General features: G+C 52.1%; 21 protein-coding genes (1 of these 21 running past the window's edge). All 21 read left to right on the plus strand.

The genetic code is table 11. From position 1 onward, the window contains the following. Positions 1-5719: non-ribosomal peptide synthetase (locus BJL95_RS09035; RefSeq protein ID WP_071157301.1), on the plus strand; the 5719-nt coding region annotated here is incomplete at its 5' end. Positions 5720-5727: 8 nt separating this feature from the next. Then, positions 5728-11379 carry a type I polyketide synthase gene (locus tag BJL95_RS09040; RefSeq protein ID WP_071157303.1) on the plus strand — a complete coding sequence of 1884 codons (5652 nt, stop codon included), beginning with the start codon at positions 5728-5730 and terminating at the stop codon, positions 11377-11379. Continuing rightward, on the plus strand, positions 11376-16040 hold the full coding sequence (locus BJL95_RS09045; RefSeq protein ID WP_071157305.1) for a non-ribosomal peptide synthetase: 4665 nt from the start codon (positions 11376-11378) through the stop codon (positions 16038-16040). The genes BJL95_RS09040 and BJL95_RS09045 overlap by 4 nt, the downstream gene beginning before the upstream one ends. 99 nt (positions 16041-16139) lie before the next feature. Further along, a complete protein-coding gene (locus tag BJL95_RS09050; protein WP_139306186.1) occupies positions 16140-16940 on the plus strand; it encodes a class I SAM-dependent methyltransferase in 801 nt (266 codons plus the stop codon). Positions 16941-17019: 79 nt separating this feature from the next. Then, positions 17020-24696 (plus strand): non-ribosomal peptide synthetase, encoded by a 7677-nt coding sequence (locus BJL95_RS09055; RefSeq protein ID WP_071157310.1) that lies wholly within the window; start codon positions 17020-17022, stop codon positions 24694-24696. A gap of 29 nt (positions 24697-24725) precedes the next feature. Further along, complete coding sequence (locus tag BJL95_RS09060; RefSeq protein WP_071157312.1) at positions 24726-26729, plus strand: carbamoyltransferase C-terminal domain-containing protein; 2004 nt, start codon at positions 24726-24728, stop codon at positions 26727-26729. 18 nt (positions 26730-26747) lie between these two features. Then, positions 26748-30023, plus strand: a complete 3276-nt coding sequence (locus BJL95_RS09065; protein WP_071157314.1) for a non-ribosomal peptide synthetase — start codon at positions 26748-26750, stop codon at positions 30021-30023. Between the two features lie 15 nt (positions 30024-30038). Further along, positions 30039-37241 (plus strand): non-ribosomal peptide synthetase, encoded by a 7203-nt coding sequence (locus BJL95_RS09070; RefSeq protein WP_071157316.1) that lies wholly within the window; start codon positions 30039-30041, stop codon positions 37239-37241. Further along, positions 37234-38133: a cupin-like domain-containing protein gene (locus tag BJL95_RS09075; protein ID WP_064031415.1), complete on the plus strand. Its 900-nt coding sequence runs from the start codon at positions 37234-37236 to the stop codon at positions 38131-38133. The genes BJL95_RS09070 and BJL95_RS09075 overlap by 8 nt, the downstream gene beginning before the upstream one ends. 7 nt (positions 38134-38140) lie before the next feature. Further along, entirely contained in the window at positions 38141-39805 is a 1665-nt protein-coding gene (locus tag BJL95_RS09080) for an ATP-binding cassette domain-containing protein (protein ID WP_064031416.1), read from the plus strand. A gap of 115 nt (positions 39806-39920) precedes the next feature. After that, the gene (locus BJL95_RS09085; protein WP_139306187.1) at positions 39921-41036 is read left to right on the plus strand and encodes a hypothetical protein; all 1116 of its coding nucleotides are present in this window, start codon (positions 39921-39923) and stop codon (positions 41034-41036) included. 421 nt (positions 41037-41457) lie between these two features. Beyond that, complete coding sequence (locus tag BJL95_RS09090) at positions 41458-41946, plus strand: YcjF family protein (RefSeq protein ID WP_064031418.1); 489 nt, start codon at positions 41458-41460, stop codon at positions 41944-41946. A 129-nt stretch (positions 41947-42075) separates the two neighbouring features. Then, positions 42076-42897, plus strand: a complete 822-nt coding sequence (locus BJL95_RS09095) for a prohibitin family protein (protein ID WP_064031419.1) — start codon at positions 42076-42078, stop codon at positions 42895-42897. A 137-nt stretch (positions 42898-43034) separates the two neighbouring features. Next, positions 43035-44087, plus strand: coding sequence for an ABC transporter substrate-binding protein (locus BJL95_RS09100; RefSeq protein WP_175463674.1), 1053 nt, complete (start codon positions 43035-43037; stop codon positions 44085-44087). A 246-nt stretch (positions 44088-44333) separates the two neighbouring features. Further along, positions 44334-44942: a hypothetical protein gene (locus tag BJL95_RS09105; RefSeq protein WP_139306188.1), complete on the plus strand. Its 609-nt coding sequence runs from the start codon at positions 44334-44336 to the stop codon at positions 44940-44942. Then, a complete protein-coding gene (locus BJL95_RS09110) occupies positions 44932-46335 on the plus strand; it encodes a hypothetical protein (RefSeq protein WP_139306189.1) in 1404 nt (467 codons plus the stop codon). The genes BJL95_RS09105 and BJL95_RS09110 overlap by 11 nt, the downstream gene beginning before the upstream one ends. Then, positions 46316-47140: an ABC transporter substrate-binding protein gene (locus BJL95_RS09115; RefSeq protein WP_071157324.1), complete on the plus strand. Its 825-nt coding sequence runs from the start codon at positions 46316-46318 to the stop codon at positions 47138-47140. Before BJL95_RS09110 ends, BJL95_RS09115 begins: the two co-directional genes overlap by 20 nt. A 105-nt stretch (positions 47141-47245) precedes the next feature. Continuing rightward, entirely contained in the window at positions 47246-48559 is a 1314-nt protein-coding gene (locus BJL95_RS09120) for a dicarboxylate/amino acid:cation symporter (RefSeq protein ID WP_064031424.1), read from the plus strand. A gap of 549 nt (positions 48560-49108) precedes the next feature. Further along, positions 49109-49798 carry a thioesterase II family protein gene (locus BJL95_RS09125; RefSeq protein ID WP_071157326.1) on the plus strand — a complete coding sequence of 230 codons (690 nt, stop codon included), beginning with the start codon at positions 49109-49111 and terminating at the stop codon, positions 49796-49798. 35 nt (positions 49799-49833) lie between these two features. Beyond that, positions 49834-50049 (plus strand): MbtH family NRPS accessory protein, encoded by a 216-nt coding sequence (locus tag BJL95_RS09130; protein ID WP_197471882.1) that lies wholly within the window; start codon positions 49834-49836, stop codon positions 50047-50049. Positions 50050-50125: 76 nt separating this feature from the next. Continuing rightward, a protein-coding gene (locus BJL95_RS09135; RefSeq protein WP_071157328.1) for a type I polyketide synthase crosses the window boundary here: on the plus strand, positions 50126-57671 show its 5' portion. 2261 nt of this gene lie beyond the right edge of the window; 7546 of the gene's 9807 nt are visible here — the first part of the coding sequence; the start codon lies at positions 50126-50128; its stop codon lies beyond the right edge, outside the window.

Here is a 57671-nt window from a genome sequence, read left to right on the forward strand (position 1 = left end):
AAAAACCCCGTACAGCTTCGACGTCTCGGTCTGGGAATTTTTCTGGCCGTTGATCGCCGGCGCCCGTTTGGTCATCGCCAAACCGGGCGGACATAAAGACAGCGATTACCTGGCCAAACTGATCCAAGCCCAGCACATCGACACCCTGCACTTCGTGCCGTCCATGCTGCAAGCCTTCATCGACGACCCCGAAGCGGCACACTGCAACAGCTTACGGCGCATCATCTGCAGCGGCGAAGCCTTACCGTTGAGCCTGCAACAACAGGTCTACGGCAAATTGACATCGGCGCGTCTCTACAATCTCTACGGCCCGACCGAAGCGGCGATCGACGTCAGCGAATGGCCTTGCCATGAAGACGACACCGCCAGCCCCATCGTCGCGATCGGCAAACCGATCGACAACCTACGTTTATACATCCTCGACGGCCAACTGCAGCCGGTGCCGATCGGCGTGTCCGGCGAACTGTACATCGCCGGCATCGGCTTGGCGCGCGGCTATCAGCAAAAGCCGCAGCTGACCGCGGAACGCTTCGTACCCAATCCGTTCGGTCAAGGCGAAAGGCTGTACCGGACCGGCGACCTATGCCGCTACCGGGCCGACGGCGTCATCGAATACCAAGGCCGGGAAGACGGCCAAATTAAGCTCAGAGGCTTTCGGATCGAGTTGGGCGAAATCGAAAGCGTGCTCAAACAGCATGCCGAGATTCAAGAGGCGGCGGTCAAGGTTTGGAGCCAAGGGCAAAGTAAACGCTTGGTGGCTTATGTGGTGAGCCACGCGGCCGACTTCGATCAGGCCGTCAAGCAGCAATTGCAGCAACTGCCCGATTACATGCGGCCGAGCCAAACTGTCAGGCTAGAGCAACTGCCGTTGACCGCTAGCGGCAAACTGGACCGCAAAGCGCTGAAAGAACCGGACATTCAAGCCCAACAGCCCTACCGGGAAGCGCGCAATGCCGTGGAACAACGCTTGGTGGGTATCTGGCGGGAAGTCTTGAACCAAGACCGCATCGGCATCGACGACAACTATTTCGAATTGGGCGGCGATTCTATTTTAAGCATTCAGATCGTGGCTAAGGCAAGACAAGCCGGGATCCGGCTGGATTTGAAGCAGTTGTTTTCCGCCCAGACGATTGCCGTTCTCGCCGAATCGGCCGAGGCGGCCGAAAAATCCAGCGCCGAGCAAGGACGGGTTACGGGGACTGTCATACCTACTCCGATAGTGCATTACTTTTTCGAGACGGTGACCAAGGATGTTCAGCATTTCAATCAGTCAGTGCTGTTGGAAGTGCCGTCTGATATCGACGTTGCCGCATTGCGGAAGAGCTTGGCGGCGGTGCTCGATCATCACGATGTCCTCAGAATGCAAGTCAGGTCGCCGGTCGAGCTTTATATCCCACCCGATGGTGAGATAGAGCAGGTGCTTCAGTTGAAAACCTTCCGCGATGCCGAGGATTTGGCCGAGCAGGCCGAAGCCGTCCAAGCTTCGCTGCAATGGCTCAATGCGCCGTTGCTAAAGGTCGTGTTGTTCCAAGCGAAGGGGCAAGACCGGAATAGCCGTTTGTTTTTGGTGTTGCATCACTTGTTGGTGGACGGCGTCTCTTGGCGGATTTTGTTGGAAGATTTACAGCTGGCTTATCAGGCGGCAAGCGCGGGACAAGTCCCGAATTTGCCGAAAAAAACCAGTGCCTTTCCCGCTTGGGCCGAGCGCTTGCGGCAATGGTCCAAGACCTTGCCCGACCAAGCCTATTGGCTGCGCCATTGTGAGTATGGCTTTGCCCGCTTGCCCTTGGACCATGCGGCCGGCAACAAGATAACCTTGGCCGATACCGTCGTCGAGTCCTTGCAACTCGACCATGAGATCACTCAAGCCTTGATGCTGGCGCCGAGAGCCTTACAAGCCAGCGTCGAAGAAGTGTTGCTGGCGGCGCTGCTGGAAAGCTTGTGGCAACGCTTGGGCAAAACTACGCTAGTCATCGAACTCGAAGGTCATGGCCGGGAAAATGTGTTCGAGGATTTGGACGTTTCCAGGAGCGTTGGCTGGTTTACCTCGCTGTTTCCGTTAGCGGTCGAGGCAAACCTAGCAACGGCCTTGGCCGCTGTCAAAGCGGCCATGCGCGCTTTGCCGCATCGGGGCTTGAGTTACGGTGTTTTGCGTTATTTGAGCGCCGACGCGACTCTGCGAAGGAAACTGGAGGGTGCGGAACAACGGGCTACCGGTATTCGCTTCAATTACTTGGGGCGTTTCGAGAAGGCTAAACAGGCTTCGGTATTCATCGCCCAGGCGCAAGAACGACGCGGCGACGAGCGCTCCGGCCGGCAGGATTTTGGCTTGTTGATGGATTTTAATGGCGCCGTACATCAAGATTGTCTAAGGCTGGAGTTGCGTTACAGCCCGTTACAGTTCGATCGTTCGACCGTTTTGCAATTGCTCGCCGATTTTAAACGCCATTTGAGTGGCCTTTTGGCCGAGGCACCCGTCGAATCCGGCTTCGAGTTGGCAATGCCGGACGAGCAAAGGCTGAGCGACATGAGGCGGCGCGGCGGCGTGCGGGATGTTTATCCGCTCGCGCCGTTACAGCAAGGCTTGCTGTTTCACAGCGTGTTCGACAGCCAATCCGGCAGCTACTTGCAACAAGTCAGTTGGCGTTTCAGCGGTGAGCTGCAAGTCGATTCCTGGCGGCGAGCTTGGCGGGAATTGATCCGGCGGCACTCGATTTTAAGGACGGGCTTCGATTGGCCGGGCGCGCGGCAGCCTCTGCAAGTGGTGTTTGATGACGTGCCGTTCGTGTGGCGGGACCTCGATTACAGCAAAAAGTCGCCGGCGGAACGGCAGCAATTATCGGCAAGCTTTTTACGCCAAGACAGGCAAACGCCGTTCGATGTTAAAGCCCAGCCGTTATTGCGCTTTGCCCTATTGCGTTTGAGCGCCACGGAATCGGTGTTTGTTTGCAGCTATCATCATATTTTGCTGGACGGCTGGAGTTTGCCGAAACTGATCGAGGACGCCTTCGGTCTTTATGCCGCTTACGTAAGCGGCCGGCAACCGTGTTTGCCGGATAGAAGGCCTTTTCGCGACTATATTGCTTGGTTGCTCGAACAGGATAGCCGCACGATGGAGGCTTATTGGCGGCGGCAACTCGATGGATTTAGCGACGTTAACAAACTGGCGATCGATAGCGGTGGCGACAGCCATAGCCGGCAGGCGGAGTTTGCTCAAGCGCAAGCGGTTTTGGATCGTAAGACGACAGCCGCTTTGCAACAGTTTGCTCAGCAACAACGGGTGACGGTCAACATTGTGTTGCAGGCGGCTTGGGTCGTGTTGCTGAGCCGGTATTGCGGCAGCCGCGACATTCTGTTCGGTTTGACGGTTTCCGGCCGGCCGGCCGAGTTGGAGCGGGTCGGCGACATGCTGGGTCTGTTTATCAACACCGTGCCGGTACGCGCGAAGTTGGCATCGGGGCAAACCGTGGCACAGCTGTTGCGACAATTGATGGACGACGGCATGGAGCGTGAGCCTTTTACTTATTTGCAACTGGCCGAAATGCAAGGCTGGAGTCAAGTGCCGGCGGGTCAGGCATTGTTTGACACGCTGTTCATCTTCGAAAACTATCCGATAGACGAAGCGCTGAGCCAGTCCTCATCGATCTTGCAGCTGAACGATTTTCAAGTTTACGAGCAAACCGACTTGCCGTTGACGCTGCTGGTGACGCCGGGCCGGGAATTGAGCTTGAAAATTTCCTATCAACGGCAACGCTTCGACGCCGACGCTATTCAAGGTGTGTTACGGCATTTGCAAGACATCCTGACGCGGATGTTAAGCGCACCTGGCGCTTTGCTGTCGGGGATAGGCTTGTTGTCGCAAGCGGCGCAGCAAGATTTAGTGCAGCTTGACCGGCGGGCGGTCGCCAGCCATTGTCTGCCGGGACTGTGTTTGCATAGTCTGATCGAGCGGCAGGCGCGGCAGTCCGCCAATAAAACCGCCGTGACATTCGGCGAGCAATCGCTGAGCTATGCCGAGTTGGAACAGCGGGCCGAGCGCATGGCCGGGCAGTTGCAGGCGTTGGGTATCGGCGTCGAAAGCGTCGTCGCGATCTGCATGCCGCGTTGCATCGAAATGATCGTGGCGTTGCTGGCGGTATTGAAAACCGGTGCCGCGTATTTGCCGCTGGATTTGAATTTGCCGGTCAAGCGTTTGCACTATATGGTCGAAGATTCGGGGGCGGCATTGGTGCTGGTGTATGGTTCGACCGCGCCGGCGTTTCCGATCGCCACATGCGATGTCGCCCGGCTAGCGGCCGACGCCGCCGAAACGCGGTGCGGGCAAGTCAAGGTCCGGCCCGATAATCTGGCTTACGTGATTTACACGTCCGGCTCGACCGGCAAGCCGAAAGCCGTTCAAATCAGTCATAAAAATATCGTTAATTTCATGCTGACCATGGCGGAACGGCCCGGCATCGTTGCCGACGACCGCTTGTTGGCGGTGACGACCTTGGCGTTCGATATTGCCGCGTTGGAGTTGTATTTGCCGCTGACGGTGGGCGCCACCGTGGTATTGGCCGATAGCCTGCAAAGCGCTGACGGCCACGTCTTACAGGCTTTATTGCAAGAGCACGATATTACGCTGATGCAGGCGACGCCCGCCAGTTGGCGCCTGTTGCTCGCTTCCGGTTGGCAAGGCAGGCCTGGCTTTAAGGTGTTGTGCGGCGGCGAAGCCTTGCCGCTAAATTTGGCCGACCAGCTTAGGCAGCGAGCTGGCGAAGTGTGGAATGTCTACGGTCCGACCGAGACCACGGTTTGGTCTAGCCGTTGCCTGGTAACGGGCGACGGCAAGATCAAACTAGGCGAGCCTTTGGCCAATACCCGGTTGTACGTGGTCGATGAAGACTTGAATCTGCTGCCGCCGGGGTTTCCCGGCGAGTTGATGATAGCTGGCGAGGGCGTGGCCAGGGGGTATCGGCATCGCGCCGGTTTGACGGCCGAGCGCTTCATCCCCGATCCTTTTTCGGCCGCCGGCGAGCGCATGTACCGCACCGGAGATCAGGTCGTTCGCCATCTCGACGGCAGCATCGAATACTTGGGACGGCTCGATTTTCAAGCCAAAATCCGCGGTTATCGGATAGAGCTGGGCGAGATCGAAGCCCGGCTGGAAGATAGAGCCGATATCGAGCAAGCGGTGGCCGTCATCAATCAAACGCAGGCGGACAACCAGCAATTGCTGGTTTACTATCGCGGCAAGCTTTCGTCGGCCCGCGAGCTGCGCGATTACTTGGCGGAGTATTTGCCCGCCTATATGCTGCCTAGCGAATTTATTCATTTGGAAACGTTTGCGTTGACCCATTCCGGAAAAGTGGACCGCAAAGCCTTGCCCAAACCTCAACGTAGCGACGGTCCCAAACCCGTTGCCGGTCAGCCAAAAACCCAAACTCAAAAACAACTGTTGGCCATCTGGCGGCAGGTATTGCAGCGCGACGATTTCGGCACCGAAGAGAGTTTCTTCGATTTGGGCGGCCATTCGTTATTGTTGATGCAAGTATGGAACGCGCTGCAACAACAGTATCCTGCCTTACAAACCGTTGATTTATTCCGCTATCCGACGATAGCCAAATTGGCGGCTTTTCTGGATGACAGCGGCGCGGATGCCTCCGCCGCCGTTGCCAAAGCCGAACTTAAAGCGTCGAGGCAAAAAACCGTCCGGCGTAAAAATCTAATCAACAGCTAAGCGCAACCATGAACGAACATCAGTCAGCGGAAAACGAATTGGAGCCGATCGCGATCGTCAGCATGGCGTGCCGCTTTCCGAAAGCGGACGGTATCGAGGACTTATGGCGCTTGTTGATTCAGGGCGAAGAGGGCATACGGTTTTTTTCCGACGAGGAACTGCTTGCCGCCGGCGTTTCGCCGTCGCAGTTGGCGCAGCCGGCTTATGTCAAAGCCAAGGGCATGATCGAAGGCATCGAAAATTTCGATGCGCATTTGTTCGGTTACACGCCGCGCGAAGCCGAATTGATGGACCCTCAGCAACGGGTCTTGCTCGAATGCGCTTGGCAGCTATTGGAAAGGGCTGCATTAGACCCTGACCGCTTCGAAGGCGATATGGCCGCTTATGTCGGCGTGGGCATGAATATCTATTTGCTCAGCCATTTGTTGAGCGATTACCGGCTGAAAGAATCGACCGATTTTTACCAAATGCTGATCGGCAGCGATAAAGACTTTGCCGCCACCCGCTTGGCGTATAAATTGAATTTGAAAGGCCCGGCGGTCGCGGTCAATACGGCCTGCTCGACGTCTCTGGTTGCCGTGCATTACGCCTGCCAAAGCCTGTGGGATTATCAATGCGACGCGGCCATCGCGGGCGGGGCGACGTTATTGGTGCCGCAACGGGCGGGTTATCTCTACCAAGAAGGCGGAATTCCTTCGGCGGACGGTCATTGCCGGGCCTTCGACGCCCAGGCGGGCGGCACGGTGCCTGCCAGCGGCGCCGGGCTGGTGTTGCTCAAACGCCTGGAGGATGCCCTACGGGATGGTGATACGATTTATGCGGTCATCAAAGGCTCGGCGGTCAATAACGACGGTGCCGATAAGCTGGGTTTTACCGCGCCCAGCGTCAACGGCCAAGCGGCGGTTATTGCTGAAGCGATGGCCGTGGCGGGTGTATCTGCGGACAGTATCGGCTATATCGAAGCCCACGGTACGGCGACGCCGCTGGGCGACCCAATCGAGGTGGCTGCGCTGAAACAGGCTTTCGCCAGGACGAAGCAAAAGCAATATTGCGCATTGGGTTCGATTAAAACCAATCTCGGCCATATGGATACCGCAGCCGGCATCGCCGGTTTGATCAAGGTGGCATTGATGTTACAGCGCAAGCAAATCCCGGCTTCGCTGCATTTTAATCAAGCCAATCCGCAAATCGATTTCCAGCACAGTCCTTTCTACGTCAATCGAGAGCTGCAGGATTGGCCGCAAACACAGAGTCCGCGGCGCGCCGGCGTCAGTTCTTTCGGTATCGGCGGCACCAACGCTCATCTGGTGTTGGAAGAGGCCCCGAACATCCAGCCTTCCGCCGGTGCCGGCAGAGCGATGCAAATCCTGCCCTTATCAGCCAAATCGCCGGAAGCCTTGGCGCAACTGGCGGCATCACTGGCCGAGCATTTAACAAATCGGGACGGATTGTCGCTAGCCGATGTCGCTTATAGTTTGGCGGTCGGTCGCCGGGAATTAGCGCTTAGGCGGGTCGTGTTGGCGGAAAACCTGCAGCAAGCGGTGCAAGCCTTGAGTCGCCCGGATGAGGGCTATGATGCGACCGCCAAACCCGCTTTAGTGTTTATGTTTCCCGGCCAGGGTTCGCAAAAAGTCGGCATGGGGCGGGCGCTTTACCAAAGCGAAGCGGTGTTTAAACAGGAAGTGGATGTTTGCTGCGACTATTTACAACCGTTGTTGGGATTGGATTTAAGAACGCTGCTGTTTCCGGAGCCTGGGCAGGAGCAACAGGCGGAGCGACGGCTGCAACAAACCGAACAGACTCAGCCGGCCTTATTTGTTTTCGAATACGCCCTGGCCAAACAATTAATGGCCTGGCACATCGTGCCTGCGGCGATGATAGGCCACAGTTTGGGCGAATACGTCGCGGCCTGTCTCGCCGGGGTATTTAGCCTTGAACAGGCTTTAAGGCTGGTGGCGGAACGCGCCCGCTTGATGGCGGAAGCGCCGTCCGGCGGCATGCTGGCGGTCAGGGCGACGGCAGAACAATGCCGGCAATGGTTGACTGCAGACTTGGTGTTGGCGGCGGTGAATGCCGAAAGCCAATGCGTGTTAAGCGGCAGTCAGGCGGCCATCGATTGCTTATTGCCTATCCTGCAAGAGCAAGGCATTGCCTATCACCCCTTGGCGGTGTCCCACGCTTTCCATTCGCCCTTGATGCAGACGGCGGCTGACAAGTTTCTCGAGTCGTTCCAAACCCTTAGTCTGCAGTCCAATGCCATTCCCTTTGTCTCCAATTTAAGCGGTGATTGGTACGATGCGACCGATTCGTCGGCGGCTTATTGGCAACAACATATGCTGAAACCGGTGCGTTTCGCCGAGGGCTTGCAGACGCTGTGCGCCGAATTCGGGCAATTGCTGTTATTGGAAGTCGGCGCCGGGCATACCCTGCAGGCCATGACCAAGCCGTTGTTGCAAGGTGGACAAGCGGCCTTGGGCACCTTGGCCGATGCGGGTTCCGATTTACAGGCCTGTATTGCTGAGCTTTGGCGCGCCGGCATCGCGGTCGATTGGCAGCGTTTTTATCGAGATCAGCAGCGGCAACGCTTGGTTTTGCCGACGTATCCTTTTCAGCGCCAACGTTGCTGGGTCGAGGCGAAAACCACCGATTGCCAAGCAGCTTGTCGGGACGAGCGCGCGGATTTGAGCCGCTGGTTCTCGACGGTTAATTGGCAGCGCTGTTTGCTGCCGCCGACAACCGATCTGCCGGCGGCGGATGCTTATTTGGCGTTTGTCGGTGCCGAAAGTTTGGGTTTGGAAACGGCTTCGCAACCATGGCGGCAAATAACCATGGCGCCGAATTACCAAGCATTCAGCGATGGAGCTGGTTCTTTGAATCCGGCCCGGGAAGCCGATTTCGAGCGTTTAATCGGCGACTTGGGCTTGGCGGGACAAACTCTGGAAGTGGTTTATGGCTGGCAGCAGGGCCAAGCGTCTTACGCCGAGCCTTATCTGGGCTTGTTGCATTTTTGCAAAGCATGGCAGCGCTTGTCGCCCGGTACCCCCTGTCGCATCAGCGTCGTTACCCGCCACTTGTTCGAAGTGAGCGGCGCGGAAACAGCGCTGTCGCCGTTACAGGCTTTGTTGCTGGGCCCGGTTAAAGTCGTGCCGCAGGAATATCCGCACATGCAATGCCGTTTGATCGATCTCGACGCCGATCAATCCGTGCGGTCGGACATTTTGGCCTTGCATCCCCGGCATCCGGTGGTGGCGTGGCGGAATGGTTATTACTGGCAGCCGGTACTCGAAAGCCTGGATTTGCCGGAACCGGACCGGGATGCTTTGAAACGCGGCGGCCGTTACTTGATTACCGGCGGCTTGGGCGGCATCGGTCTATTGCTGGCAGGCTTTTTGGCGCGTCATTATCAAGCCAGATTGCTGTTGACTAGCCGGCAAGCGTTTCCTGAGCCTAGCCTATGGCCGTCCGCCGTCGAACTAGACGATAGCCAGGATTTTAATGCCTTGGTCGCGGATTTGGCGCAGACCGAGCGTAGGCTGATAGCCGAGCTGCGGATTCCCGGCTTGGACGATTTTCCGGGCTTGCAATCAAGCCTGGAACGATTATGCAGCCTGCATTTGTTGAATTTTTTCGCGCAGTCCGGCATCTCGCCTTACGGTGGCACGTGGTGGACCGTGAGCGAAATCGGTGCTCAACTGCAACTCCTGGCCAAATTCGACAAATTTTTAGGCCTGCTATTGGAGATTTTGCAACGAGACGGTTTGGTCGTTTGGCAAGGCGAGCGTTTTCGTTTCAATTTAGATGCGCCTTGCGAATGGTCGATCGAAATTCGGCAGCTCGAACGCCGGATCGATAGCGATTATCCCGGCTTTAAAGCTTTATACGAAATGGTGGCGCATTGCGTGGCCCATTTTGCCGAGGCCTTGTCCGGCAAAATAGAAGCGATCGGCGTGTTGTATCCCGACGGCGACCGCAGCTTGATTTCGGAAACCGGCAAAAAAACCGTCGAACACTCCAATCACCGGGTTTATTACCAGTTATTAAAACATTTCGTTCATCGCACCCTCGATAATTCCGATGGCGTCGTCAGGATACTCGAAGTCGGCGGCGGCAGCGGCGTGCTTACTGGCCAGATCGCGCCCGGCTTGTTAGGCAAGAAGGTCGAATATTATTTCACCGACATCGGCAAGTCGTTTGTGCTGAAAGTGCAGCAACAAGCGCAAGCGCAAGGTTTCGATTTCATGCGCTTTGCGGTATTCGATATTTTTCGGGATCCCGTTGCCCAAGGTTTCGAGTTTCAAAGTTTCGATTTGATTTACGGCTTGGATGTCGTGCATGCGACGCCGGATGTCGCTAAAGCGGTGACTCAGCTCAGCCGCTTATTGAAACCGGGCGGGGCGTTGTGCTTGGTGGAAACCCCGCCGATTCCGCGTTGGTACGAGATGGTTTGGGGGCTGGCCGAGGGTTGGTGGTATTTTAACGATACCGAACTGCGGTCCGGAACGACGCCATTGTTGAGTCCGGATGCTTGGCAAGAAGTGTTGCAAGGTAGAGGTTTGTTCGCCGATGTGGCGGTGTTCCCGCGCGAAGCCGAGGCGCGGGCGAAAACCGATTGTTGCCTGGTCGTCGGTCGGGCGCCGGGCCAAAAACGGCTTGCAACCGGAGACGGCCATACCCGCGCCAGGCCGCAGGCCGAAACCGTGGCCTCCTTGTTGGATATGCAAAGACTTGGCGCCGAAGTGCTGGTTTGCACGGCCGACGTTTGCGATCCTCAAGCCATGCAAGCTGCGGTCGAGCAAGCCCGCTTGGCCTACGGGGGATTGGATGGGGTGTTCCATACCGCCGCCAGCGATAGTCGGGGCTTAATCGATCTGCAAGACCAGTCCCGTTCCTTGGCCGAGTTGCAACCCAAAGTCGTCGGAACCCAGGTGTTGCAACAATGCCTGGATTTCAAACAACTGGATTTTGTCGCCTTGTTTTCGTCGTTGAATGCCATCACCGGCGGCCAGGGAAATATTGCCTATACGGCGGCGAACAGCTATTTGGATGCCTTTGCCCATTATTGCCGTCACCGCGACTTGGGTAGGGTTTACGCGTTGGATTGGGACCGTTGGCAAAGCATCGGTCAGGCGGTCGCTTTCGAGCGGCGGGTCGCCGATAGCTCGGGTGCTGTTTTGCAAGGCGGCATTAGCGATGTCGAAGGTTGCGAAGCCCTGCGTAGAGCGCTGGCATCGGGCTACCGCCAGTTGTTGATTCGAACCGGGCGCGGCCAGGAACTGAGTCCGTCGACAGTGGAATCCGCCGCCGAGTCTCGGCCAAGCGGCCACCAGCGGCCGCATTTGGCCCAGCACTATGTCGCGCCGGAAAACGAAATCCAGCAATTGATCGCCGGGGTTTGGTCCGATGTGCTCGGCGTCGCCCAGCCGGGCATACACGACGAGTTCGCCGCGTTGGGCGGGGATTCCTTGATTGCGATTCGGGTCGTATCGCGGCTGAAAGAGGCGCTGGATATGAATCTGGAAGTGAAGTTAGTCTTCGAATACAGCACCATCGCCCGTTTGGCCGACCGGATCCAGACCCTGCAATCGGTGTTACGCCTGTCGGCTGTCGATGCGGATGCTAACGAAGACGACGAAACCCAATATGAAGGCGGTGTCATTTGAGTTCGGTCGCCGATTTGCTCGAACCGTTAAACCAACGAGGTATCCGGCTTTATTTAGAGCAAGGCGAGCTGCGCTTTAAGGCGCCCAAGGGCGCTATGACGCCGGATACCCTGGCGCTGTTGAAAACCAATAAGGCCGAATTGACGGCCTTGCTCAGACAAGCCGAAGCAAGCCGAAGTGCGTTGAGCGAACCGTTGAGCCGCTTCGCCGATACCGACGAGGTACCTTTGTCCATGGCTCAGCAGCGGCTATGGTTTTTGTTTAAGTTGGAAGGCGCCACGCCTACCTACAACATCCTGATGGCCAGCCGCTTGCTGGGCGACTTGGACGTTCCGAGGTTACGCCGTAGTTTCGAGTACTTGATTCGCCGTCACGAAAGCTTGCGTACCTCCTTCAGGGAAAACGACGACGGACTCGCGCGGCAAGTGATCGCCGAGGATTTCGATTTAGAGATGGTGGTGGAGGATATCTCCGCTGACCCCGACAGCGAAAAACAAGCCTTATTGGAGCAAGCCAAAGGCCGGATGGCCGCAACTCGTTTCGATTTGACACAGGCGCCTTTATCCAGGGTGAGACTGATCCGTTACAGCCATCAAGAATGGGTGTTGTTAATGGCGATGCACCATATCATCGGTGACGGTTGGTCGATGGGGATTTTGAGCCGAGAATTGGGCTTGGCTTATCAGCGGGATAGGGACGGCAGAGAATCCCATAGTGAGGACATTGCCGTTCGTTACCGGGATTATGCGGTATGGCAGCAAAGGCCAAGGCAGCGTGCCTTAATCGAGCAGGGTGTTCAGCGTTGGTGCGAGCTGTTGGCGGATAGCGAATACCGCCTGGATTTGAATACCGGTAAAAAACGACCGGAATCGCGTAGTTATCGCGGTTCGACTTGTCCGTTGCGGCTTGATCCGACGTTGAGCGGACAGCTGGAGCGCTTGGCCGAAAGTCAAGGCGTTAGTCTTTTCGTATTGCTGTTAACGGCCTATTTCATTTTGCTGCAGCGCTATAGCGGCAGGCACGATGTATTGGTCGGCACTCAAGCCGCCAACCGCAACGAGCCGGGTTTGGAGCCTATCGTCGGCTTTTTCGTCAATACTCTGCCGTTGCGCGCCCGTATCGACGGCAATTCCAGGGTTGCCGAGCTCTTGGCGCAGGTTAAGGAGTTTTGTCTTAAGGCGTTTGATTTGCAGTATGTGCCGTTCGAGCGTTTGGTCGAAGCACTGAAACCGGAACGGGACTTCGGTTCCAATCCTTTGGTGCAAATCATGTTTCTTTGGCAGAACGCGCCGATAGCGGACGTCGCGCTCAAAGGGCTGACCATGCAGCGCGAACCCTTGCCTAGCGAAGCCGCCAAATTCGATTTAACCTTGGAGTTGGGCTTGGAACAAGGCCGGATACAGGGCGTGTTCGAATACAGCACCGATTTGTACGATGCGCCGACAATCGAAAACATGGTGCTGCATTACAGCAAAATATTGCAAGGCATCGTGGAAAACCCGGACGTGGCGGTCGCCGATGTGCGGCTGTGCGAACCTCGCGGCGGCCGTATACCTAGTCTTGCCGAGCCGGGCCGAGAAAATTTGATTTCGGTATTCGACGCTCAGGTGGCGAAGACTCCCGAGGCCAAGGCTTTGAACGACGGGCGGCAGGTCTTGACCTACCGGCAATTGTCGGATCGGGCCGCGGCGCTCGCTTGGCGCTTGGCGTCGGCCGGCATTCGGCCCGGCGCTATCGTGGCGATTTATTTACCGCGCGGCAACGATTATCTGGTAGCGTTGATCGGCATTTTAAAAGCCGGTTGCGCTTATTTGCCGCTGGAAACGACGTTGCCGCGGGCGCGTATCGAATTTATCTTGCAGGACGCTCAGGTTGCCGCCGTGGTTGGCCGGGAATCCCTGTTTCCGGCGTATGCGCATATCGATTGCCGGGATTTGCAGCAGCCGGCCAGTTCTTTACCAATGCCTAACGTCCCCGCGCAAGCGCCGGCTTACTTGATTTATACCTCCGGTTCGACCGGCCAGCCCAAGGGAGTGTTGATCAGCCAACAATCGGTGCTGGGTTTGGTCGGCACTTTGGCGGACCGGATTTACCGTCAGCGCGGCGAGGTGATGAATGTCGCGTTGATGGCCTCGTTTATTTTCGACGCCTCGGTGCAACAGATTTTCGCGGCATTGCTGCAGGGCCATTGTTTGCATATTTGCGACGACGAAGCGCGGCGGGACGGGCCGATGTTGTTGGCTTTTTTGCAAAGCCAAGCGATTGATTTAAGCGATTGCACGCCGACTTTGTTGCAAATCATGCTCGAGGCCGGTTTGGCCGAACGCAGCGATTTGCGGTTAAGACAATTGATCGTCGGCGGCGAGGCATTACCGCCGCCGCTCATTGAAACAATCGCGAGCGGTTCTGAAGGCGGCCGCTTGGAAATCTACAACGTCTACGGCCCGACCGAATGTACCGTCGACACCACGCTGCATCGCGTCGATCTACAGCGCCGTTACGCCGCCGCTGCGGTCAGTATCGGCAGCGCGCTGGACCATGCCGAGGTGGAAATCGTCGATATTTACGGCAACCGGCAGCCCGACGGCTTGGCCGGGGAAATCGCGATCGGCGGCAGGGCGTTGGCATTGGCTTATTGGCAACGACCGGCATTGACCGCGGAGCGCTTTGTGCCGGCGGATGGCGGCCAACGCTATTACCGAACCGGCGATCAAGGGCGGGTCAATCGATACGGTGAAATCGAGTTTCTGGGCCGCTTGGATGGACAAGTCAAAATTCGCGGCTACCGTATCGAGTTGGGCGAAATCGATGCCCAATTGCTTAAGCTTCCCGGTGTTTTGCAAGCCGTGGCCGTGGTCAATCGGGGCGAAGCGGTCGAGATCGTCGCTTACTTGGTCGTGCAAGCCCAGCCCAGCCTTGGCGATTTGCGTGCCGGCCTGGCCAAGCAACTGCCGGAGTATATGATTCCTGCGCATTTTGTGGTGTTGGAGCGTTTGCCGGTCAACGCTTCCGGCAAAATCGACCGAAAAGCCTTACCGAAATGTTCCGAGGCGCAGCGTCTGAGCGACGAACTGGGCGGCGCGGCGCAGGGCGAGCGCGAAAGCCTGCTGGCGCAAGTCTGGTGCGGGGTGTTAGGGCTGGACGGCATCGGCCGCGAGGATAATTTCTTCGCCTCCGGCGGCGATTCGATCAAGGCTTTGCAGATCGTTTCCCGCTTGCGGCAGCAAGGTTGGAAGCTGGAAGTGTGGGATTTGTTTGCCTATCCGTCGCTAAGCCGATTGGCGCCTAGATTGAGCCCGCTCAAGGCGGTTGCGGAAGTGTTGGACAAGGCCGAAGGCGAACTGCCGTTGACGCCGATTCAGCAGCATTTCTTTAGGTATCACGGCTGCGATTTTCATCATTTCAACCAGGCTTTTTTATTGGAAACCGAAGCGCTGGATGCCGATCGTCTAAGTCAGGCGCTGCTGCAGGTTTGCCAAGGTCACGATGCGTTTTTGCTGCGCTACCAATACCAAGACGGGCAGTGGCGACAGTTTTATGCCGACGGCGAGCGCCTGGCTTTTTTCGAGCTGGAACTGCCTTCGATGGCGGACTTAAGCGCGCATGCGGCCGAACTGCAAAAGTCGTTCGACTTGACGGTCGGGCCGTTACTGAAAGCCGTATATTACCGGCTGCCGGACAAGCAGTTCTTGTTATTACTGGCGCACCATTTGATTATCGACGGCGTATCCTGGCGGATATTGATGGAAGAGCTGGATGACGCTTATCAACAAGGCAGCGCTTGGCAAGCGCCGCCGCAGACCACGTCGTTGAGTGTCTGGATGCAGCAGTTGCGGCAACAGGGCGCGAAGATCATCGCCGAACAACACGATTATTGGCGGCGGCAAACCTTATCGCCTGGTTTGGACGGCCGGGATGTTAAATATCAAGACCTTGACATCGTTAAGGTCGAGTTCGATGAAGACTATAGCGAGCGGTTTTTGACCGGTGTCCATCATGCTTACGGCACGGAAGCCAACGATTTGTTGCTGGCAGCCTTGCTGTCGGCTTATCACCAATGGGCGGGGGATTCGGCACTGAGTCTGATATTGGAAGGGCATGGTCGGGATGTACTGGACGATGTGGATCTTAGCCGCACGATAGGCTGGTTTACCACGCGTTATCCGGTTAGCCTGGAATATCCCGCCAATCGGGATTTGGGGTATTTGATCAAAACCGTCAAGGAAGCCCTGCGCGCAATTCCCGACAAGGGCCTGGGTTACGGTTTGGTTCGCTATATGGACGATGCTACAAACCGGCATTCGTTTCAAGACCCCGCGATCAGTTTTAACTATCTGGGCCAGTTCGGTGAGCATAGTCGGGGCCGCTTTACTTACACCGATGAAAACATCGGCGCCATCATGTCGCCCAATGCACAGACGCCGTATTTGATCGAATTTGTCGGTCGGCATGCGGCAGGTCGATTAATGTTTGAAATAGCGTATCCCCGGCAGGTGTATCGAGGCGAAGGGATAGGCGAGTTTGCGGCGGCGTTCGAGCAGGCTTTATTGGCGATTATCGATCATGCCGCCACTTGCAAGGCGCAATCCTTGACGCCGTCGGATATCGATTACGATGGATTCGATATCAATCAATTGGACGATTTTCTGGCGCAAATATAAACCGCTTTAACGTTTTTATTTTGTTTAGCCTTTGGCCTTAATAGAGTGTTTGTTTCAAGAGCGAACTCAAGCATCTAAAATTAAAAGTGGACGAAATCTATGTTAGATGCTCGGTTTATATCTGGAACAGCTTCGCTCTATAGTCCTTTATCAGGCACGGAGCATTTAGCGCCATTACTTTATAGCTTGATTCGCAGCGTGCGTCCTAGGTCTGTAGTGGAATTTGGCATGGGTTATACAACGCCTTTCATTGTCAAAGCGCTTTCAGATAATCAGCAGGACGTTGACCGAGAACGGCCTTTGTTAATCGCTAAAACTCGAGAGGCTCATCAAGTTGCGAACACCGTTGAATCTCAAAGAGACTGGTTTTTAGCGCAGCCGACCGGTGCCGATCCCAGGTTTTATGAGCCAGAGTATCAGCCCATGCTTTATGCTTTTGATGATTTCTCCGAGGAATATAGCTCCGCTCCGAAGGTAATGGAGGCATTGACTGCCTTGGGTTTGGAGCGCTTTATGACTTTGTCGAAATCGTCGGCGATTAATCATAGTTCGATTATCGCGCCATCGCATCTGCCTATTGATCTGGCTTGGAATGATGCATTGGACTATGAAGCGTTTTTCGATGAATACTGGCCGCTTGTGAATCCGAATGGCGGATTAATGATTTTTCATAATACGGTTAACGGCTGCCCAAAGTGTGCAATGTTTGTTAAGCAACTGAAGTTAAAACAGGTGAGTCAATTTTCTGATTTTGAGTTGCTCAGCTTTTTTGAGCCGTATAAGTTACACCAAAATAGTTATACCGTAATAAGAAAAATAACGGCGTTCAAAGAACATTTTCTGGATTGGGATCAAAAGTCGATTGCTGAAAGCGCATTGCGCCTGATCGATAAGCATTGACGAGATAAACCATCCGGAATGTGTTTCGGTTTTTAATGTCGGTCATCTTGAATATTAGATAATAAATAGGATTTGTACCTTGGCTGTCGATAAACAAAATGTGGCGAATATTTATCCGTTGACGCCTTTACAGGAAGGGTTTTTATTTCACGCCTTATCTAATCAGGACGATTCTTATATTCAGCAGATTGCCTATTTGTTAAATGGGCGCTTCGATCCGCGACGATTCAGCCAAGTATGGGACAAATTATTCGAACGTCACGAAATTTTGCGGGCCTTGTTCTTTCATGCCGGAGCCGAGCGACCGTTACAGGTGATTTTGAAAAAACAATCCCCGGTTTTCGAGACTATCGACTTGCGCCATTTAGAGGTGCAGGAGCAATTACAGCGGCGCCGACAAATTAAGTCTAAAGACCGTAAACGCGGATTTCGGTTACAGCAAGATTGCCTGACGCGTTTTACCTTGTTGCAGTTGCGGGACGATTTGACCGAGGTCATTTGGACCCACCATCATATTATTTTGGACGGCTGGTCTTTAGGGATTCTATTGGCGGAATGTACCGCGCTCTATGCGAATCCAAATAGCGAATTGCCGTTTACGACTCCCTTCGCACAGTATGTGAAATGGTTGGAAGGAAAGGACAAGCAACAGTCTTTGGCGTTTTGGCGCCATTATCTGGCGGACTATCAAGACGAAGTGAAATTGCCGTTTATTTCGACTTCTTCATTCCAGAATTCCGATCGTATCCGAGCTACTTTTCTATTACCCGAGGCTATTTTTAACGGCATTCAAGGCTTGACCAAAACCGTTCAAGTTAGTCTGAACACCATCTTGCACGCGGCTTGGGCCTTATTACTGGCCCATTACAACGGCAGCGAGGACGTGGTTTTCGGTACCACGGTGTCGGGCCGGCCGGCCGAGATCGACCATGTCGAGCGAATCGTCGGTTTGTTTATCAATACCATTCCGGTCAGGGTATTGCTTACGCCGACGATCAGCGTTAGGGAATTATTGTTGATTGTTCAGCAGCGGGCGATAGAAGCGGAGGCGCATCATTATTCGCCGCTTTCGACCATCCAGAGCCAACACCCCTTGCAAAACCGCCTGATCAGCACCCATGTGACCTTGGAAAATTTTCCGCTCGACGAACGCTTTAAGCAGATGTCGGCTCAAGAGAATGCCGAATTAAGCGTGCAAGCCAACGAGGTGATCGAGCGCACTCATTATCCGTTTGACATCCAGTTTTTGCCCGCCGAGTGCGGCATTAAGGTGCAAATGGCCTACGGCTCGGAGTATCAAGCCGATATGCATCGCTACATCGAGGCGCATTTATGCCAAATTTTGCGGCAAATTATCGAAGCACCGGCAATGAAATTAGCGGAAATTTCGTTGTTGGACGAGCAGGGCCGGCAAGCAATTATTCAACAGACTGAGCAAGGTATAACTTGCTTTAGCTTCGATGCCTTATTGTTACGTTTCGAACGTGCCGTTCATACGGCGCCCGACGCTATTGCATTGAGCTACGAAGCGCAACAGTGTAGTTATGCCGAGCTGGATGCTTATGCGAACCATCTTGGCCGGCGTTTGTACGATCTAGGTTTAACGGCCGGTGATTTCGTCGGCTTATGCTTCGATCGCTCCCTGGAGTTGGTGGTCGCCGTGTTGGCGGTATTGAAAGCGGGTATGGTTTATGTGCCGCTGGACCCATTGTTGCCCGAACAACGGATGCGTTTCATCGCCGGGGATTCGGGGATCAAAATGCTGTTGACGACGCAAGACAAAGCCGTTCAGTTGGCGGATGTGGCGCCACGCTTGGAAACAGTGGCTGTCGCCGAGTTGAACGCCGCAACCCATTTGCCGGCGAATTGGCAGGCAAGGCCGGATAGTCCTGCGTATGTGATTTATACCTCGGGCTCCACCGGCCAGCCCAAGGGCGTGTTGGTGAGCCATGGCAATATGGCCCGCTTGTTTTCGGCGGCCGATACGCTGTTCGAATTCAATGCCGACGATGTTTGGTGTTTATTCCATTCATACGCTTTCGATTTTTCGGTTTGGGAAATGTGGGGCGCTCTGGCCTACGGCGGCCGTTTAGTGATCGTACCGTATTGGATCAGCCGTTCCCCGGACGATTTTCATGCCTTGTTGGGCAGGGAAAGGGTGACGGTGCTGAACCAGACGCCGACCGCGTTCAAACAGTTGATCGATGTCGACCAGCAACACACCGCCAAGCTATCGGCGTTGCGTTACGTGGTTTTCGGTGGCGAAACCCTGGAATTCAAGCAGTTGAAACCCTGGTTCGACGCCTACGGAGACCGGCCGCAATTGATCAACATGTACGGCATCACCGAAACCACCGTACACGTCACCTTTAAAAAAATTGCCCCCGAGCAAATCAGTTTACCCGGCAGCGTGATCGGCAAACCCTTGCCGGATCTATCGGTTTATCTTTTGAATCGTTACGGCCAATTGGTTGCGCCGGGTGTGCCCGGCGAGTTGTACGTCGGTGGTGCCGGGGTGTGTTTGGGTTATTGGAACCGGGCCGAACTGTCTGCTCAGCGTTTTGTGCACTTACCCCAATTAGGGTTGGATACGCTGTTTTATCGTACCGGAGATAGCGGCCGTTATTTGGACGATGGCGAGCTGGAGTATTTGGGACGTCTGGATCAACAAGTCCAATTCCACGGCTTCCGGATCGAATTGGGCGAGATCGAGCAAGCCTTGCTACGGGAGTCGGTTATCGAACAAGCCGTGGTCATGCTGATCGAAAACCAGCAAGGCCAGCAAACCTTGGTTGCTTATTACCTCACACGGACCGGAGAAGCGTTAAAAACCGCCGAATTAAGGGAGCTGGTCGCCAAACAGTTGCCGATTTACATGGTACCTGGCTGCTTTGTGTATATGTCGCAGTTTCCGTTGACGGTCAACGGCAAGGTAAACCGGCAGGCTTTGCCGACGCCGGAAACGGCAGCGGACCAGCCTTATTTGGCGGCCGAAACGGCGGAAGAAGGTTTATTGGTTCAAGTTTGGCAAAAACTGTTGCAACAAGAGCATGTCGGCGTGCAAGACGATTTTTTCGCCTTGGGCGGGGATTCGATTCAGGCGATTCGGGTGGTGTCTCACTTGCGTAAGCAGGGTTATCGAATAGACGTTCAGGATTTGTTCCGCTACCCGACCATACAGGCTTTAGCGCCGCAGTTAACAGTGCTGTCCGTCGAAAACAAAACGCGCCAGCTCAGCGGTCGTTTGCCATTGACGCCGATACAACGATGGTTTTTCGAGCAACAGGGCAGTCAATCCCATCATTTTAATCACACAGCCTTGCTGGAAGCGTGTAGCGGAAGCTGGCAAATCCCCTATCTGGAGCGCGCTTGGCAGCAGTTATTGCAACACCACGAGGCCTTGCGCAGTTGTTTTCATTCGGTAGAGCAAGGCATGGCAGCCGAGATTCTAGCGGAGGATCGCTGCCGCATCGCGGTGCAAGCGGTTTCGCTGTTGTCGGCGGCGGACGTCGAAGCGGCCATGGTCGCGCATGCCGCCGTCGTGCAGCAAAGTTTCGCGGTGGATCAAGCGCCGTTAATCCGCTTGGTGGTGTACCAATGCCCGGCCGCCGACCGCTTATTGATAGTCGTGCATCATTTGCTGATCGACGGTGTGTCGTGGCGCATTTTATTGGAAGATTTCAGCGCCTTATACGATGCCTTGAGCCGCGGGGAAACGCATGAACTGCCTCGGCAAACCGACAGTTATGCCGACTGGGCGGAAGGCTTGTCGCGCTATAGCCGGCAGCCGGCCTTGCTGGACGAATTGGCTTATTGGCGTGCGCAATCGGCTAGTAAAAGCGCCGCTTCCTGGTCCGGAAAAGCTTGTTGCTACCAGGATGCGCTGAGCCATCAGTCTCAATTAAGCGCCGACCGGACGCGGCAATTATTGCAGCAAGCCCATGCTGCCTACAACACGCGGGTCGAAGACTTGTTGTTGGCGGCCTTGTTACCGACCTTGGAAGCCTGGAACGGTTTGACCCGAACCGTGTTATTGCTGGAAGGTCACGGCCGCGAACCAGTATTGCCGGAATTGGATGTTAGTCGGACCGTCGGTTGGTTTACCTCCCTTTATCCCGTGGTATTGGAAAAGCGGCCGAATCGGGATTTAAGTTATCAAATTCGCTGGCTGAAAGAACATTTGCGACACGTGCCCAATAAAGGCATCGGTTACGGCGTGTTGCGCTATTTGACGCCGGCCGAATTAAGGTCGGCGGCTGATTTGGGGTTTGCCGCAGACTTGGTGTTCAATTATTTGGGGCGTTTCGAGCGCAACGACGACGCCGGCCTGTATCGCGCCTTGAGCAACGACGTCGGCGCGGCGGTCGCGGGGCAGGGAATGAGGCCCGCTGCCTTGGAATTCAGTGCGATGGTGTTGGAAGATCGCTTGTGTATCGAATGGCGCTATGACCGGCATTTGTTTGCCGAAGATGCCATGCAGCGCTTGAGCCGTTTATATGAAGAGAACTTGAAGGCGGTCATAGACCATTGCCTGCGGCAAACATCAGCCGTGCCGACGCCGTCCGATCTTTGCTACGGCAATTTGAGCCTCGATGAATTGGATGAACTTTTGATCGCTTACCGGCAAAACGTCAGCGATGTTTGTCCGTTGACGCCGATGCAGGAAGGCATGCTCTATCACGCTGTACGGGAACCCGCTTCCAGCGCTTACCACGAGCAGATCAGCTTTAGTTTGCAAGGGGCCTTGGACTGCGACAGCTATCGCAAGGCTTGGGATCAGCTGGTTGCGCGGCACGGCATATTACGCACGATATTCGTCGACGACCAAGCGCGTAAACCCTTGCAAATCGTGCTGAAGCACGCCGACTCGAATTTTGGAGTGGAAGATTGGCGCGAGGACGGAAAGGCGTTGCGGAGCTTGGCGGATTATTTACGACAGGATTTGGAGCAGCCGTTTAACTTAGCCGAACGACCGCCGGTGAGGGTTAAGCTGATTCGCTTACCCGACCAGCGCTGGTATTTGGTTTGGAGTTTTCATCATATTTTATTGGATGGCTGGAGTGTCGGAATCTTGATGAACGAAATGACCCGGCTTTATTTGGGCATTCTAAGTCATGCCGAGCCGCAGCTGCCGGCGTCGCCGCCCTTCAGCCAATATTTGCGCTGGTTGCAGGAGCAGGATACACAGGCCGCCGGCCGATTCTGGGCTGATTATCTGGAAGGCTACGACGAAGTGGCCGCATTGCCGTCTCATCCCACCCAACAGCAAGGCCAAGCCGAATTCAAGCAAACGCTGCCGGCCGATTTGCCGGAGCGGCTGCAGCAGACCGCCAAACGCTATAAGGTTACTGTCAATGCCTTGATGCAAGCCGCTTGGGGTATCCTGTTGGGGCGCTATAACGATAGGCGGGACGTGGTTTTCGGCACCGTGGTTTCGGGCCGGCCGAGCGCCATAGCCAATATCGAGCAGATGGTGGGTTTGTTGATTAATGCGGTGCCGGTGCGGGTTAGCTTTGACGAAGCGGAACCGGTTTTTGTGTTGTTAAACCGTTTGCACCAACACAATAGCAGCAGCCAGGCTTACCAATTTTTAACCATGGCGGAGAGCCAGCCTAAACAAGGTGCGCCCGACCACTTGTTAGTGTTCGAAAACTATCATCTACAAGCCGAGGAAGGCGATAGTCAGGTCGAATTAACGGTCACCGATGTGCAAACCAGGGAACAGACCAACTACGATTTGACCGTTGTCATCAGCCCCGGTCGGCCATGGCGGTTGACTTGTCTGTACAACAAAGCCCGTTATGCGGAAAGCTATTTGCAACAAGTGATGCGGCATTTCATAGGCTTGTTAAACGGTTTGGCCGAATCCGCCGAGCAACGTATAGCCGACTTGACAATGCTGACGGTCGCCGAGCAGACTTGGCTGACGCAGATCAGTGCCGGGATTGAACCGCCGCTGCCGACGCCGGATTTGGCCGGCTTATTCGAGCAAACTGCCGCGCGTTGCGGGGAAAAAATTGCCTTGCGCGGTCTGGATGCCCGTTACAGTTACGCCGAGCTGAACGCCGAGGCCAATCATATCGCCAAGCGTTTAACGATGGCTGGTGTCCAACCGGGCGACATTGTCGCGGTTGCGTTGCCGAGGTCCTGCCTGCGGATTATTGCCGTGCTCGGCATTATTAAGGCTGGCGCCGCTTATCTTGGATTGGAGTTGGATCTTCCCACGCAACGGGCCGAGGCAATCTGCCGGGATGCTGGCGTGCGTCTATCGATTCAGCGCGGCGGATTCGAACTCAACGGCGTGCGGGGCTTCGATCCCTATGAGCCAATAAATCAAGACCTCGGCGAAACGCCTCCTCGGCGAGTGATTCCGTCGGCGGCTGTCGCTTATGTCTCCTATACTTCCGGTTCCACCGGCAAACCGAAAGGGGTTTTTGTCAGTCAGCGTAGCGTGATTCGTTTGGTCGTCGATAGCGATTACGTGACAATTTCGGAAAAAGACAAATTCTTGCAGTTTGCGCCGTTGTCGTTCGACGCTTCGACTTTCGAAATTTGGGCGCCGTTATTGAATGGCGCGGAATTATCGGTAGTGGAACAAGACCAACCCAGCTTGCAACAGCTGGGTGTTTATATCGAGCAGCGAGGCATTACGATCCTCTGGTTGACGGCCGGCCTGTTCCAGCAGATGGTCGACGAACAGCTCGAGAACCTGGCCAGCGTCCGGCAGTTGCTAGCCGGCGGCGACGTGGTGTCGGCGGAACACGTGCGCCGCCTATTGCAGCGCTTTCCTGCCGCGACCTTTGTTAACGGTTACGGGCCTACCGAAAACACCACTTTTAGTTGTTGTCAGCGGATAACTCAAGCGTCCGCGTTGGCAGCTAGCGTGCCCATCGGCAAGGCCATTGCCCATTCGGAGGCGTGGGTATTGGATAGCGAACTGCGCTTGCAACCCATTGGTGCGCTAGGCCGCTTGTATGTCGCGGGGGAGGGAGTTGCTTACGGCTATTACCGCAAGCCGGCACTCACGGCTGCGGCATTTATTCCCCATCCTTATGCCAAGCGGCCCGGCAGCAGGCTGTATGCGACCGGTGATTTGGTTTCCATGAGAATGGACGGCAGTTTGGAGTTTCTCGGTCGTGCCGATAGGCAATTCAAGATCAGGGGTTACCGCATCGAGGCGCAAGAAGTAGAGGCGGCGATTAAGGCGCAGGATTCGGTGCGGGATGTGCTGGTGCAGGCCGTTAAAGATCCCGGCGGCGATAACACCTTGGTGGCGTATGTCATTGTCAAGTCCGGTTGCACGTTCGATCGCGACGGCTTGGTGGCGGCAACGGCTGAGCGCTTGCCGCGCTATTTGCTGCCGGACGTCTGGATGGAGGTCGGCGAATTTCCGTTAAATAAAAACGGTAAGGTCGACTACGCTCTATTGCCCGATCCCTTCGCATCGACATCGGCGCTGAAAGTCGCCCCACGCAATGAAACGGAGAGAGAACTGTTGGCGATCTGGCAACAGGTTTTGAATAACGAAGCTATTGGTGTTTGCGACGATTTTTTCAATTTGGGTGGACATTCGTTAAAAGCGACGCGGATCGTCGCGTTAATCCGCAAGCAATTGCAGATCGAAGTGCCGTTAAGGCTAATTTTCGAAGCACCGACCATTGCCTTGTTGGCCGAAAGATTGTCGACAATCGAAAAGGCCGGTCAGGCGGGGCCAAAACTGGTTAAGCGGGACCGCAGCCAGCAAAAGGTCGTCTGAACGGATGAAACAACAAAAGAGGAGTTAGCGTGATAATTTTAGGTCTGGCAGGCGGTTTCGATCGGTTGTACGAATCGTTTTTCGATTTCGGCGCCGATTTGCTGCACGATGCCGCGGCGGTTATTGTTCGGGACGGTGAGGTCGTCGCCGGCATAGAGGAAGAGCGCTTAAACCGGATTAAACATACCAATAAAATCTGGCATTCCTCAGTTCGGTTTTGTTTGCAACAAGCCGATATTCGCTTAGAGGAGCTGGACCTAATCGCCGTTTACGTCAGCGAAGCTTTTTTGGACGAGTCGCTAAAGCAACTGCGATTGGTCAAAGCCGACATGGCCGCCGTCGAAGACGGGCGGGCTATGTATCAGTACTTGTTCAGGCGCGAGTTCGGCGTCGATCTACCGCGCGAGAAATTTAGTTTCGTCAACCACCACTTGGCTCATGCCGCGACGGCTTATTACATGTCGGGCTTCGAACAGAGCTTGGTGTTGACCATAGACGGTTCCGGCGACAATGTGTCGACAACCGTGGTCGACGTGCGGGCGAATACGTTTAACACCTTGATGACCAAGCCGGTGCACGAATCCCTGGGTTTTTTCTACCTCGACGTCATCCGCTTTCTGGGATACAGAATTTTTGATGAATATAAAGTCATGGGCTTGGCGCCTTACGGTGACGCCAACCGTTTCGCCGATCAGTTTTCCGGATTCTATACGCTATTGCCGAACGGCGATTACACCTTGCACCGCGAGAAAATCGTCGGCTTATACGAAGCCTTAATGCCGAGGCATGGCGATCAGCCGTTCGAGCAAATCCATAAAGATTTGGCCGCTGCCTTGCAACAAGCCTTGGAAACGATCGTCATGCATATGTTGAGTCATTTTCAGCAAGCGACCGGACATATGAGGCTGGCGTTGGCGGGCGGAGTCGGGCAAAACAGCAGTATGAACGGCAAGATTATGCAGTCCGGCTTGTTCGAAAAAGTGTTTGCGCCGTCCTTTGCCGCCGACTCCGGTTGCGCTTTCGGCGCGGCGATGTATGCGGCGCATTGCAGCCTGCCTGAGCTGCCGTTTAAACGCGTACCGCACGCTTATTGGGGTACGCCGACCTTGGCCGGGGACGATTTGTACCGAACCCTGGCTAAATGGCAAGCTTTCGCGACCATCGAAAAAATGACGGATCGCGCCGACCGGGTTAGCGACTTGATGATAGCGGGCAAAGTGGTCGGCTGGGTGCAAGGGCGTTCCGAGTTCGGTCCCAGGGCCTTGGGTAACCGCAGCATTATCGCCGACCCGCGTTTGGGTTCGCATAAGGAGACCATTAACGCAATGATTAAGATGCGCGAAAGTTATCGACCCTTCGCGCCGTCGGTGTTGGAAGAATATGTCGGCGATTTTTTCGACGTGCCGGGCGACGAGCGAGACTTTCCGTTCATGGCCTTCGTTTTGCCGGTCAAGTCGGCGCATAGAGATACCCTGGCGGCGATTACTCACGTTGACGGTAGCGCGAGGTTACAAACTGTCAGTAAAGTTCATAATCCAGAGTATTGGGAATTGATCGACGCTTTCAGGCAAAAAACCGGCATTGCGATGGTGCTCAATACCTCGTTCAATAACCATGCCGAACCGATCGTGGATAGTGCCGACGACGCTATGGTCTGCTACCTGACGTCAGGCTTGGATTATTTGGTCGTCGGCGAGTATTTGCTGACGAAAAAAGCCTGGGGCGAGACCGAACTGAAGAGTTTGATACCGGCCTTGCCCAAAGCGGCACGGCTGATTCAGGAAGATTGTTACCGGGATAACCAGCACCGGTCGCTACAAAGCTATATCGAATGGAATTACGGCGGTAGTTCGCGCCGGCTAATACCCAATGACCTCTATCGCGTATTGCAAGCGGCCGACGGCAAAATGCCGCTACAAACCTTGATGGCGCGAGCAGGTGTCGGTTCCGATAACGAAGCGGCGCTTTACGAGGCCTTTCAGGAATTATGGTCATCGCGTTACATCGTTTTGACCCCCTCTGCTGTCGGTTAACGTTAGAGGAGCATCACCATGAACGAAGAGGCGCGGGTGCCACGGCAATCCTATTTTTTCCCACTGTCATTCGCGCAACAGCGCTTATGGCTTTTTCAACAGATGCAGCCGGAAAGTACGGCTTACAACATTACCGGCGCGCTGCGGCTGACCGGCTCCTTGGATTGCTTGGCCTTGGAAGCCGCCTTGCGGCAAATCGTCGAACGGCATGAGATTTTGCGAACCACTTTTCGCACGGTAAACGGTGAGCCTAGTCAATGGGTGGAACCTGAGAGCGATTTAATATTGGAACAAAAGGTCGTAGCCGAAGCCGACATAGACCGGCAACTGCAAATTTGCCGCGAACTCGCCGCCGATTTGGCGGGCATGGTTTTCGATTTGGAAAAAGGGCCGCTGATTAAGTTGCAGCTGCTGACTCTTTCGGATACCGAGCACGTGTTGCTGTCGGTCGTGCACCATATTATTTCCGACGGTTGGTCGATGGGCGTGTTTGTCGACGAAATGATGAAATTCTACAGCGCCCATCAGGAAAATCGACCGGTAGCCGATTTGCCGGCCTTGGACATTCAATACGGCGATTACGCCATTTGGCAGCGGGAATGGTTTAGCGGCGACGTTAGGGAGCGGCAGTTGGCTTACTGGCAACGGCAGTTGGCCGGCATGCCGCCGTTAATTGCGTTGCCAAGCGATTATCCCCGGCCGCCGGTGCAGCGATTTCAAGGATCAACCCTGATGCTCGCGCTGTCCTCGCAAACGACGGCCGCGTTGAAAACCTTGGCTCATCGGGAAAACGCCACCATGAACATGGTGTTGTTAACCGTCTATTTCGTTTTGCTGCATCGCTATAGCCAGGAACAGGATCTGGTGGTCGGCACGCCGGTCGCCAACAGGAACCAACCCGAATTGGCGCCCTTAATCGGATTTTTCGTCAATACTTTAGTCCTGCGCGCCCGTATCGAGCCGCATTTAACGTTTCGCGAATTGCTGCATCACGTAAAAGCGCTGTTGTTGGCGGCTGTCGAGCAACAGGATTGCCCGTTCGAGCAAATCGTCGACCAACTGAGACCGGAGCGCGGTTTAAGTTATTCGCCGCTGATACAGACGCTGTTTAGCTATCAAAACGCGCCGGAGCAGGCATTTGAACTGCCGGGGGTCGTCATCGAGCAGTTGCAGTTGCGGCGGAGCAATGCGCAATTCGATTTGGCATTGATGGTGTCGGAAAATGCCGACGATATCAGCTTGGAGTTCGGTTACAACACCGATTTATTCAAGCCGGAAACGATCGATGCCTTCGGGCGACACTTCATCAATTGTTGCGAGGCCATTGCCGCTAATGCCGCCTTAAAACCGGGGAGCATTCCGTTGATGGCGGTCGGCGAATACCACGGTGTACTGGCGGCCTGGAATCGCGGCCGGAAGCTAGGGCTGAAAGACGGTAACGTTTTGCAAGTTATCGAACGGCAAATGGCCTTGCATCCCGACGCGACCGCCGTGGTCTGCGGCGACCAGCGGCTGAGCTACGGCGCATTGGCGCAACGCGCCTCGCATGTGGCTAGGCTCTTAGCCGACGCCGGCGTCGCGCCCGGCGACTTGGTCGGACTGTGTGTGGAACGCAGCGTCGACATGTTGGTTGCGATGTTGGCGATCCTAAAGGCCGGAGCCGCTTATGTGCCGATAGATCCGAAATATCCCGAGCAACGGGTCCGATTGATGGTCGGCGCAGCGGGCATCAAGCATGTGTTATCGCAGCGGAGCTTATCGTTCGCTCTGGCTCATTTGAGCGATAACGGCACGTTGGCGCTGTTTTATATCGAAGATTTATTGGCGGCTAGTCCGGTCCGGCGCGAACTACCGGAAATCGCCGCCGAGCAATTGATCTATATGATCTTCACTTCCGGTTCGACCGGCGTTCCCAAAGGGGCCGGGGTGCAACACCGCAGTTTCGCCAACTTGGTGTTGAATTGGTATGTCGCCGATTTCGATTTGCGTCAAGCGGCATCGACCTTGGTTTTCACGTCGTTAAGCTTCGATTTAACCCAAAAAAACTTTTTCGCGCCGCTCGTGGGGGGCGGCACTTTATATTTATATGAGACGCCGGAATACGATCCTTCCTTGATCGTCGAGTTAATCGATCGCTACCGAATCGGTTGGGTCAACGCGACGCCTAGTGCCTTCTACCCGCTCGCCGACATCGCGGCCGGTCGGCCGGGTTCGCTGGCGTCGTTGAAATATGTGTTTCTCGGCGGCGAGCCCATCGCCTTGGGGCGGATTCGACCTTGGTTGGAGTCTGTACAGCGGACGACAACCGTCGTCAATAGTTACGGGCCGACCGAATGCGCCGATGTGTGCTTGTTTTTCCCCATCGATCCGGTCGATCGCTATTGGCAAAAAACGGTACCGCTTGGCGAGGCGATCGGCAATGCACGCTTGTATGTCGTCGACGAAGCCTTGAATCCGCTGCCCTTCGGTCTGCCGGGGGAGCTTTGCGTGGGCGGAACTGGCGTTGGCGTGGGTTATTTGAACGATAAGGCGCGTACGGCGGAATATTTTTTGCCCGATCCTTTCGGCGAGCAGCCGGGGAGTCGCTTGTATAGAACCGGCGACCAAGTAAGGTTTACGTTGGCGGATGGTTTCGAATTTCTGTGTCGCAACGATCATCAGGTCAAGGTTCGGGGATTTCGGATCGATTTGGCGGAAATAGAATTGACTTTAAATACCTATCCCGCCGTGAAGGAGGCTGTGGTCACCGCCGTCAAGGGCGAACGTGAAGACGGTTATTTAACGGCGTATTTGGTCGTTGGCGATCAGCGGCCTGACGCAGCGGAGGTCAGGGATTATTTGGCGCAACGCTTGCCGCACTACATGGTGCCGCAGAAATGGCTGATGTTGGATAAATTGCCGTTGACGCCCAGCGGCAAAGTCGACCGCCGTGCCTTGCCCGATGTGGTCGACGACGGGATCGTCCGTGGGGCGTTGCTGGCGCCCGAAAACGAGATTGAGGAAAGTTTGTTGCGCATCTGGAGAGAGGTTTTGCAACTGCCGGAAATCGGCACCGATCAGAACTTCTTCGATTTAGGCGGCCATTCTTTGACGGCAACCCAAATCGTTAGCAGGATCAAACTAGAATTCGACTTGGAGTTACCGATGCGCGTGGTTTTCGAACATCCCAACATTAAACAGCAAGCGGATTGGCTACTAGCGGCCCAATTCGATGCGCTCGACGTCGAAGAGCAAGCGGACTTGCTAGGTGATTTGGCTCGATTGTCCGACGATCAAACGAGTTATTTGCTTTAGGGCGGTTTTGGTTTTATGACTGACTTGAAAGATAAACTCGCGCTATTAACCCCGGCCCAAAAAGCGCTGCTGTTCCAGAAGCTATCGGCCAAGAATAAAGAGCAGCGCGCTAGTTTCGGGATTCCGCGTAGAGAGCAGGGGGAGCGGATACCCATGACTTCCGCCCAGCAGCGCTTGTGGTTTTTGCAGCGCTATAGCGGATCGGACAGCTTATACAATATCCCGGTATTTTTGCGTTTGCATGGGACGCTTGCGCCCGAGAGCATGGAACAGGCATTGGCCAGCGTGATCGAGCGCCATGAAATATTACGCGCGCATTTCCATCAGAACGACCAGGGGTTTTTTATCGATATTAAACCGGTCCAGCCCTTTAATCTGGACGTCGTCGATTTAACCGGTAGTGACTGGCAGGCGCAGGACTTGCAAGCCGTGTTACAGCAGATGAGCGACCGTGCATTCGATTTGGAACACGAGGCCTTAATCCGCGTACGCTTGGTCAAATTGGCCGAGTGCGACTATGTGCTGGCCAGTTGCGTGCACCATTTGATTAGCGACGGCTGGTCGGCCAATGTGTTCATGCGCGATTTTGCCGCGCTTTATTCCGCCGGGCTAGGGCAGGAGCGCGCCGATTTACCGGCTCTGCCGATTCAGTTTGGCGATTACGCGCTTTGGCAGCAAAAAAACTTGAACTCTGATGCCGGTAAGCAGGCCACGGCATTTTGGCAAGCTTATTTAAAGGATGTGCCTCATTTCTTGGATTTGCCCTGCGATTTTAAACGTCCGAAAACCGCCAACCATCAGGGCGGGTGTTATGAGTTTGCTATCGATGCCGATACCAGGGCCAGGGTATCGGACTTAGCCAAAAAACAGCAGGTGTCGGTTTTTGTGTTGCTGTTGAGTGCCTTTGCGGTGTTGCTGGCAAAATATTCCGGGCAGCGTCAGCTTTTGATCGGCACGCCGTTCGCCGGACGGAATCAAAAAGAGCTGGAAGACTTGATCGGCTTGTTCGTCAATAGTTTACCGATTAAAGTCGAGTGCTTGAATAAGCAATCGTTTGTCGAAGTCTTGCAGCAAACCCGGCAGTCTTTTTTTGCCGCCGATAGCCATCAGGATCTGCCCTTCGAGAAAGTCGTCGATGCCGTGCAACCCGAACGGAACGAAGCATACAGCCCGTTGTTCCAGGTCATGTTCACCTACGTCAACGAAACCGTCGCCAGCACGTCTTTAGCGGATTTATCGGTCGAGATGATTCCCGCGCCCAGAAACGCGGCGAAATTCGATTTAACCCTGTCGATACAAGAGCAAGGCCAGTCGTTCAGTGGCTTGTTCGAATTCGCGACAGCGTTGTTTCTGCCGGAAACCCTGGCACGGATGGCGAAATCATACTTGCGCATTATCGATGCCGTGGTCCTTCAGCCGGAGGTGTTGATCGAGGACATCGATTTATTGTCCGCCGAAGATTACCAGCGCATTATTTACGACTGGAACAATTGCGCCAGCGCTTTTCCTCGCCGGCTTAATTTGGTTCAACATTTTCAAAAACAAGTTGAACAGCGGCCCGAACAGACGGCCTTGATTCATGGGCAGCGGCGCTTAACGTATCGTCAACTGGACGAGCAGGCCAATCGATTAGCCTCTCTTTTGTTCGAACAAGGGGTACGTCCAGGCGATTTGGTGGCATTGTATTTGGAGCGAGGCTGCGATTGCGTGGTCGCTATGCTGGCGGTTTTAAAGACAGGCGCGGCCTATTTGCCGCTCGATACGGCTTATCCGCTGGAGCGACTGGCGGCGATGTACCGGCAAGCCGATTGCAAGGTTATTTTGAGCGAAAGCGCTTTGGAGGACAACGCGCAAGTCTTCGGCGACGCCAATTTATTGATAACGGACCGCTTGGACTTAACGGGTTATCCCTGTTTGAATCCTGCCGTTGGCGTGCCGGCCAATGCCTTGGCCTATGTGATGTTTACCTCGGGTTCCACCGGCGTGCCTAAAGGCATCGGGATTCAGCATTTGGCCATCGCCAGACTCGTTTTGAACAGCAATTATATCGATTTGAAACCGACCGACCGAATCGCGCAGGTCAGCAATACCGCATTCGACGCGGCGACCTTTGAAATTTGGGGGGCATTGCTGAACGGTGCCAGTTTGGAAATTGCCGACCGCGATACGAGCTTGTCTACCGACCGGTTTCTCGATTTTTTACGCCAAAGCCGGATTAGCGCGTTGTTTTTGACGACGGCGCTGTTTAATCAAATGGTGCAGCAGCGGGCCGATGCTTTTTTAGGCTTGCGGTATTTATTGTTCGGTGGCGAGTTGGTTGATCCCGAACAGGTCAAAAAAGTGTTGAAGCATGGCAAGCCCGAGCACTTTTTACACGTTTATGGGCCAACGGAAAGTACCAGTTTTTCTTCGTGGTATGAAATCGAAACGGTCGGCGACAACGCGCGAACCGTCGCTATCGGCTCGGCTTTAGCAAACACTCGTCTGTATGTATTGGATCAAGCGCTTAGGCCTGTACCCGAGGGGATCGTTGGCGACCTTTACATTGCCGGCGAGGGTTTGTCTTGCGGCTATTTGAATCAAGCCGCGGAGACGGCGCTTAAATTCGTGCCGGATATTTTTTCCTGTCAACCTGGCGAGCGCATGTATCGCAGTGGCGATAGCGTCCGCTGGAATGCCGTGGGCATGATCGAGTTCGTCGGCCGAGCCGATCATCAGGTGAAGATCAGGGGTTTCCGTATCGAATTGGGCGATATCGAAACGGCGCTTAACGCTTATCCGCCAATCAAGCAGAGTTACATTCGGGTCAAAGAGATCGCCGGACAAGGGAAATGCCTGATTGCTTATTTCAGTGCTATATCTGGGCGGCAGATCGACGTTCGGGACCTTCGCCGCTATCTCGAAGCGCAACTGCCGGCTTATATGCTGCCGGCGGCCTTGGTCGAGATGCCGGAACTGCCGCTGAATCCAAACGGAAAAGTCGACGATAAAGCCCTGCCCGAGCCGGACGCGGCGGATTATCAACAAGGGGTTTCGCAGGAGCCGCCAGCGACTGCTACCGAAATTGAGTTGGCGGCAATCTGGGAGGCTTTATTAGGGGTTCGAGCCAGTCGGGATAGCGACTTTTTCTCATTGGGTGGACATTCGCTGTTGGCCATGCAGTTGGCCAACCGTATTCACAGCGAGTTTTCAGTCAAACTCGATGTTCGAACCTTATTTCAGCATTCGACCTTGCGGCAACAGGCCGATGCAATCGACGCTAGCGAGCGGGAACACGGTTTTGAGTTAGGCGTCGCGGCCGACGCCGACGATTATCCGCTGTCCTTTTCTCAGGAACGCTTGTATTTTTTACAGCAGTTATATCCCGAAAGCAGTGCGTATAACATGCTCATTGCATTGAGCATCGGCGGCGCCTTGGATGTCGAGCGCTTGCAAGCTTGCTTTAATAGGATTATTCAGCGGCATCACAGTCTGAGCACCGTTTTCGTGCTGAAAAATGCTCGGCCGAGGCAAAAAATCTTGCCTGCCACCCCGTTACCCTTCCAAAGTCTGGACTGGTCTTCGGAGGATGGTGCAACGCAGCAGTCGAAATTGGAGCAATTGCTGGCGCAAGAAAGCCGGCATGTGTTCCGTTTGGACCGTTTGCCGCTGATCCGTATTGCGCTGGTAAAAACCGGCGCGCAAAGCTATTGGTTGGTCGTTAATAACCACCACATCATATCCGACGGCTGGTCGCAAAGCGTATTCATGCAAGAGTGGCTGACTTTGTACCGGTCGGCGCTTGAGGCCGATTTGCCGGCTTTAGCGCTTCAATACAAGGATTACGCAGTCTGGCAACGACATCGGTTGGATTCCAGGCGCTTGGAGCAATTATTGGCGTATTGGCGGACTGCCCTTGCCGATATGCCGCCGGCTTTGAGCTTGCCTAGCGATTTCCCGCGCCCCGCAATCCAAACGTTTCGCGCGCAAAGTGCGTCGTTTACGCTGGATGCGAAGCTGACGTCGGCGTTAAAGCAGCAGGCCGAACGGCAACACTGTTCGGTTTTTGTCTTATTGTTGGCCGGTTTCAATCTATTTTTGGCGCGGTATTGCGGCCAATACGATTTCGGCATCGGTACGCCTGTTGCCAACCGTAGTCACCGGGCAACCGAAAATTTGATTGGTTTCTTCGCGAATACCGTGGTATTGCGGAATCGAATCCAGGGCAATCCCTTATGGTCGGCGTTTTTAGCGCAAGTTAAGGCGACGGTGATCGACGCGTTTGCCCATCAAGAATTGCCGTTCGAAAAACTGGTCGAAGCGTTACAGCCTGAACGCGATCTTTCAAGCACGCCTTTGTTTCAAGTCATGTTTCTTTTTCATCATGGCGCGCGGCAAACACCTGAATTGAATGGCTTAACTATTGAGCCGCTGAGTTTGGCCAGCAGAGACGTGAAGTTCGATTTGACCCTGGCAATGCACGAGAGTGGGAATAGCCTAATCGGCACTTTCGAATATAACGCCGATTTGTTCAAGGCCGATAAAGTGCAAGGATTGTGCGACGGACTGGCGTATTTGTTTGAGCAACTCCCAGGTGGACAGGACAAGCGGGTCGGCGATTTTTCACTGATTAACGAGGTGTTGTACAAGCAAGTTGTTGTCGATTGGAACCGAAATGTGATGCCGGTCGGTGCCGCCGCCGGTTTGTACGATTTATTCGCGCGGAGTGTCGCGAATGCCGCCGACCAAATCGCCTTGGTTCAGGGCGATGTTCAACTCAGTTATCAAGCACTAAGCGATAGCGTCGATGCCTTGGCGAATGTGTTGCTGAGTCTCGGAGCTGGCCCGGAGGTGTTGATTGGGGTTTGTTTAAAGCGTTCGCCGCGTTTGATCGTTGCGATGTTGGCGATTCTTAAAAGCGGTTCGGCTTATGTGCCGTTAGATCCGGATTACCCCAGTGCCAGACTGGAGCATACGTTGGCCGATGCCAAGGTTTTGCTGTTATTGACCGAGTTGGATTTAGCCAACGCCATTCCGGGGCTGGCTGGGGCCTCGAAAATTCTGTTGGATCAAGCCTTGCCGGAGATCGGCGTTCAGGTCTTGCCCGAGCGAAGAGCCGAAAATCTGGCTTACGTGTTGTATACCTCGGGTTCGACCGGCAAACCCAAAGGCGTGGCGATTACTCATGCTAATGCCTTGGCCATGATCGCTTGGGCTAGAAGCGTTTATCGACCTGAACAATTGAGTCGAGTGTTGGCCGGTACCTCGATCTGTTTCGACTTATCGGTCTTCGAAATTTTCCTGACTCTCGCCAGTGGCGGAACCTTGGTTTTATTGCGTAACGTGCTCGAATTGGTGGAATGCCCGGAGTGTGTTCCGACCTTGATCAATACGGTGCCGTCCGCGGCGGAGGAACTGCTGAAAGCCGATGCGATACCCGATACGGTAACAACGGTTAATTTGGCGGGGGAGCCGTTGTCCAGAGAATTGGTCGATAGGCTATACGCGAAACCGCACATCAAGGAAGTGTACGACTTATACGGGCCTTCGGAAGATACGACGTATTCGACGTATTGCTTGCGCCAGGTGAATGCCCAACCCAGTATCGGGCGCCCAATCGGCAATAGCTGCGCCTATGTGCTGGATGCCTATATGCAGCCCTTGCCGCCGGGCGTGCCGGGCGAGTTGTACTTGGGAGGCATGGGCTTGGCGCGTGGCTATCACGCCAAAGCGGCGTTGACCGCGGAAAAATTCGTTCCCAATCCTTTTAGTGCGCAAGCGGGGGAAAGGCTATATAGGACGGGCGACTTGGTGAGCTACGACGACCGAGGCAGGCTAATTTATCACGGCCGATTGGATCACCAAGTTAAGGTCAGAGGGTTTCGCATCGAGTTGGGCGAAGTTGAAGCGGTTTTAAAATCGGTGGCCGGCGTCGATGACTGCGTCGTCTTGACGGTCGGTGAAGCCGCTGCCAGCGACCGGAAATTGGTGGCTTATATTGCATCTGCCGCTGGACAAGTGCTGGAAACCCGCTTGCTGGATGTCGCCCGACGGCAATTGCCTCGGTTCATGGTGCCTTCGGCGATTGTCGTTTTGGAGCATCTGCCGCTGACGGCGAACGGGAAGATCGATAGGAAGGCCTTACCCGAACCGGAATTGGAGCGCTCCTTGTCCCCGGAGATGTCGCCTACCGGGTTCGTACAAAAGACGCTGGCGGCGATTTGGCGAGAGATTCTAGACATTGACCGGGAAGTCTCGGTCGATGAGGATTTTTTCGCGTTGGGTGGTCATTCCTTGCTGGTCTTGGACTTGATGACTCAAATCAAGTCGGCCTTCGGTAAAGCGCTACCCCTAGCTACCATTTTTCAGGCCCCGACGATTTCGGCGTTAAGCCAGTTACTGAACGACAATGTGCTATCGCCGGAGTGGTTGCCCTTAGTTCCTTTAAAGCGCCAAGGGGAAAATCCGGCATTGTTTTGTTTTCATCCCGTCGGGGGACACGTCATTTGTTATAACGACTTGGCTAAGTCCTTGCCCGAAGACCTGCCGGTCTACGGGCTGCGAGCGCCGGGCATGGAGTCGGAGCAAGCGCTTATCACGCAATTGCCGGAATTGGCGTCTTATTACTTGCCGTTTATTAAATCTGTTCAGTCGGAGGGACATTATCGGTTGTTAGGCTATTCTTTTGGTGGGCTTTTGGCGTATGAGGTCGCTCGGCAATTGGAGAAAAGCGGCGACAAGGTCGAATTCGTCGCTTTGCTGGATACCGCGCATCCGTCGTTGACGGCCGAAACGGCGCAAAACACCGACGATGCCGAACTATTGGTCGCGTTATTTCCCACATTGGGTTTCGAGAGCGAGCGATTGAGGCGGTTGCCGAGAGCGGAGCAATTGGCGCAAGTGTTTAGCCAAGCTAAGCAGGCGGGATTCGTTCCCAGGGCGATGGACAACGAAGCCATCGAACGTTATTTCAACGTTTGCCGATGTAATTTACAGATGGTTTATTTCCCGCCAAAAATCGAAGCGCCCGTGGTTTTGATCAGGGCCCGGGACGGTAGTCGGCGTGTCAGCGCTGATGATTATCTGGCTTGGGGACAAGTGGCAGGCTTGCAACTTCATTTACGTTGGTTGCCGGGACAACATGAAAATATGATGGAGCCGCCGCACGTCGGGGACATCGCTCGCTTGATCAAAGAAATGTTAGAGCAATCCGAAGCCCATGAGGGAAGTGATGACTAATGCACCCAGTGCTGGCAAACCCATCGATCGTTTAAGCGTTGCCGAATTAAACCGGGAAGAATTCAATCGGAAATATAGAGTTCCCGGAAAACCGCTGGTTATCACGGACTTTTTGGCCGAAACCGTCGATTGGGATCTGGATTTTTTATGTAAGCATTTAGATGGACGGAAATTTCAAGTACGCGATTACGGATCGGGCCATTTTGATGCACCGAGAAGAGAATGGACGAAGTATTGTGACCATATTCAGATGACGATGGGCGATTTTGCCGCGCATTTACGCGATGGCAGTGCAAAATCCAGGAATTTGTATTTGGCGCAAAACCCTATCGGCGATAGCGAGGCCGTCAAAACGATTGCCGATGAAATGCGGTTTTTAACTGAAACCTTAGGATTCGAGCCGATTATTCCGGAAGCTTCGTTAAATTTGTGGTTAGGAGCTTCTGGCCATGTCGAACCGATGCATTTCGATCCCGGCGACGGTACGTTGATCATGATGCACGGCGAAAAACGAGTGGTTTTGTATCCGCCGAAACAAAGCAAGCATCTTTACCCATTTGGATTTTACGATGTTCTACCATTCTGGGTGAGTCAGGTGAATAGTCTAGCCCCCGATCTTGACGCCTATCCCGATTTTAGTAAGGCGGCCGCGGATCGGTTTGAGGTGGTACTAAGCCCCGGCCAGCTCTTGTTTATACCGACTCAATGGTGGCACGAGGTTATTGCGCAAGGTGAAGGTTATGTATGCTCCTGCAATCATTTTTGGAAAGTGAAGCCTTGGCGCCGCCGTTTCCAAACGATACGGGGCTTTGTAATCCAAGCGATGAATTTGTTTCCCTGGCGATGGGTGTTGCGTTTTAATCGGTTTATTTATCAATTTAAAAAAAGTTAACAACAAGATGACAGGAAAATTGGGCCTGTTTCGGCCTAAATTGTTGGAATTTATAAATATACAAAACCAAGAAAAAAAGTTTTTATTGGTTTCTTCCGCGTTAATATCGGGGATTATTAACGCTTTGACGTTGGTGATCTTGAATGCCGCGGCAAAAGACTTTGATAAGCCGGATTTGGACGAACGTTTATTCATTTTATTTGTGTTGTCGGTGGCTTTATATTTTGTCTCTAAGCGTTATGTGACGCATAGGATCACCGAGTTAGTACAGGGTGGAATTTTTGATTATAGAACACGCGTATTGTATTTGTTGCGAGGAATAAAGCTTCTGTCTTATGAGTCTATAGGCAAATCGCAGATTCTTTCCTTGTTATCGGAAAAGACCGAGTTAATTTCCCAAGCGGCGCATCGACTTGCCGAAGGTGTTCCTGCTACTGTGATGTTGATTTGCTCTTTCATTTATATGGCGACGATTTCGAAGATGGCGTTGATGATGGCCTTGGTCTGTATCGCCGGCGCCATGATAAGTATCTATGTCCTCGTTCAATCGATCAGCGTTTCGATGCAACAAGCCATGGAAAAAGATAATGAATATTTTGCTTATATGCAACATGTGTTGGACGGTTTTAAGGAGCTGAAGATCAACCGGGAAAAGACGGATGACTTATATGGCAATTATATGAGGCAGGTTTCGGAAGAGGCTTGGCGGAATAATGTGTCGACCGACATTAGTAATGTCAATTTGCAACTTTATGCGCAGTTATATTTTTATATTTTAATGGCATCGGTTGTGTTTTTATTGCCGCAGTTAAGTAGTTTAACGGCCGATAAAATTATGTCGATCACTACGATTATATTTTTTATCATGGGGCCCATCGTCGTCATTATCGATATGGTTCCTAGCATGGCTAGAGCGAATGTGGCGATCGATTTTTTGCATCAATTGGAGTCGCAATTGAATGTCGCGCAGGAAAGTGTTTCAAGTGGACAACGCGCGTTTGTTTCTCCGGATTATTTTAATCGGATTTCCATCAGTCAACTATATTTTAGTTATCCGAACACAGACCAGGGGCGGCCGTTTTCGGTAGGCCCCTTCAGTTTGAACTTGAACAGAGGCGAGCTTGTTTTTATTCGTGGCGGTAACGGTAGCGGAAAATCGACTATTCTTAAGCTGGTGACGGGCTTATACGAGCCGAGTTCGGGCGCGATCATCGTAGACAATAAGACCATAGGAAATGACTTATTGATTGATTATAGAAGCCTTTTTTCGATTATTTTCACCGACTTTCATTTATTCGACCGATTTTACGGGCAGCAAAATGTTGATGTCGAAATGGTCAACGAATATTTGATTCTAATGGGTTTGGAGAAGAAAACCGGCTTTAAGAATGGCAGGTTCACCAATATTAATTTATCGACCGGGCAGAAAAAACGTTTGGCCTTGGTAATTGCTCTCTTGGAAGATAAAGCTATTTATGTGTTCGATGAAGTAGCTGCTGACCAAGACCCAGAGTTTCGTCAGTTTTTTTATGATGTTATTTTGCAAAAGTTGAAGGAAAAACAAAAGACCGTGATTGTTGTTACTCACGACGAAAAATATTTTACCCATTGTGACCGCTTATTGGTTGTCGACATGGGGCAGCTGAGGGAAGAAGAAAACGTTAATACATAAGCTCCACTGGCTTTTGGGTTAATAAAATAATACGCATTCACTTAGAGTTGATAGCTTTATACATAAATTTACGGCCGTGCCGAAGAGTGAAAAATTTATACAGAGGAGGCATAAGTTGAAGATAATAAATAGAAAAAAGTCGGGTTATTTGGTTTCGTTACTTGCAATATCGCTCGCTACGTCCGGATGTGGCGGCGCGGCCTTGAAAAGCGAATTCCGGGACGTTTCGGAAAATCATGCGTCGTTGTCCGACGAGCAAATGTTGCTAAACTTGGCGCGTAGAGCGAATTCCGTTCCGTCACATTTTCTACAGATGTCAGGCGTCAACGCGTCGTTTTCCTTTGGAGCAACTGTCGGTACGCAGACAACCCACACCAATACATCGATGCCGTTGGTTGCCGCGCTGGCATCGTTGGCTACTCTCGCTACTAAGGTATTTAGTTTTACAGGTACCGTGGGCTTAAGCGCGACTGAATCGCCGACCTTCTCCTTCGCGCCGTTGAGCGGTGCTTCGTTTGCCAAAACCGCGTATACACCGGTCGATAGTAGGATTTTTTTCGAACAATTAAGGCAAGGTGTACCGGTTAATCAACTAATGCGTATTTTGGTTGTCTCAATTGTTCTCGATTATCCGTCAGGAAAAAGATTGGTTTTAAATAATATCGCCGATCAGGACCAACCCAAGAATTTTCGAAATTTTTTACGCTTGGCGGGTCTTGCTAGACAAATGCAGTTGCAGCAAGTCCTAAGAATCGATACTGAAAATGGCCAAAATGTGTTGACTATTCCGCCCGAGGCCTTGCCGTTATTAGAAAAATTGTACTCTTCGCACGAGTACGGTTTTTGGGAAGACAGTCCGTTTGTGCTTGGAGTAAGCGACGGCATTCCTAAGGTTTCTTTTGTCATGCGCTCATTCGACGGTGTTTTAGGGGCGTTGGGACTGGCGCAAAAACATTTTGAGCGTTGGTTGGCTTCCGGTCAAAACTTGCAGGATGTTCCGGAAACCGAGCGCAGGCCAATTTTGACTCTGCAATGGTCTGAAGGTGCGCAATTAGTGGACTCAGGTTTGGAAGTAGAATATAACGGAAACCAATATAAGATAGCGGATCTCAACGATGGGGGGTACGTTACCTGGAACAGGGATTCGTTTAGAGTGTTAAATGACTTATTCACGATCGTTTCGTTGGATCCTAAAGATATGCCGGTTCAACAACTGATAAAGGTATACTAGGGTCAATACATCGCAATCGATATAAAACCGAATTTATTGAGTTGTTTCTAAAGTATGGAGGTTATATTTTAAATTCTCTCTCTAATGGAGGATATCAATATTTGGTAGTAACGATTGGCAATATCTGGAGCATGGTTTTTATTCCATCTTTCGCATTTTAAAGAATGGAAAATACTGGTGGTGTTTTAGAAGTGGCTGTTTCTGAAGGAGGTTTGATATTGATAGTTTGAATAAAAGTGTTAAGCAATTGGTATTGGGTTGCTTATTGTAGAGGAGTCGTGGCAATGTTCGGTTGCATTCTGTTATGCGTACACCGCCTTTTGTCATGAATTGTAATATTTCGTCTTGCTTGCTATCGATGTATCGATTTGTTGAATAGCAGTGAGGTTTGATTTTTCGCAAATTACCGAGGTGTGATGTAATGACTGACTTAGTAAAAACTGATAATGCAATAGATGCTGCTCATGATTTGGTAAAGAAAAGCATGTATGCTTCGATGGCTGCTGGTTTAGTGCCAGTGCCTATTTTTGATTTTTTGGCGGTATCCGGTATACAACTGGAGATGCTGAGAAGATTAAGCCATCTTTATGGCGTGACTTTTATGGAGGGTAAGGGCAAAAATGCTTTGGCCGCTTTAATAGGTGGTAGCTTTCCGACTTCGGTAACGCCACTGGTCATGAGTTTATTTAAATCGATACCGGTTGTCGGTTCAACGGTCGGTGCGGTGAGTTTGCCGCTGATCGCCGGTGCCTCGACTTATGCGGTTGGTAAAGTCTTTATTCAACATTTTGAATCGGGCGGTACTTTTCTGACATTCGACCCAGAACAAGTTAGAGCCTACTATTCCGAAAAATTTAAAGAGGGTAAAGCCGTGGCGGCATCCTCTGACGCTAAAAAAGTAACTGCCTGATCTTTTGAGAATTAAATATATAACGATGAGCGGGTCGCGGTTAGTTATCAACGACTGACCGCGATTGGCTCATTTTTAATTTCCTTTGAGGCATGAGCTTCATATTTAACTCTGAGCTCAATTTAAACGATGAAGCGCTTTCTACCTGCCGTAATCACGTCTACGATTATTGTTTTATTAGTCGTTGCGTATTTTTATCAGACGATGTTTATTACTATCAAGGCGGGTGAGGCGGGCGTTCTATATAAGAGGTTCGCTGGCGGTACCGTTACCGATAGAGTGTATAAGGAAGGGTTCCACATAATTTTTCCTTGGAACTCTATGGCGATTTACAACACTAGGGTTCAGCAACAAGGACACTCACTCTCGGTGCTTACTCAAGAAGGATTAAGAATAGAGCTTATAGTTTCGATACGCTACTATCCGGAGCGTGATTCGGTCGGTATATTGCATCAAAAAATTGGACCGGATTACCTGGAAAAAATTGTTATACCGGAAGTTGATCATACGCTTCGGGTACATGCCGGTAAAACCTCTGTTAGTGATATTTATACGACCAAAGGGGAAAGTCTGCATAACATTATCGTTCAAGCGGCGTCCGAAGTAGAAAAAAATTACATTTATATTCAGGATGTTGTTTTACAGCAAGTAATCTTACCCAAACAAGTCGAGGATGCAATTGAGGCAAAGATCGAGCAGAAGCAATTATCCGAGGCCTATCAATATAAGTTGGCGAGAGAAACGCAGGAGGCGGAAAGAAAGAAAATCGAGGCGGATGGGATATATAACTACAATACTCGAATCAGTCAATCTTTGAATAATGACGTTTTGAAATGGAAGGGTATAGAGGCGACGCGTGCATTAGCTGAATCGAATAATGCGAAAACTGTCATTATTGGTAATGGCGGTAATCAATTGCCTATTATCATTGGTGGTGAGTCCGGGCAATAAAGATGCGCATACAGGTTAGTATACTTAGAAATATAAAGGCAACTTTACGGACCATTTTTCACGTTGCATTATTTTTCGGTATTTCTTTTGGAATTTACAGAGGCTTTTTTTCGTACACATTAACCTACGATTATTCGTTGAATACGCGTTCGGACATTGCTAATCAAGGGGATGGCGAGATTCATGTCGCAGCGGTTTGGCTGGACAGCGATAGAGCTTTTATGGATGGCGTTAACCTTGCCGTAAAGGAAGTAAATGAACAAGGGCTTGTGCTTAAATTGGATGATAAAAAGGTTAAGGCTAAATTGGTTATTCACGAGTATGACGATACGACTGATGATAGTGCGCAGGACTCGAGGCTAAGCATCGCGGAGGATCATAAAATTGTCGCGGTCGTAGGGCATTCTTCTTCGGCATCCGCAATACCAGCCTCGATTACTTACGAATATAACGGTATTTTATTCATTTCTACGGCAGCCACTGCTGATTTGTTGACGGAGCATAACTTTATATATACCTTTAGCATTATTCCAACCGAGGAATTTTTTGTTGGTAAATTAATTAAATTTTCTAAGGAAAGAAACTGGAATAAGCTTTTGCTGGTATTTTCTAGGAATTTGTATGGTTTAAATTTGTATCAGCGTTTTTCCGCCCAAGTTGAGCCTCCGCTGGAAATCGTAGCCGCTCGATCATTTTTCGTGGAGCAATCCGATTATAAAGGAATGATTTACGATTTGATGAATAAGGATTTTGACGCGGTTGTGATGGCGGCTGCGGAAGAGCATGCGGCTAAAATGATTGAGCAATTGCGTGAAATGGGGGTTAATAAGCCGATTATTGGAGGGGACGGTCTGGATATCCTAAAAATATGGGATTGGTCTAACCAAACTGCGAATCAAACCTATGTAGCATCGATTTTTTCGGGAAAAAATGAATTTAACGAAAAATTCAAGAGCACATATGGCGTAGAGGGTAGCTATAGCGCTTATCAGGGCTACGAGGCGATACGGGTTTTAGCCGATGCTATTCAAAAGACCGGGAGCAGCAACCCTATTCAAGTGGCTTCAACGTTGAAATATGGTTACGCGCAAGGTTACGGCGGATATTTTTTTGACAAAAATGGCTTGGCTAGCAATAAAGAAATATATATCAAGCAGATAGTTGATGGGCGTTTTGTCCTGGTCGAATAGAGGGGTTTATGGTAATCGTAATTTCGCTAGTTTATGTGCTTGTCAGCTGGTTTATCGCGTTTTTGGGGAGAAATAAAAAGTTTGGCTTTTGGGGGTATTTATTCGGTTCTTTGCTGTTCACCCCATTTATCGGAATAATTTTATTATGCGCTTCGGATGTCGTGAAGGATAAGTAATCAATATCTAACTGTTACACATTTAGTCATCCTCGGTTATGGCATTGCTTAAATAGGTCAATAGCGGTTTATGTACAACACGGGAAATACAGTTTTAAATGATGACGGTGTTTTCTCGGCATGCATGGAGCGCCAAGTGCTCTGCGGATACGCCTGCTGTAAATTCCGCGGTGGTAATTGGATTATGCTGTTGCCTGGTGAATATGAGTTGGCTGACGAAGTAGATCTGAAAACCGATCATTTGGCTTTTCAAGACAATCTTCACGCTATATGTTCAAAGCCTTGTAAAAACGGGGATTTAAAGCCTATGGATTGCTCTTGGTACCCGCTTTTTCCGGCAAATGAAACAGCGACAAAGTTTTTAGTTGCCGATCATCGAAAATGTCCCATTCCTAATAAGCATTTAATCGATAAAATGCGCGCGGTGCATACAGCCGCGCTAACGTGGGAAAAGCGTTTTCCAGGTGCCTTAAAACGGATTGTCGCGTTAAGTCGTGACTTCGTTGGTTACAAGCCTTTTCCATATAAACTTGACAATCAATCCGTATTGGAAATGTTGCCGGAAGAGTTATTAGAAATTACGCTGCCCACCGAGTTTTCCGTAGATTATGTTTGCATGGAATGGACGAGCAATCAAGCTGGTTATACGGCAACAAGCACGCCTGAAGATGAAGATTAATTCATTTTTAAACCAAAATCCATGGCGGCGGATTTTTTTCATTACTATTTCGCTGACGGCGTCTTCGGCAAGCGCGGAATATTCTGTGTATCAAGGAGAATATGGCTTTCTTTCCGGCAGAATGCAAGTTCAAATGGCGGCCTTGGGGGAAATTAACGAACGCTCCGGAGACCCTGGCGCGGATAAGTTAAGTAATATTTATTGGGAACATACTTTCGAGCCGGAAATACGCGGGGGGCTGAATCTGGGCGAGGGCAGTCAGCTATACAGCGATTTTAGTATGATTTATAGCGCGATGCTTGGACACGATCCTTCTGGTATTACTTTTAGGGGGCACCCACATTCCTCTAGAGATGATTATGCCCCTTACCCGGACTTTAAAGAATGGATGATGGCGGAACAAATGCATATCGGCTGGAAGTCCGGCAAATTATTTGAAGCATTGGGACAGGACGCGATTGACTTTTCAGCCGGGTCTCAAGATTACAAGTTGGGAACCGGCTTGTTATTGGCAAACGGTACCGACGATGGTGGTTTTCGAGGTTCTTATTGGATCGGTTCGAGAACGGTCTTTGTCAATACACTGATTGCCCGCATTAACTTCAAAGGCCTGAAATTCGAAGGCTTTTATTTGGAAAACAATCCCAGAAATCCGGAGAATCGGAAGAGATATACAGGGATGAATATGGAATATAATTATAAGGATATTGTTAATGTCGGATTCAGCTATATTAACGATGATCATTATGGTGGCAGTTTGACTGCTGTCACCGATGCATATGACTTTCGGTTGGACTTTAAGCCATTGCCGCATGAATTGCCTGGTTTATCGATTAGCACTGAATATGTTTATCAGCTAAACAATAAGTTAACCGACGTTGATCCGAATAATCCGACTCTTTATTGGTACGGGGATATGGGTGAAAAATCCATTTCCGGCGGTTTTGGTCAAATTGAATACCGTTTTTCAGAAACTCCTTGGCAGCCGACGCTAAGTTATCGCTATGCTTACATGCAAAGAGGTTTTGACTTCATGAATTTTGGGTTTAAAACTTGGGGCACTTGGTTTCAAGGTGAAATTAATGGCGAGTTTATATTTGATAATACCGATCTTATCACTAATACTACGAGATTGGTGTTGTCGCCGACTGAAAGCGTTACCGTTAATTTAATTTATTTGAATTACCAGCTGGACGATCCGGCGGTATGGAGTGTCAGTTCATCCGACTACGGTAATGAAGTTGATTTAGTCGCTGATTGGGCCGTAAGCGATGCTGTAGATATTGCCGCGGGCATCGAAACATTTATCCCAAACAAAGGCGGGAAGCAGGTATTTGGCGGTGGCAATGAAATGTGGATTCAAACTATGGTTTATGCGTCATTTAAATTTTAAATTGTTTTTGTCGCTGTTTTTTATGATTTTTGGAGCGGTTGCCGACGATTCCAGCTTAATGCCTTCCGACATTATGCGTATCAAACAGCGCGGCGAATTAATCGTTGCGATGTATTACGATGACGTGCCTCTGTTTTGCGAGAGGGCGAGCAACCAACAACTTAAAGGGATTGATATTGAAATCGCACAAGATATCGCGGAAAAATTGAATGTAAAGCTGGTTTTAAACAGAGAAGCCAGGACTTTTGACGAGGTCGCTCAAATTATCGCCCAAGGAAAAGCGGATGTCGGAATTAGCTCGTTAAGCGATACTTTGGATAGGGCGATGATGGTGCGCTTTACCGTTCCCTATTGGTCGCTGAGACAAGCACTGCTGATTAACCGCTTGAAGTTATCCGCATATAAGGATCATCCGGACTTTAATCAAATCGAGCGATTATTAAATCAAAACGGTATCCAAATTGGTGTTTTAAAAGGCAGTTCTTATGTGGACTTTGCCGCTAAAATATTTCCGCTGGCTGGGGTTGTTAGTTACGACAGTGTGGCCGAAGGAATAGAAAACACCAAGAAAGCAAAAGTGCTGGCTTTTCTTTATGACGAAGTAGAGGTTATGAATTGGAGCAAGCAGCATCCTGAAGATAGTTTGTTTTTGAAGTCGGAGTTTATCAAGAAAAGCGAAGATACTTTGGCGATGGCGGTAAACTGGCGGGATACTCACTTGTTGGCATGGCTCAATTTATACATCCAACACGCCAAAAATAATTTTATATCGGAATTGAATGCGAAATATTCGAACATTCAGTAGTTTGATATTTTTATATCTATTGGCTGTTTATATATTTCCCATCTAAGTTGCATATTGGGGGCGGGCAGCCTCCGTCGCTAGGGAATACGGTATTTATTAACAACAATGTGTTTATTTAAGCGGTTTTTTTTAAAAATAGCCTCATTTAAGCCTCAAAAAACCTGGTTGCTGAGTCCGTGGGTGATCTTTGGCGGTGTTTTTTCCGGTGTGGCTATTGGCATATTCGATAAGTCGTTAGCTGGGCAACTGCTTCCGATAGGTACCTTATATTTAAGGTTGCTGCAGATGTTGGTATTGCCGATTCTGATATCGGCAGTGATATCCGGTCTGGGTAATTTGTTTGTTTCGGGCATAAAAAAAAGCCAGCTTTCGAGGCTGGGTAGTTTTTTGTTTTTAGGCTTGGTTATTGCCAGCAGCGTAGGCGTGGCGTTCGGGGTTCTTGGGCATCCTGGGGACGGATTGCAACACGATGCCCAAGTTACGCTGGGTAAGACTATTAATCGTTCAGAATTGAGTGTAACGGCGCCGCCGGAAGTCCAAAAGCCGACTGTTTTTTCCTATGCTCAAGCGATCATTCCGGAGAATATCTTTAGCTCGCTCGATAGAGGCGACACGTTGGCAATTTTGTTTTTTTCGATACTGATCGGTATTAGCATGGGTATGATAGATACCGAAGCCAATAAAACCGCTTTGGCGGTAGTGAATGCGTTTTACCATGTGTTTTTATCTATTATCGGCTGGATGATGCATTTATTGCCGTTTGGTTTGTTATGCCTATTTGCCGGACAAATTGCCCAAGTGGGTATCGATATCGTTTGGGCCACCGTTAAATTGATACAATATCTTTATATCGCATGCGTGGTTACGATAATCGTTTACAGTGTAATTATTTGGTGGAAATTAAAACACAGATTATCTTATTGGCAAACGGTTTCCGGATTGCGGCAGCCTATGATTGTCGCGTTGGGTACCGCTAGCAGTTTCGCCACTATTCCTTCCGCATTGGCTGCTTTGAAAGATAATTTGCAAGTTGATGAAAATGTTTCGGATTTGATTGTTCCGTTAGGGGCTACGATCAATCCTCCGGCATCTGTATTGCAATTTGCGATATCCAGCATTTTCATTGCGCAAATCTATGGTGCGGAGCTTGGTTTTGAGCAACTTTTGATTATTTTTATGGGATCGATACTGGCCGGCGTGGCTTCGTCGAGTGCGCCAAGTATGGTGGCTTTGAGTATGATCGCGATGATTCTTGATCCGTTGGGATTACCGAGCAGTGTAGCTATCATTCTGCTCATTGCAATTGATCCCGTTGTCGATCCGATAGTGACCGCACTTAATGTGCAAGCCAATTGTGCGTTGGCGGTATCGTTATCGGAAACCGATAGCGACGTCACCTGTACTCCGGCTCGGGTTTAGCTCGCTTTAGTGATCACGATTTCCGCGTTGGCGCGGTTCGGGTTTTCTAGTAGCCGATCACTATTTTGATCCAATATGGATTGTGGATAATTGGGTAATATGGAAGGCGGTTTTCTGGGAATTGAAGCGGAAAAACGGTTTCCCGAGTATAGACTTTCGGCGGACTGACTAAGAATGATTATTCTCCATTTCGGAAGAAGGTATGGTGCTAGTCAAGTACGCGGTTATTCGCCAGTAACAAACGTTAGTGATTCGGCGTTGGTTAAATGGCAAATCTATGACGGATTGCCGGGTGGGTTAGGTGGTCGGTAATTTGAATTTTGTGCTGAACCCGTGACCAGTGTAATTCAAGGTTAAACAATCCGGTATTTGTGTGTGGACTATTTTTTATATACCAGCTATCGAACTTTTCCTAGAGTTGACGAATTGTTGAAAATTATACAGCCGCTTAATTTTTGCTATGTTTTTCAACGACGGTACAAAATTGATTTTTCACCGCTACACAAATTAAGCGGATTGAAGTCTTAACTAGTTAAGGTTGAGGAAGGAATGGAGCTTTTTGCATTTCCATTTGCCGGCGGTAACGAACATTGTTATCGTGAGTTGGGTAATAGTTTAACCGGCATTCGCTTGAATGTTCTGCCGTTGCCGGGGCGGGGCAGCCTGATGTCGCGGCCGTGCATATCCTGTAGCGAGGAAATGGCCGATTACCTTTTCGAACGGATCAAGGATAGCCTACAACGGCCTTACGCCTTTTTTGGTCACAGTATGGGGGCATTTATCGCTTATATGCTCTGCAGGAAGATCGATAGTGAAAATATGCCGTTACCTAAGAAATTGATTTTATCCGGCCGTAGAGCGCCTTCCGTGATCGAAGACGAACCAAAACATAAAATGCCCAGTCAGCGATTTAGGCAAGTATTGCGAGAGCTGGGTGGCATCCCGGATGCGGTTTGGCGGGATGAGGAAATCATGTCGCTGTTCGAACCTATTATTCGATCGGATTTTCAGATGATAGAGACTTATTGTCATCAAAAGCAGAATGCGTTGAATATTCCCGTACATTTGTTTTTAGGCCGCTATGACAATGTTAGCGACGAGCAAGCCCTAGCTTGGCAACTGGAGACTTTGCAGCCGATTGATATTACGTATTTCGATGGAGGTCATTTTTATTTTAAAGATGATGAATTCTTGTTGAAGCAATTGGCCAAAAAGATCATTGACGCGCTGGCGGGCTAAGTTGCGCATCGTATTTTTAAATGACTATATAACTATTGTGGAGATTACTTGTGTTCGACGACGAAAATACAATATTTAGGGTGGTATTGAACCACGAGGGACAATACTCAATTTGGCCGAAAAGCCGCGATTTGCCATCCGGCTGGACAGCCGACGGTACGGAAGGCCTTAAGCAAGTGTGTTTGGATCATATTGAAAAAGTGTGGACAGACATGCGGCCGCTGAGTTTGCGGCGGGCTATGGATCAATAATTAGGCGCTCGGCGAGTTTGACGGGCCGTTTTGGCGGATATTGGCTACGTGCCATTTTTCATCGGAATACGTTGAAATGTTAGAACTGATCAACCGCTATTGTCACGGATTTGTTGCTCTTCCCGTCATACATGGTTTGCGGAAACAAACATTTTTTAGCATTTTCAACGACGGCAAGGCCGTTAGTTTCGATGCTCTGTTAGCGCGTACGCAAGGCAACTCAGGGCATTTGAAAGCCGCGTTGAGGCTACTCGAGTCTTTAGAAATATTGGCGTTGAATCAAACTTATCTAGCGGGTTCTAGGTTTGATTGGCCGGCTCGGCTACCGGATAACTTCGAGTCTTTATTAAGGCTTGATTTTTCTACCGATAGCCAACAGACCATCGACTATTGGTTGGATCAGTCCTTACGGCATTGGTCTACTCAGGATTCGTTGTTGGCCGATTTTCTGGATGGTTTATGGCTACTGCCATTGTTTTTTCAACAAAAACCGGATCGCGACGGTCGGGGTTTCGACGAAACGTTTCATTTTTTAGCTCAGCGCGACCGACTGCGACAGTGTTTTTTAAATAAAGGCTGGATAGAGCGCCAAGCCGAGCGATGGGTTTTCAGTGCCGCCGGTCGGCATTTGTGTGAGCGTATTTTTGTTGCCGGTACGGTGTTTTCCTATCGGCCGATGCTGGCAAATATGGGCGAACTGTTATTCGGCGACGTCGGCAAGGTATTTTGTCGCGACGCGGAAGGCCATGAAAATCATTTGGACCGCTTGTTAAACGTTCAGGCCAGCGGATTTCAGCATGAACGATATTTTAAAGATTGCCAAGCCATCATCGTTGAAATCTTTAATCAAACGCCGATCGAAACTCAGCCCGATTATATTGCCGATATGGGCTGCGGCGACGGCACCTTATTAAAGCGCGTTTATCGGGTCATTCAGAGCCAAACCGAGCGAGGCCGGCAGCTCGATCGCTACCCGTTAATGTTGATCGGCGCCGATTACAATCAAAAGGCGCTATCGGCAACGGCGGCGACCTTGGCTGAATTTCCGCATACAACCATTCAAGCCGACATTGGTAATCCAGCCCGGTTTTTGGCGGATTTACAAGCTGCCGGCATCGCGAATACCGGAAAAATTTTACATATCCGTTCTTTTCTCGATCATGACCGGCCTTACATCGCACCGAAGCTGCAAGATCAATTGCGGCAAAGAGCCGAAGGACGGACGCATGGGGTTTATATCGACAGGGATGGTCAGGCGATCCCCGCAAAGGTGGTTTATCAGAGCCTGGTCGAACATTTGACCCGCTGGTCGGCGATTATCGGCGACAGCGGGGCGATGTTCTTGGAGGTCCACAGCTTGCCGCCCCAGGTGATTGCCCGCTATTTGGATCAATGCGAAAACCTGCATTTCGACGCCTATCACGCCTTTTCGGGGCAGATGTTGGCCGATGCCGACGAGTTTTTATGGGCGGCGGCGGAAAGCGGCTTATTTCCGCGTCTGGCTTATGCTCGACATTATCCTAGAACCCTACCGTTTAGCCGCATTACGTTAAATTGGTTCGAAAAGCGCCCTTATCGGCTGCGGCCCGCATTTAGCGATGACCTGGAAGCCCTGGTCGATCTCGATCAAGCCTGCTGGCCCGTGCATTTAACCGCCGGACGCGACATGATCGCGGCAAGGTTGGCACGTTACCCGCAAGGCCAATATGTGCTCGAACAACAAGGTGAGGTGTTAGGCGCGCTGTATACGCAACGCATTAAAGAGCAGGCGATTCTCGATCAGGCGACTTTCCTGCAATTGCCGCAGCTCCATGATCCTCAAGGCGCGATCCTACAAATTCTGGGTATGAATATTAAGCCCAGCGTTCAACATTTGGGCCTGGGCGATCAAATACTGGATTTTTTATTGTACGTCTGTGGTTTGGACGGTAACTGCGAAGCGGTCGTGGGCATCAGCCGTTGCAAGCAGTTTGCCGAACAGGGCAGTTTGACGATGGAGCAGTATTTGCAAAAATGCCGCGACAGCGGCCAGTGGGATACGGTGCTGCATTTTCACGTCCATCACGGAGCCGAAGTGGTCAAGCCGATTGCCGATTACTGGCCGGATGACGTTGAGAATCAGGGCTACGGCGTTTTAGTTCGGTATTCGATGGCCGAGGCTGAACGCCATTGCCAAGATTCTATAGCGGCGGGTTCCGTTGCCGATGCGGTTTCGAAAGCTAAGATTGTTAACGAAGCGATACGGACGATACTCGGCGAATCCAGAAAAGCGATGTTTTCTCCCGAGCGGGCCCTGATGGAAATGGGCTTGGATTCCTTAGACTTGTTGGAGCTGCGCACGCTGTTAAGCAAGCAATTGGGTGTCCCTTTAGAGCCGATGTTTTTCTTTTCCTACGGCACGGCCAATGCGATCAACGCCTATTTTAACGGCGAATTGGCCAAGCCCTCGGCAATGCCTCCGTTGCTCGGTTTTCCAGAACCGGTTGCAACGGAAAGGCCAGCAGCACAACAGCGGCCGTTCGACATCGCGATTGTCGGCATGGCTTGCCGATTTCCGGGCGGCGTTCGTTCGGCCGATGGCTTTTGGCGGTATTTGCACGCCGGTTTGCATGGTATCGGCCAAGTACCGCTGGAACGTTGGGATTACCGGTCCTACCAGCCCGATGCCAATCCTTACGGCGGTTTTATTGACGATGTCGATCAATTCGATGCCGAGTTCTTCAATGTGACGCCACGAGAGGCGCGTTTAATAGACCCTCAACACCGTTTATTATTGGAAACGGCTTGGGAAACGTTCGAGCAGGCGGGGATTAATCCGCGGTCGGCTCAACAGACCGGGGTGTTCGTCGGTTTATCAGGGCACGATTACGAGTTGCTGGCGGCCGAAAGAAATCGGGATAGACATTACGACGTCTATCATGCCATCGGTAATTCAGCGGCGATGGCCGCTGGACGTTTGGCTTATTTTTTCGGATTTAACGGCCCTGCCGTCAGTGTCGATACCGCCTGTTCCTCGTCGTTGCTGGCGGTCCGGCAGGCTTGTGAAAGCTTGCGTCGCTCCGATTGCCGTTTGGCGTTGGCCGGCGGCGTCAACTTAATGCTGGCGCCCGATTTGACGATGGCCTTTTCCAAAAGTGGCATGCTGGCAGCCGACGGGCGTTGTAAAACCTTTGATGCCGAGGCGGATGGCTATGTGCGCAGCGAAGGTTGCGGTTTAGTGTTGTTAAAACCGTTGGCCGATGCCGTTCGCGATAGGGACCAGATTTTCGCGGTCATCAAAGGCAGCGCCGTCAACCAAGACGGCGCGAGCAACGGCATTACCGCGCCGAACGGTTTGGCACAGGAAGCGCTGATACGGCAAGCCTTGATCGATGCCGAGCTACCGGCTGCGGCGGTTTCGGTGTTGGAGGCGCATGGTACCGGAACGCCACTGGGCGACCCTATCGAGATAGCGTCGGTCGCGAAAATATACGGTGAAGGCCGGACGGCGGACAATCCCTTGGTGATAGGCTCCGTTAAAACCAATATCGGCCACACCGAAGCGGCGGCCGGCGTGGCCGGATTGATTAAATTGTGTTTGGCGCTTAAACATCGATTCATACCGCCGCATCTGCATTTCAAACACCTCAATCCGCGCATTCCGTTGGCCGAAATTCCAGCTAAGGTGCCGTCCGAAGGCATGGATTGGCCCAAACAAGCCGACAGACCCAGAACGGCGGCGATCAGTGCGTTCGGCTTTAGCGGCACCAATGTACATATGATTATTGCCGAGGCCGAGGAAACCGAACGCCCGGAGCCTATAGATTTAGCCTGCGTATTGCCGTTATCGGCGCAAACGCCCGAGGCTTTGCAAGCCTTGGTTCAAGACTATAAACGGTACTTAACGACGGGTAAGTCGCTCAATTTGTTGAGCATCGCCGCGACAGCGGCAACCGGAAGACAGCATTTCGATTTTCGATTAGCGATTGCCGCGGCCAATAGCGAACAGTTGCTGGAGAAATTAAATCATTGCGGTCAAGCAACCTATCCGATACCGGCGTCACGACCGGAAACAGCGTTCTTATTCACCGGCCAAGGCGCGCAATATCTGCAAATGGCGCGGGGACTTTATGCTAGCCGTAGCTATTTCAGGCAGGTTTTTGACCAATGTTCCGAACTGTTCGCCGCTTATCTGGATTGCTCTATCGTCGATGTGTTGTTCGGAGAAGAGGGTTCCGAACAAGCGCTACGGCAAACGGGTTTGACTCAACCGGCTTTATTCACGCTGGAATATGCGTTGGCCAAACAATGGCAGCAATGGGGTGTAGAGCCCGATGTCATGATAGGCCACAGTATCGGAGAATATGCCGCGGCGTGCTTGGCGGGAGTGTTCGACCTGAATCAAGCCGTGATGCTGGTGGTCAAGCGCGGCCAAGTGATGCAAGCGTTACCGGCCAACGGCAAAATGGCGGCGGTCAATTGCCGGCAAGCGCAATTGGCGCCTTTTCTGAATGCCGGCGAAGACGTGGTCATCGCTTGCTTCAACGCCCCGGAGCGGCTGGTGGTATCCGGTTCTGCAAGCGGCGTGGACCGTTTGTTGGAACGCTTAACCGATGCCGGCTTCTCCGCTACCGAGCTAAAAGTGTCCCACGCCTTTCATTCGCCGCTGATGGCGGGGGCTTTGCCCGAATTCAGCCTGGCATTGGCAAAGGTTCAATTCAGTAAGCCGGCGATACGAATCATTTCCTCCTTGTCGGGGCAGGCGGTGAGCGACCAGATGAGCCATGCCGATTATTGGTTGCGGCAAATCGTCGAACCGGTCAATTTTACCGGGGCAATCGACACCTTGCGCCTGAAGGGCAGCGAGCAGATATTGTTGGAAGTCGGACCGAGAAGCGTATTGACGAGCTTGGCCAAACAAATCACCGGCCAAACGGAAAATATCCTGTGCTTGCCGGCCTTGGATCCTGGCGTGGATGACGATCTTAGGGTAGCGGAAAATGTCGGCCGTTTGTACGAGTTAGGCTTGAACATCGATTGGCAGGCGTTTTACCGCGGTCTGCCGTATAACAAGGTTTCGTTACCGACCTATCCGTTTCAGCGGCAACGCTATTGGCTTGACGACGTTTATCGAACAAAGCCGTTGTCGTTAAACACGGCCTATTGCCATCCGTTGCTGGGCCAGGCTATTTCCTCGCCGCTGGCTGACGAATATCAAGCCAGTCTGGGTTTAAGCGACTTGGCTTGGTTGGCCGGCCATGCCGTTGACGAGGACGTGATCTTGCCGATGGCCGCTTATCTCGAAATGGCCGTCGCGGCGGCGGGTACCGGGCTGGCGTTGAAAGAGATTGTCGTCGCTAAAGCCTGCGCCGTTTCCGAAACCGCTTTGACGCTGCATACCGTCAAACAGGCCGATAACATTACCACTTACAGCCGCCAAGACGGCGATTGGCGGCAACATTTCAGCTGCTCGGTCGCCACTATAGAGACTCGTGAAGCGGCCGAGAGGCATTTGGATTTGCCCCAGATACAAGGGCAATTGCAAACGCTATCCAAGGATGATTTTTACCGGCAACAAGCGCTACGCGGTTACCGTTTCGGCGGTTGTTTCCAAAGTTTGGAACAACTCTACCAAGGCCGGGATAGTGCGTTGGCCTATGCCTCTTGCAATCAACCGGGCGCCGGTTACCGCCTGCATCCCGCATTGCTCGACGCCGCGATCCAATGCGCCTTGATGTTGCTGCCTCGGGACGGGGTTCAGCGTTACATGCCGCTCAGTATCGAGCGCTTTGCCTTATGGGGCCAGCCCGGCTCGGCATTATGGAGCTTGGCGAAGCTCGTAAAGCGCTACGACGATGCGCTATTGGTCGATATCGACATTTACGACAGCGAAGGTTTAGCGATTGCCGCCCTCAACGGTGTGATGCTGAAACGGGTCGCCGTGCGAGCCGCTCAATCCAGCCTGCCTATCATGGACGGGCTCTATCGAATCCAGTGGCAACACCAAGAAGCCGTAGCGAGTAAGAGCGAGGTGATTAGCGCCTTGCGGCAAGAGTTTGCGCAGGGACTAAGCTTCGAGGCCGTCAACGGCGCCGGCGGCCGCTTGAATCAAGTCGCGGTGGGGTATTTTCTGCAGGCCTTGGCGCAACTGGGGATGGAACCTTCAAGGGTCTATGCCGATAGCGCCGACTTGATGGCGAGTTCTGGCGTTCAGCGGCGTTTTAGCCGTTTGTTTGGGCGCATGCTCGCCATTTTGCGAGAAGCCGGCTGCATCGACGTGGTCGATGGCGGTTGGCGTTTTCGGCGGACGTTACCTTCATCGGCTAGGGCGTTGGCGGAGCGGTTACGGCTGGAGTATCCGGCGCTGGCGGCGGAAGTCGATTTACTGGCCCGTTGCGGCGAACAACTGGCATCGGTTTGGCGGGGCGAACGCGATCCGTTGCCATTGATTTTTCCGGCGGATAATCCTTCGGCGACCGCTAATTTTTATCGGCACGCGCCGTCGTTTGCCGTGCTGAACCAAGCCTTGGCGGTTGCCGTTGCCCAATTGGCACGTGGCACGGCAACGACGAACACTTGCCGCATCTTGGAAATCGGCGCGGGAACCGGGTCGGCGACTTACCATATTCTGAACGCCCTGGACGCTGAGCGATGCCGCTATACCTTCACCGACGTCTCGCGTTATTTTACCGAGCAGGCCAAACAAGCCTTTGCCGGCCACGTGTTCGTCGATTACCGAATCTTGGATATTGCCGCCGATCCGCAAGCACAGGGTTTCGCGGCTCAGTCTTTCGACATCGTCATTGCTTCCAATGTGTTGCACGCCACGACCGATTTGCATCGCACTTTAAGTCATTGTCGGCAGTTATTAGCCGGCGGCGGACATCTAGTCTTACTGGAAGGCGTGGAAGCAACGCCTTGGATCGATGCGGTATTCGGCCTGACCGAGGGTTGGTGGGCCTTTAACGATAACCTGCGCCGGGATTATCCGTTATTGAATAGCCGGCAATGGCAACAGGCCTTGCAAGATTTGGGTTTGGAGGCCGAATGCTTGGTCGCGGATCATCAGGATGCACCATTTAAACAAGCCTTGGTGTTGGCTTCGGCTCCAAAGCCGGTCGCGAAGACCTGGTTGGTGGCGGGCGATCAAAATGGCTTGGCCGAGCAATTAAGCCGGGTGCTGGAACAGCAGGGCATAGCTTGTTTTCGACTGGTTGCCGGTGAGCAATTTAAACCCTTGGAGTCGAAGCGGTTTGAAATTAACCTGGAGCAAGCTGACGATTACCGGCAAGCGATAGCCGCCATCGAACGCCGCCAGCATATCGACGTCGTGGTCAACTGCTGGCCTTTGTCGTTATCGGCCGCGGAGTCGCGGTCTGGCGAACTGCTGATGGAGAACACGCGTTTTATGAGTGTCGGCGCCTTGTCCTTGATTCAAGCATTACTGGCCGGCGAGCGCCCGGCAAGCCTTTTGTGCCACCTGACCCGGCACTCGCAAAGCATCGATCAACAAGACCAAAGCACTTGCCCGGAAGCAGCAACCCTATGGGGGATCAATAAAGTCAGCTTGTTGGAACACCCCGAATTGAACAGTGTCGTTGCCGATCTTGACGATCAGCCGGCCAGTGCCGCGTTGTTGATAC

Source organism: Methylomonas sp. LWB (assembly GCF_001856095.1).
Classification (GTDB): domain Bacteria; phylum Pseudomonadota; class Gammaproteobacteria; order Methylococcales; family Methylomonadaceae; genus Methylomonas; species Methylomonas koyamae_A.

Coding starts and splice junctions, on each gene's coding strand:
- BJL95_RS09110 (WP_139306189.1), top strand. CDS start 44,932: ATGAAGATTAATTCATTTTTAAACCAAAATCCATGGCGGCGGATTTTT.
- BJL95_RS09075 (WP_064031415.1), top strand. CDS start 37,234: ATGACTAATGCACCCAGTGCTGGCAAACCCATCGATCGTTTAAGCGTT.
- BJL95_RS09065 (WP_071157314.1), top strand. CDS start 26,748: ATGAACGAAGAGGCGCGGGTGCCACGGCAATCCTATTTTTTCCCACTG.
- BJL95_RS09120 (WP_064031424.1), top strand. CDS start 47,246: ATGTGTTTATTTAAGCGGTTTTTTTTAAAAATAGCCTCATTTAAGCCT.
- BJL95_RS09080 (WP_064031416.1), top strand. CDS start 38,141: ATGACAGGAAAATTGGGCCTGTTTCGGCCTAAATTGTTGGAATTTATA.
- BJL95_RS09095 (WP_064031419.1), top strand. CDS start 42,076: ATGAAGCGCTTTCTACCTGCCGTAATCACGTCTACGATTATTGTTTTA.
- BJL95_RS09125 (WP_071157326.1), top strand. CDS start 49,109: ATGGAGCTTTTTGCATTTCCATTTGCCGGCGGTAACGAACATTGTTAT.
- BJL95_RS09070 (WP_071157316.1), top strand. CDS start 30,039: ATGACTGACTTGAAAGATAAACTCGCGCTATTAACCCCGGCCCAAAAA.
- BJL95_RS09040 (WP_071157303.1), top strand. CDS start 5,728: ATGAACGAACATCAGTCAGCGGAAAACGAATTGGAGCCGATCGCGATC.
- BJL95_RS09050 (WP_139306186.1), top strand. CDS start 16,140: ATGTTAGATGCTCGGTTTATATCTGGAACAGCTTCGCTCTATAGTCCT.
- BJL95_RS09105 (WP_139306188.1), top strand. CDS start 44,334: ATGTACAACACGGGAAATACAGTTTTAAATGATGACGGTGTTTTCTCG.
- BJL95_RS09115 (WP_071157324.1), top strand. CDS start 46,316: ATGCGTCATTTAAATTTTAAATTGTTTTTGTCGCTGTTTTTTATGATT.
- BJL95_RS09090 (WP_064031418.1), top strand. CDS start 41,458: ATGACTGACTTAGTAAAAACTGATAATGCAATAGATGCTGCTCATGAT.